57 protein-coding genes (1 of these 57 running past the window's edge) are annotated in these 57,671 nt (G+C 59.9%); 32 read left to right on the forward strand and 25 right to left on the reverse strand.

The annotated features are described in order from the left end of the window. The coding region (locus VGI36_03650) for a DNA alkylation repair protein (protein ID HEY2484213.1) at positions 1-775 on the forward strand (775 nt) is incomplete at its 5' end. A 210-nt stretch (positions 776-985) separates the two neighbouring features. On the opposite strand, the gene VGI36_03655 is transcribed toward VGI36_03650, so the two are convergent. Beyond that, positions 986-1,375, reverse strand: coding sequence for a glycine zipper domain-containing protein (locus tag VGI36_03655; protein HEY2484214.1), 390 nt, complete (start codon positions 1,373-1,375; stop codon positions 986-988). Positions 1,376-1,878: 503 nt separating this feature from the next. On the opposite strand from VGI36_03655, the gene VGI36_03660 reads away from it, so the two are divergent. The 3 genes from VGI36_03660 (at position 1,879) to VGI36_03670 (ending at position 4,816) form a co-directional block, all read left to right on the forward strand. Beyond that, positions 1,879-2,748, forward strand: a complete 870-nt coding sequence (locus VGI36_03660; GenBank protein ID HEY2484215.1) for a TIGR03619 family F420-dependent LLM class oxidoreductase — start codon at positions 1,879-1,881, stop codon at positions 2,746-2,748. Between the two features lie 16 nt (positions 2,749-2,764). Next, positions 2,765-3,766, forward strand: a complete 1,002-nt coding sequence (locus VGI36_03665) for a molybdopterin-dependent oxidoreductase (GenBank protein HEY2484216.1) — start codon at positions 2,765-2,767, stop codon at positions 3,764-3,766. Between the two features lie 105 nt (positions 3,767-3,871). Next, positions 3,872-4,816, forward strand: a complete 945-nt coding sequence (locus VGI36_03670; protein HEY2484217.1) for a ribose-phosphate pyrophosphokinase — start codon at positions 3,872-3,874, stop codon at positions 4,814-4,816. A 48-nt stretch (positions 4,817-4,864) separates the two neighbouring features. Here the strand turns inward: VGI36_03670 and VGI36_03675 are convergent, their stop codons facing one another. Together VGI36_03675 and VGI36_03680 are read right to left on the reverse strand one after the other, a co-directional pair. Beyond that, positions 4,865-5,407 (reverse strand): alpha/beta hydrolase, encoded by a 543-nt coding sequence (locus VGI36_03675; protein ID HEY2484218.1) that lies wholly within the window; start codon positions 5,405-5,407, stop codon positions 4,865-4,867. Between the two features lie 320 nt (positions 5,408-5,727). Then, positions 5,728-6,171, reverse strand: a complete 444-nt coding sequence (locus VGI36_03680; GenBank protein ID HEY2484219.1) for an HIT family protein — start codon at positions 6,169-6,171, stop codon at positions 5,728-5,730. A 91-nt stretch (positions 6,172-6,262) separates the two neighbouring features. Here VGI36_03680 and VGI36_03685 point away from each other — a divergent pair, with 91 nt between their 5' ends. Beyond that, complete coding sequence (locus tag VGI36_03685; GenBank protein HEY2484220.1) at positions 6,263-6,949, forward strand: hypothetical protein; 687 nt, start codon at positions 6,263-6,265, stop codon at positions 6,947-6,949. A 124-nt stretch (positions 6,950-7,073) separates the two neighbouring features. On the opposite strand, the gene VGI36_03690 is transcribed toward VGI36_03685, so the two are convergent. From VGI36_03690 to VGI36_03720, 7 genes are all read right to left on the reverse strand, one after another. After that, complete coding sequence (locus tag VGI36_03690; protein HEY2484221.1) at positions 7,074-8,255, reverse strand: acyl-CoA dehydrogenase family protein; 1,182 nt, start codon at positions 8,253-8,255, stop codon at positions 7,074-7,076. Positions 8,256-8,257: 2 nt separating this feature from the next. Next, positions 8,258-9,244, reverse strand: a complete 987-nt coding sequence (locus VGI36_03695) for an amidohydrolase family protein (GenBank protein ID HEY2484222.1) — start codon at positions 9,242-9,244, stop codon at positions 8,258-8,260. 51 nt (positions 9,245-9,295) lie between these two features. Then, positions 9,296-9,787: an aromatic-ring-hydroxylating dioxygenase subunit beta gene (locus VGI36_03700; protein HEY2484223.1), complete on the reverse strand. Its 492-nt coding sequence runs from the start codon at positions 9,785-9,787 to the stop codon at positions 9,296-9,298. Continuing rightward, a complete protein-coding gene (locus tag VGI36_03705; protein HEY2484224.1) occupies positions 9,784-11,076 on the reverse strand; it encodes an aromatic ring-hydroxylating dioxygenase subunit alpha in 1,293 nt (430 codons plus the stop codon). Before VGI36_03705 ends, VGI36_03700 begins: the two co-directional genes overlap by 4 nt. 20 nt (positions 11,077-11,096) lie before the next feature. Beyond that, positions 11,097-11,918, reverse strand: a complete 822-nt coding sequence (locus tag VGI36_03710) for an SDR family oxidoreductase (GenBank protein HEY2484225.1) — start codon at positions 11,916-11,918, stop codon at positions 11,097-11,099. A gap of 7 nt (positions 11,919-11,925) precedes the next feature. Next, complete coding sequence (locus VGI36_03715) at positions 11,926-12,957, reverse strand: hypothetical protein (protein HEY2484226.1); 1,032 nt, start codon at positions 12,955-12,957, stop codon at positions 11,926-11,928. Positions 12,958-13,132: 175 nt separating this feature from the next. Then, on the reverse strand, positions 13,133-13,942 hold the full coding sequence (locus VGI36_03720) for a GntR family transcriptional regulator (GenBank protein ID HEY2484227.1): 810 nt from the start codon (positions 13,940-13,942) through the stop codon (positions 13,133-13,135). 65 nt (positions 13,943-14,007) lie between these two features. On the opposite strand from VGI36_03720, the gene VGI36_03725 reads away from it, so the two are divergent. The 3 genes from VGI36_03725 to VGI36_03735 all read left to right on the forward strand — a co-directional run bounded on the left by VGI36_03725 (position 14,008) and on the right by VGI36_03735 (position 18,829). Next, a complete protein-coding gene (locus VGI36_03725; GenBank protein ID HEY2484228.1) occupies positions 14,008-14,997 on the forward strand; it encodes a zinc-binding dehydrogenase in 990 nt (329 codons plus the stop codon). A 983-nt stretch (positions 14,998-15,980) separates the two neighbouring features. Continuing rightward, positions 15,981-17,483, forward strand: a complete 1,503-nt coding sequence (locus tag VGI36_03730) for an ATP-binding protein (GenBank protein HEY2484229.1) — start codon at positions 15,981-15,983, stop codon at positions 17,481-17,483. A 488-nt stretch (positions 17,484-17,971) separates the two neighbouring features. Next, on the forward strand, positions 17,972-18,829 hold the full coding sequence (locus VGI36_03735; GenBank protein ID HEY2484230.1) for an LLM class F420-dependent oxidoreductase: 858 nt from the start codon (positions 17,972-17,974) through the stop codon (positions 18,827-18,829). Between the two features lie 223 nt (positions 18,830-19,052). On the opposite strand, the gene VGI36_03740 is transcribed toward VGI36_03735, so the two are convergent. From VGI36_03740 to VGI36_03765, 6 genes are all read right to left on the reverse strand, one after another. Beyond that, on the reverse strand, positions 19,053-20,420 hold the full coding sequence (locus VGI36_03740; GenBank protein ID HEY2484231.1) for an LLM class flavin-dependent oxidoreductase: 1,368 nt from the start codon (positions 20,418-20,420) through the stop codon (positions 19,053-19,055). Between the two features lie 130 nt (positions 20,421-20,550). Further along, positions 20,551-21,804, reverse strand: coding sequence for an amidohydrolase family protein (locus VGI36_03745; GenBank protein HEY2484232.1), 1,254 nt, complete (start codon positions 21,802-21,804; stop codon positions 20,551-20,553). A 197-nt stretch (positions 21,805-22,001) separates the two neighbouring features. Beyond that, positions 22,002-22,880: an aldo/keto reductase gene (locus VGI36_03750; protein ID HEY2484233.1), complete on the reverse strand. Its 879-nt coding sequence runs from the start codon at positions 22,878-22,880 to the stop codon at positions 22,002-22,004. Between the two features lie 137 nt (positions 22,881-23,017). After that, on the reverse strand, positions 23,018-23,344 hold the full coding sequence (locus VGI36_03755; GenBank protein HEY2484234.1) for a hypothetical protein: 327 nt from the start codon (positions 23,342-23,344) through the stop codon (positions 23,018-23,020). A gap of 32 nt (positions 23,345-23,376) precedes the next feature. Then, positions 23,377-24,549 carry an amidohydrolase family protein gene (locus tag VGI36_03760; protein HEY2484235.1) on the reverse strand — a complete coding sequence of 391 codons (1,173 nt, stop codon included), beginning with the start codon at positions 24,547-24,549 and terminating at the stop codon, positions 23,377-23,379. A 27-nt stretch (positions 24,550-24,576) separates the two neighbouring features. Beyond that, positions 24,577-25,575, reverse strand: a complete 999-nt coding sequence (locus VGI36_03765) for a Gfo/Idh/MocA family oxidoreductase (GenBank protein ID HEY2484236.1) — start codon at positions 25,573-25,575, stop codon at positions 24,577-24,579. Between the two features lie 133 nt (positions 25,576-25,708). On the opposite strand from VGI36_03765, the gene gor reads away from it, so the two are divergent. The 3 genes from gor to VGI36_03780 all read left to right on the forward strand — a co-directional run bounded on the left by gor (position 25,709) and on the right by VGI36_03780 (position 28,747). Continuing rightward, a complete protein-coding gene (gene gor / locus VGI36_03770; protein ID HEY2484237.1) occupies positions 25,709-27,058 on the forward strand; it encodes a glutathione-disulfide reductase in 1,350 nt (449 codons plus the stop codon). Between the two features lie 108 nt (positions 27,059-27,166). Then, positions 27,167-27,730: a class I SAM-dependent methyltransferase gene (locus tag VGI36_03775; protein HEY2484238.1), complete on the forward strand. Its 564-nt coding sequence runs from the start codon at positions 27,167-27,169 to the stop codon at positions 27,728-27,730. A gap of 105 nt (positions 27,731-27,835) precedes the next feature. Next, positions 27,836-28,747 (forward strand): DMT family transporter, encoded by a 912-nt coding sequence (locus VGI36_03780; protein HEY2484239.1) that lies wholly within the window; start codon positions 27,836-27,838, stop codon positions 28,745-28,747. Positions 28,748-28,791: 44 nt separating this feature from the next. Here VGI36_03780 and VGI36_03785 read toward each other — a convergent pair whose 3' ends face one another. Continuing rightward, complete coding sequence (locus tag VGI36_03785) at positions 28,792-30,186, reverse strand: amidase (GenBank protein ID HEY2484240.1); 1,395 nt, start codon at positions 30,184-30,186, stop codon at positions 28,792-28,794. A 47-nt stretch (positions 30,187-30,233) separates the two neighbouring features. Continuing rightward, on the reverse strand, positions 30,234-31,628 hold the full coding sequence (locus VGI36_03790) for an amidase (protein ID HEY2484241.1): 1,395 nt from the start codon (positions 31,626-31,628) through the stop codon (positions 30,234-30,236). 175 nt (positions 31,629-31,803) lie between these two features. On the opposite strand from VGI36_03790, the gene VGI36_03795 reads away from it, so the two are divergent. The 6 genes from VGI36_03795 (at position 31,804) to VGI36_03820 (ending at position 38,761) form a co-directional block, all read left to right on the forward strand. Then, a complete protein-coding gene (locus VGI36_03795; protein HEY2484242.1) occupies positions 31,804-32,274 on the forward strand; it encodes a hypothetical protein in 471 nt (156 codons plus the stop codon). A 108-nt stretch (positions 32,275-32,382) separates the two neighbouring features. After that, positions 32,383-33,270, forward strand: a complete 888-nt coding sequence (locus VGI36_03800; GenBank protein ID HEY2484243.1) for an MBL fold metallo-hydrolase — start codon at positions 32,383-32,385, stop codon at positions 33,268-33,270. A gap of 188 nt (positions 33,271-33,458) precedes the next feature. Beyond that, positions 33,459-35,393 (forward strand): hypothetical protein, encoded by a 1,935-nt coding sequence (locus tag VGI36_03805; protein HEY2484244.1) that lies wholly within the window; start codon positions 33,459-33,461, stop codon positions 35,391-35,393. A 119-nt stretch (positions 35,394-35,512) separates the two neighbouring features. Continuing rightward, the gene (locus VGI36_03810) at positions 35,513-36,796 is read left to right on the forward strand and encodes a DUF444 family protein (GenBank protein ID HEY2484245.1); all 1,284 of its coding nucleotides are present in this window, start codon (positions 35,513-35,515) and stop codon (positions 36,794-36,796) included. Next, positions 36,793-38,256: a SpoVR family protein gene (locus VGI36_03815; GenBank protein HEY2484246.1), complete on the forward strand. Its 1,464-nt coding sequence runs from the start codon at positions 36,793-36,795 to the stop codon at positions 38,254-38,256. Before VGI36_03810 ends, VGI36_03815 begins: the two co-directional genes overlap by 4 nt. Before the next feature lie 31 nt (positions 38,257-38,287). Continuing rightward, positions 38,288-38,761 carry a hypothetical protein gene (locus VGI36_03820; GenBank protein ID HEY2484247.1) on the forward strand — a complete coding sequence of 158 codons (474 nt, stop codon included), beginning with the start codon at positions 38,288-38,290 and terminating at the stop codon, positions 38,759-38,761. A 93-nt stretch (positions 38,762-38,854) separates the two neighbouring features. Here the strand turns inward: VGI36_03820 and VGI36_03825 are convergent, their stop codons facing one another. Then, positions 38,855-39,676 carry a hypothetical protein gene (locus VGI36_03825; GenBank protein HEY2484248.1) on the reverse strand — a complete coding sequence of 274 codons (822 nt, stop codon included), beginning with the start codon at positions 39,674-39,676 and terminating at the stop codon, positions 38,855-38,857. Positions 39,677-39,834: 158 nt separating this feature from the next. On the opposite strand from VGI36_03825, the gene VGI36_03830 reads away from it, so the two are divergent. The 4 genes from VGI36_03830 (at position 39,835) to VGI36_03845 (ending at position 43,693) form a co-directional block, all read left to right on the forward strand. Continuing rightward, entirely contained in the window at positions 39,835-40,017 is a 183-nt protein-coding gene (locus VGI36_03830) for a hypothetical protein (protein ID HEY2484249.1), read from the forward strand. Between the two features lie 224 nt (positions 40,018-40,241). Beyond that, complete coding sequence (locus VGI36_03835; protein HEY2484250.1) at positions 40,242-41,816, forward strand: circularly permuted type 2 ATP-grasp protein; 1,575 nt, start codon at positions 40,242-40,244, stop codon at positions 41,814-41,816. Further along, positions 41,816-42,772 carry an alpha-E domain-containing protein gene (locus tag VGI36_03840; protein HEY2484251.1) on the forward strand — a complete coding sequence of 319 codons (957 nt, stop codon included), beginning with the start codon at positions 41,816-41,818 and terminating at the stop codon, positions 42,770-42,772. Before VGI36_03835 ends, VGI36_03840 begins: the two co-directional genes overlap by 1 nt. 6 nt (positions 42,773-42,778) lie before the next feature. Next, positions 42,779-43,693, forward strand: coding sequence for a transglutaminase family protein (locus VGI36_03845; protein HEY2484252.1), 915 nt, complete (start codon positions 42,779-42,781; stop codon positions 43,691-43,693). Here the strand turns inward: VGI36_03845 and VGI36_03850 are convergent. After that, positions 43,653-44,801 carry a P1 family peptidase gene (locus VGI36_03850; protein HEY2484253.1) on the reverse strand — a complete coding sequence of 383 codons (1,149 nt, stop codon included), beginning with the start codon at positions 44,799-44,801 and terminating at the stop codon, positions 43,653-43,655. The genes VGI36_03845 and VGI36_03850 overlap by 41 nt on opposite strands. 88 nt (positions 44,802-44,889) lie before the next feature. Here VGI36_03850 and VGI36_03855 point away from each other — a divergent pair, with 88 nt between their 5' ends. The 6 genes from VGI36_03855 to VGI36_03880 all read left to right on the forward strand — a co-directional run bounded on the left by VGI36_03855 (position 44,890) and on the right by VGI36_03880 (position 49,510). Further along, positions 44,890-45,330 (forward strand): protease inhibitor I42 family protein, encoded by a 441-nt coding sequence (locus VGI36_03855; GenBank protein ID HEY2484254.1) that lies wholly within the window; start codon positions 44,890-44,892, stop codon positions 45,328-45,330. 553 nt (positions 45,331-45,883) lie between these two features. Continuing rightward, a complete protein-coding gene (locus VGI36_03860; GenBank protein HEY2484255.1) occupies positions 45,884-46,777 on the forward strand; it encodes a GNA1162 family protein in 894 nt (297 codons plus the stop codon). A gap of 335 nt (positions 46,778-47,112) precedes the next feature. Then, positions 47,113-47,904, forward strand: a complete 792-nt coding sequence (locus VGI36_03865) for a class I SAM-dependent methyltransferase (protein HEY2484256.1) — start codon at positions 47,113-47,115, stop codon at positions 47,902-47,904. 88 nt (positions 47,905-47,992) lie between these two features. Then, positions 47,993-48,520 carry a sigma-70 family RNA polymerase sigma factor gene (locus VGI36_03870; protein HEY2484257.1) on the forward strand — a complete coding sequence of 176 codons (528 nt, stop codon included), beginning with the start codon at positions 47,993-47,995 and terminating at the stop codon, positions 48,518-48,520. Next, on the forward strand, positions 48,520-48,999 hold the full coding sequence (locus VGI36_03875) for a hypothetical protein (GenBank protein HEY2484258.1): 480 nt from the start codon (positions 48,520-48,522) through the stop codon (positions 48,997-48,999). The genes VGI36_03870 and VGI36_03875 overlap by 1 nt, the downstream gene beginning before the upstream one ends. 46 nt (positions 49,000-49,045) lie before the next feature. Continuing rightward, the gene (locus VGI36_03880) at positions 49,046-49,510 is read left to right on the forward strand and encodes a hypothetical protein (protein ID HEY2484259.1); all 465 of its coding nucleotides are present in this window, start codon (positions 49,046-49,048) and stop codon (positions 49,508-49,510) included. A 96-nt stretch (positions 49,511-49,606) separates the two neighbouring features. On the opposite strand, the gene VGI36_03885 is transcribed toward VGI36_03880, so the two are convergent. Genes VGI36_03885 through VGI36_03905 form a run of 5 tightly spaced genes read right to left on the reverse strand, consistent with a single transcriptional unit; the run spans position 49,607 to position 54,839 of the window. Next, the gene (locus tag VGI36_03885; protein ID HEY2484260.1) at positions 49,607-50,719 is read right to left on the reverse strand and encodes an ABC transporter permease; all 1,113 of its coding nucleotides are present in this window, start codon (positions 50,717-50,719) and stop codon (positions 49,607-49,609) included. Positions 50,720-50,750: 31 nt separating this feature from the next. Further along, entirely contained in the window at positions 50,751-51,881 is a 1,131-nt protein-coding gene (locus VGI36_03890; GenBank protein ID HEY2484261.1) for an ABC transporter permease, read from the reverse strand. Then, a complete protein-coding gene (locus VGI36_03895) occupies positions 51,878-52,849 on the reverse strand; it encodes an ABC transporter ATP-binding protein (protein HEY2484262.1) in 972 nt (323 codons plus the stop codon). Before VGI36_03895 ends, VGI36_03890 begins: the two co-directional genes overlap by 4 nt. Beyond that, a complete protein-coding gene (locus VGI36_03900) occupies positions 52,850-53,791 on the reverse strand; it encodes an ABC transporter ATP-binding protein (protein ID HEY2484263.1) in 942 nt (313 codons plus the stop codon). Then, entirely contained in the window at positions 53,766-54,839 is a 1,074-nt protein-coding gene (locus VGI36_03905) for an HlyD family efflux transporter periplasmic adaptor subunit (protein HEY2484264.1), read from the reverse strand. Before VGI36_03905 ends, VGI36_03900 begins: the two co-directional genes overlap by 26 nt. Positions 54,840-54,897: 58 nt before the next feature. On the opposite strand from VGI36_03905, the gene VGI36_03910 reads away from it, so the two are divergent. From VGI36_03910 to VGI36_03930, 5 genes are all read left to right on the forward strand, one after another. Continuing rightward, positions 54,898-55,557: a TetR/AcrR family transcriptional regulator gene (locus VGI36_03910; protein ID HEY2484265.1), complete on the forward strand. Its 660-nt coding sequence runs from the start codon at positions 54,898-54,900 to the stop codon at positions 55,555-55,557. 32 nt (positions 55,558-55,589) lie between these two features. After that, positions 55,590-56,033, forward strand: a complete 444-nt coding sequence (locus VGI36_03915; protein HEY2484266.1) for a hypothetical protein — start codon at positions 55,590-55,592, stop codon at positions 56,031-56,033. A gap of 114 nt (positions 56,034-56,147) precedes the next feature. Then, the gene (locus VGI36_03920) at positions 56,148-56,993 is read left to right on the forward strand and encodes an alpha/beta hydrolase (protein HEY2484267.1); all 846 of its coding nucleotides are present in this window, start codon (positions 56,148-56,150) and stop codon (positions 56,991-56,993) included. A 93-nt stretch (positions 56,994-57,086) separates the two neighbouring features. Then, the gene (locus tag VGI36_03925) at positions 57,087-57,488 is read left to right on the forward strand and encodes a DMT family protein (GenBank protein HEY2484268.1); all 402 of its coding nucleotides are present in this window, start codon (positions 57,087-57,089) and stop codon (positions 57,486-57,488) included. Positions 57,489-57,558: 70 nt separating this feature from the next. Further along, positions 57,559-57,671: the 5' portion of a hypothetical protein gene (locus tag VGI36_03930; GenBank protein ID HEY2484269.1), read on the forward strand. The gene runs 94 nt beyond the window's last position; 113 of the gene's 207 nt are visible here — the first part of the coding sequence; its start codon is at positions 57,559-57,561; its stop codon lies beyond the right edge, outside the window.

The raw sequence follows: 57,671 nt of genomic DNA on the forward strand, positions 1-57,671 counted from the left end.
GATATCAAGACAATCCACCCGCAACCTTCGCGCCTGCACCGACAGATATTTCGACTTCGGAAGATTACAGATGCACGCACATCACCGCGTCTTGCTGGGTGACCTCGAAAAGCATCGGCGTAGCCGAGTGCACTCGCAGTCGAACGACAGCTATCTGAGCAGTGGGCATCACTACCTCGATGTTTCCGTTCCCATGCGGAGGACAATCGCGAAAGCGTGGCTCAAGAAAAACAAGGACATCACGGCCACCGAATTTTTAGCCGTGCTCGAGAGTCTCTATCGTGGAGAGTCCCACGAGGAGAAGACCCTGGCGAGTATCCTGCTCTCATATCATTCTACTGGCCGTAACACAGTTAAACTGAGCGAGCTCAACGCTTGGCTCGACGACCTCGTTGGATGGGCCGAGATCGATATGCTCTGCGGTGGGGTGTTCAGCGCCGAAGAGATCCTCGCGAATTGGCGCGGGTGGGAGCGATTCATCCTCGCACTCTCGCGCGACCGAAATATCAACAAACGCCGCGCGGCGCTGGTCTTGCTGACCGCTCCGGTTCGCTATTCCGACGACCAGCGACTTGCCGACCTGGGCTTCGAGGTCATCCGTTTGCTGCAGCCTGAACGCGAGATCATCATCACCAAGGCGGTCTCATGGCTTCTGCGCAGCATGGTGCGGCATCACAAGGGGGTTGTCGCCGCCTATCTGAAAAAGAATCTGTCCTCGCTCCCCGCCGTCGCCGTGCGTGAGACCAGAAGAAAGATCGCGACGGGACGGAAGTAGCTGAAGGATGCGAGGTAAGGGCTGACCTCGAAATCCGAAAGCGCTTTTCACAAACTCTGGTCGCTGTTTCTTCTTATTCGGTCCAGCAGGGAGGATGCTTTACCGCCCACTCACCCGCTTGAAGGGACACGTACTTGGTGAGCTCGCGTCCCATGCGCACTGTGAGCCTCTGCGGTATTGTGCAAAGGTCATTCGGTCTCTTGCAGGTGGTCATTCGGTCTCTTGCAGGTGCTCGTTGGCTGGCCGGCTATCCGACGATACTGGCTGGTCCTGCTTCAGCTGCTCGATCTCGGCTCGTTGACGATCGATTTGGCGCTGCTGCGCTGAGACCTCACTCTGCAGTCGCCCTTGCGCGTTCTGCTGGTTTTGCAATTCATGCCCTACCACACCGCCGGTTACTGCCCCTAGGCCCGCGCCAATCAATGCGCCCTTTCCCGCGTGATGAACTCCTGCGCCGACGATAGCGCCGGTGCCCGCCCCCAGCACCGCGCCGCCGATAATGCCTTCATCGGTCGTGGTCAGGCTCTGTGCCCTGCTGCTGCCGGCGAGCATACCGAGCAGAAGGAGTGTTGCCGCTCCGCATATTAAGAAAGGTTTCATAAAGTCCACTCCGTGCCGCAGGCTGCGTCGCGGGTGCCTCCCCACGCGGAGCGCAGCGGCTTCCTCCTCCTTGCTAGGGGCGTGCCTGATCCGATTCTCTTGGATTAAAAGCCTTTTTTTGACTTTTGAGTGATTGAATGTGCAAATTTTACAAAGAAGTTCTTTCCATCAGCGAACCTCACACCCTTGCGCGGTGAAAACTGCCAAGGCTGGATTTAACGATGCTTAGGAGCAAGAAGTAAGTAGTCGCCCCGCGCGCCATCTGAAGCCTCTCGGATATCTTCAGAGCAGGGTGAACCCGTTCCTCGTCAGCTGAAACGCTCTTCTGATTCGTCCGCGGCGATTTCCATCGGTCATGCGAAGCTCTCTGCCGAGAAGGCCGATTGAGCTGGACTATTGCTGATGAGAAGGAAGCAGACCCGAGACGAGTTCGCCACGCTCATCACGTTATCGGCTATTCTGCGCAATGGGTTAAGCTCCAGTAAGCGACGCGAGGCACCGCAATGCGTTTCACCCTAATGCTCTCCCGAGGCGAGTATCGGGATTTTGTTGCGATCGCCCAGGCGGCCGAGGCCTCCGGGTGGACGTCGATCACGATCCCGGACAGTCTTTTCTTTCCGCAAAGTACGGTATCGCGTTATCCATATGCCGATACCGACAACATCCGCCAGTACATTTCGGCAACTCCTTTCATCGAACCTTTCATTGCAATGTCCTGGATGGCTGCGGTTACCAAGACCTTGCGATTCTATCCTGCGGTCATGAAAGTCCCGGTAAGGCAGCCTCTGGTACTCGCCAAGGCGCTGAGTTCACTAGCGGTCATCTCGGGTAACCGCGTCAGCCTGGGCGCCGGCCTTAGTCCATGGCGCGAAGACTTCAGCTACAACGGTCTCGATTTCGAAAAACGCGGCAGGCTCATGGACGAAAGCATAGCGATCATTCGCGCCGCGATGAGCGGACGGTACTTCGAATTTCACAGTCAAAACTATGACATCGGGCCGATTAAACTGAATCCGGTCCCCGATCGTCCGGTACCGATACTGTACGGCGGCCACAGCAAGGCCGCGTTGGCCCGAGCCGCCCGTCTGTGCGACGGATGGATCTCGGCGAATGCCGATACCGACGCCCTGAAAGCCATGATTGCTGAGCTCAATGACCTGCGCGAACGATACGGAACCCTCAGTCGGCCCGATTACGAAATTCACGTCATGGACGTAACCGCAAGCACCGCCGATGACTACCGGCGCCTTGCGGACCTCGGTGCTACCGACATGGTGGCGGGTTTTGCCAGCGAGGGTCAGGAGATGATTGATAACGTCCGTCGCTTCGGTGAGAAAATCATCGCAAAGCTCGGATCCCCGCGCGCCTCGTAGTCGTTGTATAGGAACAATGAACGCCTATTCGCGGCGCGAGTTCGTACGTTTCGCTGGTTCCGCCATCATCTTCGCCGCTTTGCCCGCCGCCAAAGGCACGGCGGCGGCGTCATCCACGAAGTTCGGCGGTCCCACGCCCAACTCGCAATTCTATGTGACCTCCTTCGCACGCACTCCGCTCGTAGATCCATCCGCTTGGACCCTTCAGATCAAGGGGCTGGTTGCGAATCCGCTGAAGATTTCCTATCGGCAACTCCAGGAGCTTCCTCAGGTCAACCAGACCTTGACGCTGGAGTGTATTGGCAATCCACCCGGCGGAACCGTGATTGGCAACGCGGCATGGCGTGGGGTCAAGCTTAGGCCGCTTCTCGATCGTGTCGGAATCAAGCGCACAGCCGTGTGGGTCGCCATGCGCGGGGCGGACGGGTACCACACCGGACTTCCGGTCGACGATTTGCTGCGCGAGGAGAATTTCCTTCCGTGGATAATGAATGGAATGGCGCTGCCGCCGGAACATGGATTTCCGGTGAGAATTTTCATCCCGGGAAAATACGGAATGAAGCAACCGAAGTGGATCACCGAACTCGAATTTCTCGATCATGAGACCCCCGGATACTGGGAAGCCCGCGGCTGGACTAATAGCGGGTGGCGCAAAACCAATTCCGGTTTCTTCTCACCACGCGCGGAGGGGGGACTTATATTCGACGGGGCCGCAAAGGTGGTCGCACCGGTGGAAATCTGGGGGTGGGCGCTCGCGGGTCCTTCGGGAATCAGGCGGGTCCAGGTTTCGAGTGATGCCGGTAGAAATTGGCGCGATGCACAACTCGTTGCAAATCAGTCACCGTACGTGTGGACGGTTTGGAGACATCGCTTCACTCCCGCTGCACCCGGAAAATATGTAATCAGCGTGCGCGCCACCGACGGTAGAGGCGTCGCGCAGCCGGCAACTGACCCTCAGACCGGCAGCGGTATGAGTGGTCAGCCGCAGTTGCCCCTCGAAGTCACGTCGATCGTTTAATTATTCAGCACATAGACGAATCGGGCACCCAACCCTCCTGCACAGTGCGTGAGACCCACCCGCTCGACAACCAGGAAAATTCTTGCTCCGATGAGATAGCGGACCATGACCGACGACCTTGTCATCTTCGGTGGAAGTGGCAGTCCCAAGCTGACACTCAAGATCTGCGAATACCTGCAGACCCGCCCGGGAACAGGTGAGGTATTGCGTTTCTCGGACGGGAATTTGTTCGTGCGCGTGAGAGAGAACGTCCGGGGACGGCACGTTTACCTGGTACAGTCCACGGTCTTTCCGACCAACGACAACTTCATGGAGCTCCTTTTCTGGACCGACGCATTGAAGCGTGCCAGCGCCGAGTCCGTGACCGTCGTCATGCCCTATTTCAGCTACGCGAAAGGCGATAAGAAGGATGAGCCCAGAGTATCGATTCGGGCCCGGGTATGCGCTGACGCGATCGAGGTTGCCGGCGCCGACCGTGTGGTGACGCTGGACTTGCACGCTCCCCAGATCCAGGGCTTCTTTCACATTCCGGTAGATGACCTATATGCGCTGCCGGTACTCTGCGAAGAACTTGCCCACAAGCAACTGCCAAATCTTATCGTCGTGTCTCCCGACACCGGCTTCGTGAAGCAAGCGCGCAAGTATGCTTCGTTTCTGGGCACTTCAATCGCGGTCGCGGACAAACAGCGTAAGGCTCATGACGAACGCGCCGAGATCCTCGAGATCATCGGCGAGGTGCGGGGAAAAAACGCATTGATCGTTGACGACTTCACGATCTCTACCGGCACCCTGGTCAACGCCGCGCACAAGCTCATCGAGCGCGGCGCGCTTGCCGTCTACGCCGCGGTCTCGCATGGGGTATTCAGCGAAGGATCGATGGAACGGCTTGAGCAGAGTCCGATTCGAAATCTTCTGGTAACCGACTCAATCGAAACCCAGCCAGTTGTGCTTTCTTCGAAGGTTCAGGTGGTCTCCGTGGCACCGCTCTTCGGAGAGGCCATTCGACGGATCCATAAGCGCGAAAGCATCAGCGTGCTCTTCCCATCATAAAAGCGCGTCGAGGACCAGGAGTATTTTTGCGGTCCTGACCTCGTCTGTTCACGAAGCGATAAAGTCGCGAAGAATTCGCAGGGCTAGCTCGGGTTGATCATTCAACACCGAGTGACCCGCATTGGAGATGCGCTCGAAGCGCACCAGTCGCGGGCGAAGCAGCGATGCCATTTCCATGGCCGCTTCGACGGGGCACGCAGGGTCATCTTCGTCGCTCAGGATCAGTGTCGGACGGCGAATCGAACCCATGCGTAGCGTCAAATCGATCGTCCGCAACTCGCTCCGCAGAAGGTGCATGGTCATCTCGCCGTTGGCTAGCATACGCATTTGCTTGTTCGGATCTTCCGGCTTGCGTGTGTAAAGCGGGAGGCAGTGTTTCGTGAACGCCAGGCCGGTTTTCAGGTTCGGACCATCGAAAAAGCTCTTTGCTGCCCGATACGCGCGCGCCCCTCCCAGTCTGCGGAACGTCTCCAGAGACTCGGCCGCATTCTGCCGTGCTTCGGCACCATAGAGAATGAGCTTGCCTGGGTGATCGTGATACCGCGATGCATACGCCATCGCGACATAGCCACCATAGGAATGTCCAAGCACGATGGGCTACTCGATCTCGAGCGCGCCGCACAGGGCGCGCACATCGTCCGCCCATCGATCGACGGTCCATTGCTCCGAAGAGGTAGGGTCACTCCTTCCCGTGCTGCGCATGTCCGGAAACACCAGTTGGGGAATTCGGCGAGCGGTGCAAGCTCATATTCTAGGTACGAATGGTCACCTCCGGACCGCCATGCAGCGCGATCACCGTCGGTCGCTCGATCATCCGGACGCCGTCGGGGACAAGCTTGGCTCAACCACGTCGAAAAACAATCGTCCGCCGTCGATTTCTATTCGCATCGCGATGTCGTGGCGGACTCAGATCATTGCGTAATTGAGTTCCGGAGTCGCGCCGCAATTCGGTCCAGTTCCGCGCGGCCTGGCCGCTTCCGATTGTCTGGCCCGAAACGCAAGCCAAAGCCGTCGTGTTCAAATCGCGGAAAGACGTGGAGGTGCACGTGAAAGACCTCCTGACCTGCCGCGGCTCCATCCGCCAGAAAAAGATTAACCCCCTCGCATCGAACCCCGCTTTGGCGCAGCCCCGCCGCCACCAGCATGCCCACCCGAAAGATCTCACCACCGAGGTCCGGAGCAAGGTCGGCAAGGTAAGTGGCGTGAGTCTTCGACACCACTAGCACGTGCCCGGGGTTCACCGGTTGAATATCCATCAGTGCAAGCACCGACTCGGTTTCGTGAACGAGACTGTAAGTCTCGGTTCCGTTCACCATAGAGCAAAAAAGACAACTTGATTCTCGGCGGGGCGGCATAGTTAGAATTTTACTCACGACGAAGAACAGATCGAGGCCGTCGATGGTAGGAAACCGCTTGCAGGCGAGCGACGCGTGCTAGGATGAAGTCATGCCCCGCGTACGTGCCCGAGTCGCGATGGCCATTCTCTGCATGTCATGTGTCGGCTCGACCTACGCCGCGACCTCGCCGCCGCCCTCCGAGTTCGGTGGAGTTCCGTTTGGCACCACGCTAAGCGAACTGAAACAGCGCCATCCGGAAGTGAGCCGTAACCCGGACAGCGACCGGCAATTCCAGGTCTATCAAACCCTTGACCTAAAGGGCGTAGGTACCAAGAGTGCCGCAGCATTCAATATCTACAAGGGCCACGTGGTTGGCGGGCAGGTCATGCTCGATGCGTACAATGCGCGTTCCTGGTACGACAAGATGGTCCAGCAGTACGGCGAGCCGGACACCTGTGATTATTGCGGAGACCCGGAACTAGTCATCGCCAACTGGATGTGGGGCAACGGCGTTCGGCTGCATATCGGCGGCGAGATGCTGACTCTTCTGACCGAGGAAGGTGCTACGCAGCGCCACGATTGGATTGCACGAGGAGACAACAGTGTCGCGGCCGATAGCGGCGATGAGAAAAGTGATTTGGGCGAGACGGTTCGGCCGGTCGTACATCGGAGAGTGACTAAGAAGAAATTCGCCGCCGCACACCCCCGGCCCGCACCCGCGCCGACGACAGGATGGAGCTATTACTACGAGCGGGCCAAGGACCGCTTCGGGCGATGGGCGGGCTGGTCGCAATGAGGCCACTTGACGCTCGCTCCGCTAAACCGTTGAACGGCGGAGAGTTGGACGGAGGCCGGCATCCGCGGTGCGCGGTCCGGGCTTTTGAATCCGATGGGCGAGCGACTCGCTCTCTGGCTGTAGATCAGCCTTTTGGCAGACCCAGCACCCGCTCTCCGATCACATTTCGCTGAATCTCGGAAGTACCACCCGCGATCGTCTGGGCGCGCGCGTAGAAAAGCGAGTGTATCCAGCGCCCATGCTCGACCGCAAAGGGGGAGCCTTCAACCAGTTGCGCGTATGGTCCCAGGACCTCCTCGGCGAAACTCACCATCCGTAGCATCGTTTCGGTCCTCAACAGTTTGGCGATCGATCCTTCCGGCCCAGGCGGCTGCCCCTTGAATCTGCGAGTGAGACTCCGCAGCGAACTATAGCGCGCGGCCTGGCACTCTGTCTGGATCTGCGCAAATCGCTGCCTTACCGATGGATCGTCTGCCGGACGCCGACCGGACGCATCCAGGCGAGTGAGCAGTTCTCTCAGGCGCTCCGCTTCACGTTCGATCTGAAGCAGTGCACCAACCGTAATTCGCTCGAACATAAGGGTGGTCACCCCGACCCGCCATCCGTCGTTCTGCGGACCAAGCAGGTTGACCTTGGGAACCGCGACGTCTTCGAAAAATATCTCGTTGAAGTCACGGTTGCCGGTCATCTGAACAAGCGGGCGCACCGTGATGCCCGGAGTCTTCATATCGACCAGCATGTAAGAGAGCCCTTTGTGTTTCGGCGCCGACGGATCGGTGCGGCACAAAAGCAGACAGAAATGTGCGCGATGCGCGAGCGTGGTCCAGACTTTCTGTCCATTGACGACAAAATAATCGCCGCGATCTTCCGCCCGCGTGGTCAGTGATGCGACATCGGAACCGGCCCCTGGTTCGGAATATCCTTGGCACCAGATTTCATCGCCCGACAGGATCGGCGGCAGGTAGCGATGCTTCATCTCTTCGGTACCCCACTGCATGATCGTGGGACCGGCGATATTCAAACCGACCGGATTGATCGTTCCCGGCGCGTTAATCCGATCCATCTCCTCCTCGTGGATGTACTGCTCCACCAGCGTGGCGCCGCGACCGCCATATTCCTGCGGCCAATAAATGCCGACCCATCCGGCCTCGAAAAGCGCCTTGTGCCAGCGCATCGCGCGTTCCCATCGTTTTTCCGGGTCGGCATATTGTGGGCCATCGCCCAGCAGCGCCGGGGCATTGTGGTCGAGCCACGCCCGCAAGGTGTCGCGAAACCGATTCTCTTCCGTTGTGAAATCAAAATTCATCGTTAGCTCAATCGCAGGACTCCTCTGGCATTGCCGGACAGAATCTTCGCCTCACTCTCGGCATCCAGCTTAAGCGCTTTCACCTCCTCCACCGGGTGGGCGAGCCCGGCCGGCAGCGGGTAGTCGCTGCCGACTACGAATCGATCCGCGCCGTAATTACCGACCAAATGACCCAGCATCGGGCGGCTGTGCGCGATGATGTCGAAATGAAACTGCGGTAGGTAAGTCGACGGCGGCCGTGGAATTGCCTGTTTGCACTCCGGCACCAGGCGATAGCCCATGTCCAGCCGACCCAGCAGCGCGGGCAGCGCACCACCGGCGTGATACAGCACGACCTTCAGCTGCGGATGGCGTTCGAGCACCCCGCCGTAGATCAGGAGCGCAGCCGCCAGGCCGGTGTCGTAGAGATTGCCAACCAGATTGCCGAGAAAGTACCGGCCCAATGCCCCAGCCGGTGCAGCTTCAAAAGGATGAACGCAGACCGCCATCTCCAACGCTTCGGCCGCAGCCCAGAAAACCTCGAAATCGGGTTCGTCGAGCTGTCGCTCGCCGATCTTGGGAGGGATTTCCACGCCGCGCAGTCCCAACTTGGCGGCACGTTCGAGTTCCTTGGCCGCGGCGACCGGGTTCTGGAGAGGAACTGATGCAAGTGGCGCGAAATGCCGCGAGTCGCTCCGCGCGAGCGCCGCCAGTGCGTCATTGTTCACCTGCGCGATAGCGAGACCGAGGTCATTCGCAACGTCTGGGTACATCAGAAACGGGACACACGAGATTGCTTGCAGCGCGATACCTTCTCGCTCCATGTCGGCTATGCGCGCCGCGGCAACCGAGATCGGCCCCTCCAGGGGGCGCGTGGCCTTCTCCTGGATGAGAAAGAACCTGCGACCGTCGCGTTCGACAATCCTGGTCGCGTAGTGCCTCCCTTCCCGCGCAAGGAAGTCGATCACCTCGGGCGCCACGAGGTGGTTGTGCATATCGATTGCGTTCATGGTGTGAGCGGGTCCTTCCGCTACGCCTTTGACGCGGAGCGGGCAACGTCTTTACAAAATGAAACTGATCTTGCCGTGCGGACGGAGTGCTTCGTTGTCGAGGACTGCTCTTCGCTCTTTTATTTTTAGTTCGTTGCCGACACGAACGAGCTTGTAGTCGTACCGGCCGATGTAGGTATCTACCGATTCGTAGCGCATCCGGTGCACGGCGAAATTGGCGGTCGCGAGGATGCGGTCGCCGTCGGCACCGAGAACGCGCACGTTGCTGATCATCCGGCGAGTGCGCGATGGCGGATTTTCCGCCCACGCCGACTTACCCAGCAGTTGTTTTACGCGTGAGCGGATCCTAACGGCGTCGTCCGCGATGATGAACAAGGTGTTGCGGGCATCGCCTTCGGGTACATCGGTGGGAGGAATCTCGTATACTGCGTCGTCGCTAAGCAGTTCGAGCCATTCCTCAAGCCGCCACTCATCGAGCAGCGCCGCTTCCTTATACAGAAGATCCTCGACCTCCTGTCTGCTTGGAAGTTCCCCGGCGCTCACGCGGCACGTCTCGCGCGCTGAATCTGCGGCTCGGTCATCAGCTGGTTCCAGCGCCGCCAGAACGCGCGCATCTGCAGTTCGTCGGTTATGGATGGGTGCTCGCGCTTCATTCCGCGCGAAATGTCCGACCATTCGACTTCGCGGTTTAGAAAGCCGCGCTGACATGATTCGAGCATTTCGACATCGTCGGGAGTCGCAAAGCCGCCCGGCCCGAGGAAAGTAAGGAAATTGTCCAGGCGCAGTGCGGAGTCCTCTGCGCTCTCTTCGACCGGCGCGAGCGCCCAGGCATTCACCTCCATGTATCCGGGAGAAACCGGATAGAAGGTGCGAATCGTGACCGCCATGATGTCGTTGATGACCAGGTTCGGGAAGATTCCGAGGTTGCGACTGGTCTCACAGATTCGCCACGCGCGCTCCTTGCCGAACCGTCTGTCGAACTTCGCGCGCAATTCCTCAAAGTGAGCCTTACGGTGCTCACCGAAAGGCGGCACCCAATGCGCGATGGGGCGACCCCACGCGCTCTGGTACTCCAGCACCGCGTGTCCGTTGCCAAGATCGATCGGTTTCTGATGCGGCGGGGAGGCCATGTCACGCGATCGCACATCGATTCCGATGTCGCTCAGAAAAGTGAAGTAGCGCTGATGAGTAGGCAGCCCGTGGTAGCCGTCGTAGCTGTTCTCGACCAGCAGCTTCCAGTTCGCCCGGGCGCTGTATGACTGCTGCCCGGCGACCACTTTCATCCCGAGTTCGGACTGGTCGGCGACCAGATCGAGGTATTCGCGCGCCCGGGCCAGGTAGTCGTAGAGGCTTTGTGCCGCCGGATCGAAACACGCGAAGACGAAACCGCGGTAGCTGTCGACACCGGCGGGAGATCTAAGCCCGCGCTCCTCGCGCGAGAACGCGTCGCTGTAGGCGTCCTCGCCTGGTATACCTACCAATTCTCCGCGCGCGTTGTAGGTCCACGCGTGATAGGGGCACTGAAAGGTCTTGGCGTTGCCGGACTTCTGGCGGCAGACCAGCGCGCCGCGATGGGTGCAGGTGTTAAGCAGGACGCGAATAACATTGTCGTCGCCGCGCACCAAGACCATCGGCCGCCCCGCAACATTGCGCGAGCGATAGTCGCCGGCATGGGGCACTTCGGATTCGTGACCTACGTAGATCCAGCACTTCTCAAAGATGCGCCGCCGTTCCTGCTCCAGACACTCCGGATCGGTAAACACCCGCCGGTTGACTCGGAACAGGCCCGCTGCCTGGTCGTCCATGACGTAAGTTTCGGCTGGTCTATCCATGTGCGTCTCCTTGTGCCAGGTCACACTTCTTTGCGCGACGGGTCCCATGCCCAGTATTGCGCGATCGCGCCGCCATCGACGCGCAAGTCCATCCCGGTAATCATCCCGGCGTCTTCCGAAGCGAGGAAAACCGCAGCCCGCGCGTAATCGCTCGGGCCCGGCAATTTCTGCATCGCGACCCGCGAGCGAAACGGCTCGAACGCTTGGGTCACGCGTGTCACATCGGACGGCGTTTTGCGGCCCCATCGCGCCGCGCGCGCCAGCGACTCTGAGGGATCGGTAGCGGTCGGAGTCAGACTGTTCACGCGGATGCGGTGGGAAACCAGTTCCATGGCGGCGGAGCGGGTGAAGTTCAAGAGCCCGCTCTTGCCGGTGCAGTAGGCGATGTTGCGTGGCTCGCCCTGATGCCCCGCGGTGGAAATGATGTTGATGATGCCGCCCCCGCGCCCCTGCTCGATCATCAGCTTGGCGACGTGCTTGGTGAAGAGGAACGCGCCGCCGAGGATAACTGCAAGCTGCTTCTGCCACTCGTCGAACGGCATATCGAGCACGCCCTTGCGATTGAAGAACGCCGCGCTGTTCACGAGCACATCGACCCCGCCGAAGGCCTCTTTGGCTTGTACGACTGCGGCGCTGACCTGCGACTCGTCAGTCACGTCGCAAGTGCAGGCCAGTGAACGCCCACCGTTGCCCGCGATCGCCTGCGCGCAATCCCGTGCATTCTCCCCGCGGGAATCGACGCACACCAGCGCGGCCCCCTCTGCGGCCAATCCCTCCGCAATTCCCCCGCCGATATTCGGGCTGGTACCGGTTACCAGCGCGACTTTACCCACAAGCTTCATGTCCCGCTCACGCGACGAGGAAGCATTTCGAGGAGTTGAAGATCCAGGTGTCGATGAATTCGGTTTCCTTCGGTTTGCGGCCGAGCTCGGACAGCGCCCCGGTCAGACACATCCAATTGAGCAGCTCCTGCTGGCCGCTGTCCTCCACCGCAGCCGCCGAATAGCCCCGCCATTCGTCGTAGCGACCCGCACAAAGTGCGTCATACATTCGCCGATCGGCTGGGGTGTCCGGGTACAGGAAATAATTCTTCGGAGTAAGGAATGCATGCGACCATCCCGACGACGCCAGCAGTGCCACTCGCCAGGGACTGGCCTTGAGAATTCGGGCCGTCGCCGCGCCGAGATCGAACAGGCGCGCGGGAGTGGGAGCCGGAGGATCCAGATCCGCCTCCGAGGGAGGGTTCTCGAACGCCGGCAAGCCGCCGCGCTGGGCGATCACACGCCGGCCGTAACAATTGACCGCGAACGGAATGATAGTGAATGGAAAGCCGTTCCGATCGTAGTCGAGATAGAAAATCGCGTTGGTGAAAGCGTGACCGAGGGGATGATGCAGCGGCTTGTAGGAATAGGCCGCATCGAAGCCCGCATCAATCAGGCGGCCGGCAAGGTATTTCGCGGCGCTCTTCTCGCCCTTGACGCGAAATTTCTTGTCGGGGGGTTCGTTCCAGACATTCTTCGGGGGTGGTCCGAACTCGAAGACCTCGAACGCGTTGATACAGTAGGCGGGAACGATCTCTTCGCGAAAATTCTCGTACTGATCGTCGCCCCAGATGACGATGAAGTCTGGCTGGAACGCATCGAGCGCCGCGCGAATCTTGCGCAGCCAGACCAGGTGCTTCTCACGATGACGCCTGGCCGCAGAGGTTCCTTCGTCGCTGCCCCACTCCTCGCGCATCGCCGCCGGCCAGCCAGCGGGCCGGCGGTACTGTTCCGGCAGGCGCGGATTGGTAAGCATGCGTTTAAAAATCCAGTCCATCGACTCGTCGGAACCGGCGAGCGGCGGATAGTGAGTTATTCCAGCAAGTAGAATCTCTCCCACGGTGACTTTCTCCCCGGCGCTGGTGCGCCGTTGTCAGGCAGCCGTCCGGATGGAATCGCCCTTGGGTAGTTCGAGCTCGTTCACTTCGCCTCCGCGGTCGGCCGCAGGCCGGCACGCAACAAGACTCCGAGACCATGGTGGTGAAATCGGACGCCACACGCCCCCTGCAATATCGTCACCCATTGGCGGCCTCGGCGCGGTCCTTTTCTTTCCACAGCGACAGATAGTAGCGATTGAGACGCTCCAGCAGCTGGCCCATCTCGGTAACCGCGGCGTCACCGTCGCGGGCCGCGAAATGCTTCATAAATCTGCGTCGCGACGGCAGTACCCACGAGTTGCGCTGCTGTCCGATATCGCGGATGAAGTGCAGCATCACGTCGATAAGCGCTTCCATCACGATGACCATCACCGGGTTTTTGGTCACGCGCGCCAGCACGCGATGGAAATCGAGATGGATGGCGGCCTGCTCGTAAAAGGAGACCTTGTCGCGAGCCGCCTGTTCGGCCGCTTCGATATTCGCGTTGAGCGCGGCCAAGTCTTCAGCACCCGCGCGTTCGCACGCGGTGCGCACCACGATCGACTCGATCATCACGCGCGCCTCAGTCAGATGTTCAGGCTGAATCGCGCCCAGGTGAAACATGTCGCGCAGCCCAGTAACGATCGCCTCTCCAGTACTCTCGCGTACGAACGCGCCACCCGCAGCGCCCTTCTGAAGACGCAGCAGTCCGGCGTTCTCCAGCGAGCGCAGCGCTTCGCGCAAAGTATTGCGCGAGACCCCGAACTGCTCGGCCAGCGCCCGTTCGGGAGGCAGGCGGTCGCCGGCGCGAAGCCGCCGGGTCGATAGCTCGTTGCGAATCTGATCGGCGATTTCCTCGAAAGCCCGCGTGGTTTTGATGCGGCGAAACGCGACTAGCCGCGGGCGCCGCGATTCACCACGCTTGACAGTGTTGGCGGGGGGGTGCTCCATTGGTCCAACCATTGCCATGGTTGAACCGTTACCCTCTAATTGTCAAGCCCGCACCGGCCCTTGCCCAACGAGAGGTCCTCACGATGAAAGCGATATTAGTGGTGCCCGGACCGGAAGGCGCGGTTTACGAATACCGCGAGGTGCCCGCACCTGCTCCCAAAGCCGGTGAAGTTCTGGTCAGAGTCCACGCTACCGGTACCAATCGCGGAGAGCTTCTGGCACGCTCGCTGATTCGTTCCAGCAACCCGAAGTTGCTGCCAAGCATCGGGGGAATCGAGTTCGCAGGCGAAATCGTCGCGCTCGCCCCAAGTGTCGCCTCGTGGAAAGCGGGCGACCGTGTGATGGGCCGCGCGCCGGGTTCGTATGCCGAGTTAGTCGCAGTCAATCAGCACGCGCTGATGCGCATCCCCGACGCACTGACTTATCCCGAGGCGGCAACGATCCCCAACGTCTTCGTTACGGCGCACGATGCGATAGTCACGGCGGCCCAACTGCACTCGGGTGAGTCGGCGATGATTACCGCGGGGTCTTCGGGAGTCGGGACCGCGGCAGTCCAGATAGCATGCTACCTGGGTGCGCAGCCGCTTTTCGCAACGACTCGGTTGGTGGCGAAGGGTGATGCGTTGCGCGCGCTCGGCGCAACCCATGCCGTCGACGTTTCTAAGGCGGACTGGGTTGACGAGGTCAAAGCCGCGACTCACGGTCGCGGCGTGGATGTGATCATCGACAACGTCGGCGGACCGATGCTCAAGGACAATCTGCATGCGCTTGCGGTTCGCGGCCGGCTGGTGAGCGTCGGGCGTAACGGGGGCAATGTCGGCGAATGCAACCTCGATGAACTCGCGTTCAAGCGGGCAAGTTTCATCGGGGTTACCTTTCGCACCCGGTCGACAGATGAAGCCCTCGCATGCAGCGAACGATTCGCAAGCGATCTGCTCGATGCGATCAACCGCGGTGCGTTGAAACCAGTCGTTGACAGGATCTTTCCATTCGACCGGATCACCGATGCACACACTTACATGCTGAGCGATGCGCAAATCGGAAAGATCGTTTTGACTGTCGAATCCGGATGACGCCCCGGAACCCGGCAAGGTTCAACCACCCCGATCTGAGACCTGACCCGGGTGAAGCGTCGACCGCGAAAGCCCCAGCGACAGGCTGCGAGAACAATGCCAGGGGTGCATCGAGCTGCCCGGTCCGCAGGGCAAAGACATTCGCTGGATCCAGTCCTTGCGGCTTAGGCTAAGGCGCTTCGGGTAAGACCAGCACCGCGCGGGCTTCACTTGGCTTGCTGAATCGCCTTCAATCTGCGAGTTTCATGGTTCACCGTCTTTGCACGACTACGGCGTGATACTCACTGGAATATCCAGTCCATTAAGCACACGCCGGTCTATGTGGATACACGGGTTTGGTCGTCAGAATGGTCGTCAAGACTGGGTAAACCCAGGAGACTGAACAACAATCCTTTCCCATTCGAGACCGTGCGGCACCCCCAAAGTTCGTTTGGGTCTTGTCGTCCGGAACCAGAGAGGCTTGGTATATCTGATGCCTTTCCCAGAACGACGATTTCCAGAACAACCCCGGTGGTCTTCTGAACGGGTCCTCCTTTTCCCCGCCCACAAGCACTGTCTTCGGTGCGTTCGTCTACGGATCCAGCTCCCTAGACCACACGAGGGGCCGCGCGCGATGACCATCCGGGTATTTCCCATGGGTAGGCGTAGGCTTGGAATCGAAATAGATCTCCTTGGAAGGTTACTCTCGAATTCCTCAATGATTCCGCTGGCTTTGTGCCTGCCATGCACGCAGTCGGAGCGCGATAAGCCAATACTGGCTTGGCTTTCGTGAATCCAGAGCTCGCGGCAATGTAGACGCCGACGAGGACCTAGACGCTGAGCCAGGCCTTAAAAACTATCACCCGGCAGGTAAAATGACTGGCGGGTCAATCCGTAATCTCAATGCGAGACTGGCGACCACTTGGTCAGCCATTTTTTCGTGTTTCGATCCCTCCAGCGTGCTATTCGTCACAATGCATCGTTGTTGACCCTAATGATCCAACATGGACTACGACCCTTACTTCAAAGTCCGCGAGGCGGCAGCTGCATTGGAGTTAGCACATGCGTTCACTCGTGATTTGTCGGGAAAGATTCTGACGTGGACTGCGGGCGCTCAGAAGGTCTACCAATGGACGTCAAGCGAAGCAGTGGGCAGAACCAGCCACGATCTGCTCAAAACCAAGTTCCCGAAGCCCTTATCTGAAATCAATACAGAGTTCTTACGAGCCGGTTCTTGGGAAGGCGAATTGGTGCATCGTCGCAAAGATGGCGCAGAGATTGTGGTCGCGAGTCACTGGGCGGCGATAGATAGGGACGGTGGCTCCTCGCCGGCGCTGCTTGAAATCAACAACGACATTACGGAAACCCGGCGTCTCAATAGAGAACTGGAATTCGCCTTGAACACCGCGCTCGCCGCGTCCCGTGCAAAGGACGAGTTTCTGGCGATGCTGAGCCACGAGCTGCGAAACCCGCTAACCCCGGTGACACTCGCCCTCAGCACCCTCGCCAAGCGGGGCGAAGCGAACAGCCGGGAACTCCAGATCATCCAGCGGCAGGTGGGGCATCTGACCCGGCTGATAGATGATCTGCTCGACGTGGAGAGGCTCGCTCGCGGCAAAATCGAATTGCGCCCCGACTACGTTGAGTTGAGCACTCTGATCGCAACCGCCGCTGAGGCTGTCCAGCCCCTGATAGAAAGCAAACGGCATCACCTGGATGTGCAGATACCGGAATCAGGGCTGCTCATTTTTGGAGACGCAGGACGCCTTCGACAGGTATTCGCGAACCTGCTCAACAACGCGGCGCGCTATACACCGCCAGGCGGCCACATCAGCGTTCGCGCGGAGCGAGCGGGTTCCGAGGTGGTAGTCGAATTGCGTGACGATGGCGAGGGTATCGACCCGAACTCGTTGCCAAACATTTTCGACATGTTCTTCCAGAGGTCCCGCCCTGCAGATCGCGCCGAAGGCGGTCTCGGCTTGGGACTCACGCTGGTCAAGCGCCTGGTAGAGCTGCACAGTGGTCAGGTTACAGCAGCAAGTGCAGGGGCAGGACAAGGAAGTCAATTCACCGTAAAGTTGCCTCTGTCGAGGAGCGCAGGCCCCAGCGGATTGCGCGAATCTTCGAGAATCGCATCAGCGCATCGTCTAAAAATTCTGGTTGTAGAAGATTATCCTGATATTGCGGAAACGATCTCTGAACTTCTTCGCCTGCACGGTCACCAGGTCGAGGCGGTCTCGGATGGTTTGGCCGCGCTTGAATTGCTGACTGTGTTTTCAGCAGATGTCGCGTTTATCGACATTGGCCTGCCAGTCATGGACGGTTACGAGCTGGCCAAGCGGATCTCCGAGAGGATGCCGGAGCACATTCCAACCATGATCGCACTTAGCGGTTACGGGCAGCCGTCTGATCTGGAAAAGAGCCGCAGCGCGGGTTTTCACCACCACTTGGTCAAACCGATAGACATGGGAGGCGTCCTCAAGGCGCTGGCATCGCTGCCGCCTTGAATGGGCTCCATTCGGTCTACGGTTGCGACCTGCGCCGTATCGACGCAGTCTTGCCTGCTTCGCTGTACCCCCACAGGTTTTGCGCCCAGGTTGGCCATCACCTCCAACCCGAGGCCGCAGCGTTGGGCGAAGCTAATCGGTCATTTCGGTGAACACAGTGAAGACGCTTGGGTCGTGCGCTGGGCGACACGCGCAGTTGGTTCTCGGGAACTTTCCCCGCGGACGCGCAAACTCCGTGCCGAGGCACCGCAATTACCAGGCAGAGACCACGCTTTGTGTCGCCAAGGATCGGCGTCTCGGCATTGCGGCGTTGGGAGGGTAGAACACGGCCAGACCAACGGGGTCCCTAGGGCTTATATTTGGCTATTGGTCGTCAGGGGGTGGTCGTTAGCCAAGAAATAATGCAACACTCGTAAGGCGTATTTGCCTCTTTAACGCATATCTGCGAAATCTGCGGGTTGTCTGTGTCCAAACCGGAGAGGTGGGTTATGAAAATTGGGTTACTGATGCCATTTACCGGATACACGGCGAATCCCGCTGCCTTCGCTCGCACCGCAGAAGGGTTGGGTTTTGAATCGGTCTGGATTCCCGAGCATCCGATTTTGCCGGTCAATCCGAAGACGCCTTTCCCTGGTACCAATGGCCCGATTCCGAATGTCTATTCTCAGATGTGCGATCCATTTGTCGCGCTGAGCATGGCCGCCGCCGTCACGACCCACCTCAAGGTTGCCACGGGAATCTGCCTGGTGCCGGAGCGAAGCGCGATCGTGACGGCCAAGGAGGTCGCCACCCTCGACGCGTTCTCGAACGGCAGATTTCTGTTTGGCATCGGCGCAGGATGGTTGCGCGAGGAATCGGAGCTGCTCGGCGTGGATTTTCCCAAGCGATGGACTCAAACTGCGGAATACATCGCCGCGATGCGCGAGCTGTGGTCCAAAGATGAAGCATCGTTCGACGGTAAATACGTTAAGTTCAGCCCGGTGCGCTGCAATCCCAAGCCGGTGCAGCAACCCGGCCCTCCGGTTCTGATTGGGAGCCTGGACAAGAATGCGCTGAAGCGAGTCGCAAAATGGGCCGACGGATGGTGCCCGATCGGCGTGCCCCACGGCTACGTGAAAAAGCAGCTCGACGAGCTACGTCGTGCATGCGACGCGATCGGACGGGATTTCGCGAAGCTTGACATCACCGCGATGGGCTTCATCCAGGGCGAGCGCACCGCGGTGCAGGAGGGATTGGAAAACTATCGCAAGGCCGGTACGCACCGATTTGTGATAGGCGTTCCGAACCAGCTCAAGCCGGAGAACTATGAGGCCGAGCTGAAGCGGTTGGCCAACCTCTACGTCTAACGCTCCCGCTTTCCTAGTCCCTGCTCGTGAGGGGCGGCCGAGGATGCGCTGCGTTGTGCGGCAGGAACGCATCCGCCTGACGCGCCTGACATAGCGTGCGGCGACAGATGTTCTCTTCCAGAGATTTCCCCAATCACGAGGCACCACCACCTCGCTGAGCCATTACCCGCTCCGGGCATCGCAGTGAGCGACTCTCCCGCTCGCGGACGGAAACGAGCGCATGCTATTCGAAGCTCAACCCCACACTCGGATTCTGCACCTGGCCGCCGCAGGCGCGCGCCAGCAACGGTTTCGCCTCTTCGGCGAAGTACTGCATTTGGTCTTCGATCTCCTTGGTGGCAAAACCGCCCTTCTCGAACCACGCGTTGAAGGCGAAATCCTCGTAACCGCAGGTTTCTTTGATCCGCATGATCTGCGCCGTTACTTCCGCGGCCGTGCCAAACAGCGCGATTTCCTTGCTCAGTAGCAGATCGGGATCGACCTTGCGCGCAGGGTCGAGTCTTTCCTCGTCTGCATCGGCCAGCACCGCTGCGAAACCGAACGGCCCGTAGTAGTCCCACTGCACCTCGAGCGCCTCCTTATAACGCTTAAGTTCACGCTCGCGGTTGTGCCCGGGCAGCAGCAGATGAATATAGCGGCCGGTCAGAACTCCGCGCCGTTTTTCCGCATCCCATCCATACTTTGGCCGTCCGCGCCCGAGCCGGTCAGGCCATCCGGCTTTTTCCGACTCACGATAGAAGATCTCAACATTCTTCTTAAGTCGCGAATTCGGCTCGACGATGAAATATCCGTTGAATCCGCGCTCGGCTGCCCATTTGATCGAGCGCTCGGTCGTGAGCGGTTCCCACATCTGTGGGTATGGCCGCTGAAGCGGCTGCGGGAACACTTGCAGCTCCTTCAGGACGGTCGCGCTCTGCATGACCGGATTTGCACCGCCGTATGGATCGGGCGCGCCGATGCTCAGGACCTCGTCGAGTTTGCGGCCGGCTTTTCCTGATTCGAAATATGCGATGGTCTGCTGATGGTTCCAGCGTGTGAAAACCGGCGGAATCGTGAAGAACTGTCCGCGATAGGAAAACGACGGCTGCGTCCAGGCCTTGAGAATGATCTCATACGCTTCCTGATAGTAGGCGCGATTGCGTTCCTGGTCCTGGATCGTCGCGAAGGGCCAGCCGAACACCTCAGCCTCGCGCGGCTGGTATCCTCGCCCGATTCCGAATTCGAGCCTGCCGCCGCTTATGACATCGAGCATCGCGGCCTGCTCCGCGATTCGCACGGGATGCCACCAGGTCACTATGTTCGCGGCCTGGCCGAGACGAATCTGGCGCGTGCGCGCGGCGATCGCCGTTTCCGCCAACAGTGGATTGGGGCTGAACTCGGCACCTTCAGGCTGAAAATGATGCTCGGTCATGAAGAAATAGTTGAAGCCGAGCTGGTCAGCGAGAATTCCCTGCCGTATCTGCCCGACCAACCCGCGCTGGCTGGATTCGTGAACCTCGGCGAGGTTGCCGTCGTTGATAGCGACGCCCGAAGGCGTTCGCATGACCGGAAGATCCGATGCGCCGTTGTGGAATACACCTATTTCAATCATGACTCCTCCGTCGAGAGACCAATCCTGCCCGCAAGGGTGCGACCGCCGACTGTTTTTAGGGCCACCCCATGGTCCAGTCCGGTTCATTTGTCGGGACGAGGAAACGGCTAGGTCGCATTTCAACGGGCTCCTAGCGTCCGTCCCTCGCGCCCGCCGCTTTGCGCCGCCTCAACAACAAGTCAACGTCGAATTTGAACATCTTGGCCGCGTTCAGCCCGAGGATCTTGGCGCGTGCCTCGTCGCTCAGGTGTCCCATCTCGCGCTCGATCGCTTCGGCTGAATGCGGCCAGGTACCTTCTGCATGCGGATAGTCATTGGCCCACATGAAATTGTCCATTAGGTTCCAGCGTTCGGCCAGTTGGAGTCCTGCGTGATCCTCCTGGAAGGTCGCCGCACCGTTGCTACGAAAGTATTCGCTGGGCAGTTTCTTCAACTTCGGATAAGCCCACAGATGATGTTTGCGACAGGCTTCGTCCATCGCATCCAGCGCCCACGGGACCCATCCGATTCCGCTCTCCACCGCGGCAAATTTGAGCTTTGGAAATCGCTCCAACACTCCCGAGCCGCACAAGCTCGCGACCGGCTCAATAGTCGGTGACAGCGAGTGCGAAACGTAGTTGATAACCGCGCCACCCTCCTTGCGCGCCGCGCGCGGGTCTCGCCCGGTCGAGACATGAAAAGTGACTGGCAGGTCGCAATCCTGGATGACGGCCCACATCGGATCGTAATTGGTGAGATTGTAGTTTGGGTCGCGCGAATCATGGCCGCCGAATATCGGTTTGCAGGGCAGCGTCACGAATCGAAACCCGATTTTTGCGACCCGCTTGATTTCCTCGATCGCCAGGTCGACATCGGCGGTCATGATCGCCGCGGCCGGCGACATGAAGTCGTTGTATTTGCCGTACATTTCCCGCGAGAAATCGTTCCACACCTTGCACTGCGCCATGCCGAAGTCGGCATCCTTGGTGGCGAACATCATGAGACCCTTGTTCGGGAAGATGATCTCCGCGTCGATACCATCGCGAATATGATCTTTGATTCGCTCCTCGGGATCCGCGCCGGCCTGCCCGCGCAGGCGGTCCTCGCTGTTCTCGCGGGGAACGTCGGCGATCATTCGCGCGCGCACGCGCGATTTGCCCAGCCCTTCGGCGACGAACCATTTCTCGCCCTTGGCATCGACCTCGACGTGCGGCAGCCGGTCGCGATATTTGGGCTCGAGCCGCGTGCGCCACAGACTGCCAGGTTCGTTCGCATGGCAGTCGGCCGAGATCATCAAGTATTTGTTCGGATCGTCGGGTCGCGCCGTGTGAGCCCATCCCGCGTGCCCGGGAGTCTCAATCCGATAGCGATTTTTCTCATCGACCTGGTTGTGAATCTGCTCCATGACCGGACCTCTCGCACCGCAAGCTCTCAATCTGTTCAATGACTGCGTTTTACGCCCCTTCCATCAAGGATTTCAAACATCCCGGCTGACACGGGGAACATGTATGGACCCTGCTCCTTCGCCGCCGATGAGGTTGGGACGAATACCGACACCTTCATCCGCGAGAGAGATTTGCGGGCGAAGGTGCAGCCGCGGCCTCAGATCGTGTCAGAAACTCCCGCAACGAACAGCGGCTGCATCGCATAGCTCGCCACGTCGGCTTCCATTTCGGACCGTGACGGAGCCTTGGGTGCTTCGCCGGCCGCTTCGAGGATCGGGCGCAAGATCGTTACATCGCTCGAGGTGTTGAGGAACAAGCCCGGGCGACTCAGCACGAAATGGACCGCGCGCCGCAGTGCATCGCTATCGCGAAGCGGCTCGTACCAACTGAATTTTGGACCGTCGCCATTTTGCCATCGTCGGCGCGCGGCGGACTTGATGGTCTGGGTGGCAACCCCTCGCTCTGCACAAATCTTGAGCAACGCTTCGACGTCGGCTGCATACTGCGGATTCTCCAGCATCGTGAAGTTGTACGGAAAGAGAACCGAGTCGAAACCGAAGCGCTCCAGGCTGCGGCGATGCATCGCCGCCACCTGAGAACCGTGGCCGGTCACCCCGATAAACCGAACCAATCCCTGCTCCCGCCCTTCGACCAACGCCTCGAGTGCACCGCGCGAACCAAGCGCAGTCTTCCACTCGCTCTCATCGACGAGGTTGTGAAGCTGAATGAGGTCGATTTTTTCGACCCGCAGCCGCTCGAGCGACCGCTCCAGACTCGCCCGCGCGCCGTCATAGGTGCGATCGCCAGTCTTGGTCGCGAGAAAGAAGCGCTTGCGATGCTCGCGCATCCAGGGTCCGATTCTCAGTTCGGAATCACCATAGGCTGCGGCGGTATCGATGTGATTGATTCCGGATTCCAGGAGGATGTCGAGGACGCGATCGGCGCGATCCTGCTTCATGCTCCCTAAAGCTGCAGCGCCGAAAATTACTCGGGTACTTTGATGTCCGGTCTTTCCAAACGGACTGGTCGCGATCATGAGATCACCTCCGAGCTGGAGTGGTTTCGACTATGGCGCGGCTGGATTCCCTCGGTGTCCAGGGGCGCCAGGAATTCCATCCTTTCGCGATCGCTCACTCAAGCGCAATACGCTACCCATGAACTCTCGACGAGTGGCTACTGCTGTGAAGTCGGCAATCCTAGTGCGGTACGAATTTTTGGTTTGAGAATCCGCACCAAGTCAGGATCCCAGCACACATAATTGTCAGGAACGTCAAGCACGACAACCTTTGATGCGTGTTCCGGGCCGAACTGCTCGTGAATATGGCGATGATGGGCATCTTCCATCACGCAGATAATGTCGGCCTCCTCGAGCAGCTCCTGGGTTACCTTGTTCTTTGCCCATCGTTCAGTTCCGGCCGAAGCGACCCACATGGGAGCGCACATCTCCGCCAGCACCATTGCCGCGGTCGGGCTTCGATCCAGATTCCCGGAGCAGACCATTAGAACTTTCTTCATAACCTTTAGGACATGGGCTATCTGAGGCCCGGCGGTAGGCCCGCGCCCATAAGATCAACGAAATTGTCGCGATAGAACCGGCGGGTCTCCAGGTCAGATAAATTCGCCATCGACGCCCCGAATCGTTTGAGCGGATTACGGCCACCCTCAACGTGCGGGTAGTCAGAAGAAAACATGCAGATTTCAGCTCCCGAGTTGGCGATGATCCAGCCGGTGTCCTCGGCCGGATAGGGCGTGACTCGCACCTGGCGGCGCACGAATTCGCTGGGCTTGAGCGACAGCTTCTGGAGGCGCTCCTCATTTTTGAGAAACGCGCTGTGCGCGGTATCGAGCGACCTCATCCACCCCGGCAGCCACGAGGCGCCCTGCTCGATCACGCCAAACTTGAGCCGCGGAAATCGATCCAGTACGCGATCGAAAATCAGCGCGCCGAGCGTCTGCATCGGCGGATTCGGAATCGCCATGTAGTCGATCGAACGGAAATTTCCGTCACCGCCATGAAAATCCGGCACCGCTGGCAAGCCGTTCTTGAAATAATCGGGGGAAAGGAGCTGCCCGCCTCCTCCTACGTGAAACAGAATCGGTAATCCTGCTTCCTGCGCCGTAGCCCACAGAGGGTCGAACCCGATATGGCTCGGCGAATGTCCTTTGGGACATCGCGAAGGAATCAGCAAACCCTTCGCGCCCGCCTCGATCGCATCGCGCGCGACCGCTTGCGCGCCGTCAAAATCCGCCAGCGGAACATAGCAGGTCGCCAGCAGGCGGTCGTCGACCGAACAGAAATCAACCATCGCCCGGTTGAACGCCCGCGCCACCGCATGGGTCAGTCCCGGGTCATCCCGGTACTCCAGGTCCATCAGACCGAGAAACCAGGTCGTGAAGACCAGCTGACTGGAAAACCCGAGCTGGTCAAGTGCGGCCGGACGATCCTCGCGACGCCATGAACCAATCGCATCGTAGTTCTTGCGCAACAGGATCTTTTCCGCGCTCTCGGCCCGCCAGCCGGGATCGTCGTGCCGGCGGCGCAGCGAATTCATTGAGTCGCGGAGCAGATTGTTCGGTCCGCCGAACCATCTCCGCACATCCACCCGGTCTCGATAGGCCGCCGCGAGGTACCCATCCAGAAAGTCGGGCGCCTCCATGATGTGGGAGTCAGCGTCGTGAATGGTCTGTCCTTCTACATAGGGCATCGTCTTGCGATCCTGCAGTTAATCATATCATTTTGCGCTGGCACGCGGCGGAAGGCCGGCCGCCCGGTAGACATCGTCAATGACGCGCATATTGATGATTCCCTCGGCGCCGTCCGTCGGAAACGCACTCTGGTCACCGCGTACCCGGGCGATGAATGCCCGGAGCTGACCGGTGTAGCTGGCGTCACCGGCAACACTCTGCTGCTGCTGTCCCGAGCTGGTTTTCAAAGTCAGCTGATTTCCCATATGGGGCGCGACCGGGTTGACCACGTACAGTTCGCCAAGTTCGCCGCGCGCGGTGAAGGTCGCGCCGATCTGTGTGTCCTGCGCCATCGAGCACGTCATCCGCCCCGTCACTCCATCACCCAGCTCGAGCTCAACCTCCATAGTCACGTCGACGTTGGGCGGACCAATCCGGACGGACGCCTTCGCGACTCGCGGTGTCAAACCGGAGAATTCGCGCAGCATGTGCAACGGATAGCAGCCCAGGTCCATCGTGGCGCCGCCCGCGAGATTCCAGTCGTAGCGGATGTTGCTCGCGGGCAGCGGCACCGAGAAGTTTCCTTCCAGATGACGCAGGCGCCCCAGCGTCCCACCCCGGAGGATCTCCCGCACCCGCGCGGCCAGCGGATGGTAGCGATAGTGGAAAGCCTCGCCGAGGAATCTATCGGTTTCGCGCGCCACTGCGGCCATCCTCTGCGCCTCGGCGGCATTCGATGCTATTGGCTTTTCACAGAGCACGTGCTTTCCGGCGCGCAACGCGGCGATCGTCCATTCGCAATGGTGCGAATTGGGTAGTGGATTGTAGATCACGTCGACTTCCGGATCGTCGATGACCTGTTGGTAGGTGTCGTGAACCCGTCGGATGCGATGGGTGGCAGCAAATTCCTCGGCGCGCTTGCGATCTCGCGCCGCCACCGCGACGATTTCCGCGTCCTGTGCCTCCAGCGACGGCTTGATCAGAGCATTGGGAGTAATTTGCGCGGCACCCAAGGTGCCAAAACGGACCGGATGCTTGTCTGGCATCGTCTGTTCCCCGACTTCTGCGTTGCCAATCTTCGTGCCCGAAATTAGTCAGACTCGTCTACGGAAACAATCACTTGTAGACTCGCAGCATTGGCAAGGGCGTCAGGTCCACATCCCAAGGAGGACTCCGTAAGTGGCGACCTATGATTTCGATCTTTTTACTTTCGGCGCCGGCAGTGGTGGCGTGCGGGCGAGCCGGATGGCCGCGACCTTCGGCGCGAAAACCGTGGTCGCCGAAGAGCGATACCTGGGTGGTACATGCGTCAACGTCGGATGCATCCCCAAGAAACTGCTGGTTTACGCTTCCGAATTTGGCGAGGGATTTTCAGATGCCGCGGGCTTCGGCTGGAACCTAGGCCAGCGCCACCTCGACTGGAAGGCCTTGATTGCCAATAAGGATCGCGAGATTCATCGGCTCAATGGAGTCTATCGGCGGCTGCTAACCGAGGCCGGGGCGACGATAATCGAAGGACGCGCAACCCTGGTCGATGCGCATACGGTTTCGATAAACGGCAGGCATTACACTTCGAAGTACATTTTGCTGGCCACGGGAAGTTGGCCGGCGGTACCCGACGTCCCGGGCTCAAAGCACGCCATAACTTCCAACGAGGCATTTTTTCTGGAGAAGCGGCCGGAGCGCGTGATCCTGGTCGGCGGTGGCTACATTGCCGTCGAGTTTGCCGGCATTTTTCATGGAATGGGCAGTCACGTCACCCTGGTGCATCGAGGTGCGAAGCTGCTGCGCGGATTCGACGAAGACCTGCGCAACACGCTCGGGAACGAGATGAGCAAACGCGGGATTGATTTGCGCCTGAACTGCACTATCGCGCGAATCGAAAAGACCTCCGACGGCGTGCGCGCGCATCTGGATAGCGGCGAGATGGTCAGCGCTGAGATCATCATGTATGCGACCGGTCGCGCTCCGCACACGCGCGGTCTCGGTCTGGAAAAAGCGGGAGTAGTAATGGATGGTGAAGGAGCGATAGTAGTCGATGCTTACTCGCAGTCTTCGGTTGCGAATATTTACGCCATCGGTGACTGCACCAATCGAATCATGCTGACGCCGGTTGCGATCGCAGAGGGGCGCGCCGTGGCCGAAACCTTGTTCAACAATCGCCCGATGAGCGTCGACTATACCGGGGTCCCTTCGGCGGTCTTCAGCCAGCCCAATCTGGGCACTGTCGGCCTTACCGAAAATGAAGCGCGTGACCAGTTTGGCGATATAGCAGTCTACAAGTCCACGTTTCGTCCGCTTAAACACACGTTGAGCGGCCGCGATGAAATGACCTTCATAAAATTGGTGGTGGACAAGAAAACCGATCGCGTAGTCGGCTGCCACATGATCGGAGCTGACGCGGGCGAGATCATCCAGGGACTGGCGATCGCTCTCAAGAGTAATGCGACGAAGGCCCAGTTCGACGCGACCATCGGCATTCACCCGACCGCCGCCGAAGAGTTCGTTACGATGCGCACCTCAGGTTGAAGCTGCAGCTCCTAGCGTATGTCGTTTTTCCGACACGTTATGGCGGACAGACGGTGTGGCAACCCCGCCTCCAGGTCCCATACTTGACGAGATCGCGAGGGACGGGAGATGAATCTGGTACATCGATGGTTATGTCGCTCGCCCGGATGGCGGCGCACGGTTGAGACACAGCTCTTGCCTTGGTCGCTGTCGGGGATCGATCTGGGTGGCAACCTTCTGGAGATAGGTCCGGGCCCGGGGGTCACCACGGATTTGTTGCGGACCCGCGTCTCGAAGCTGACCTGTGTTGAAATTGACGAAGCTCTGGCGGGCTCTCTGTCGGCCCGGATGGCGAGAACCAATGTTACGGTGCGCCGCGAAGATGCAACCGCGATGTCTCTACCCGATGCCTCGTTCGATGGAGCGGTCTGCTTCACCATGCTGCATCACGTACCTTCCGCGACGCTCCAGGATCGGCTCTTGAGGGAGGTCGCGCGCGTCCTGCGGCCCGGAGCGACCTTCGCGGGCAGCGACAGCCGCTACAGCCTCTACTTCGGTGCGCTTCACTGGTTCGACACCATGGTGGTGGTCGATCCGGAAACCTTTCCACGCCGGCTTGAAGCGGCCGGATTCAAGGATGCATGCGTCGACCTGGCCGATCGGGCGTTTCGTTTTCGTGCCCGCCGACCTTGAATCGCGCTCGCCCGAGGCGTCACCATTCGTCGGGTGGCGTCTGACCCGTCCCCGCTGGCCCCTTCTCCCGTCGACCGCGTATCGCGCGGCGAGGCGTTTGGCCTCTTGGTTTTTGGCAACGCGCTGTGGGCGGGGACCTATGCGGCGGGCAAGACCGCGCTCGCGCAGCTCTCGTTCATCGAACTGAACGCGCTCCGGTTCACGCTTGCGACGCTGCTGTTGCTGCCCGTGTTGTGGACCGGGCGCAGCATTGCGGCTCGGGAGCTCTCCGATCGCCATTCGCTGCGTGGACTCGCGCGCTTGGTGGTTCTCGGTTTCGTCCTGAACAAGGCGTTCGAGTATGCAGGACTATCGCTTTCCACTGCGGTCGATGTGGCGTTGCTGATCGCGACCGAGTCGATTTTTACCGCCGTGCTCTCGTGGATCGTTCTCGATGAACCGGTGACCCCCTCGGGAATTGCAGCGCTCCTGATCGGGTTGGCGGGAGGTTACCTGGTGGTGGCCCGCGGGTTGGTTCCGGATCTCTCGGGTCCGCAGGGCCTCCACCGAATTGTGGGCGATCTGCTGGTGATATTCGCGCTGCTGTTCGAAGCCGGCTACACCGTCGGCGGTAAGGCATCCCTGGAGCGTATACCACCGCTGCTCCTGACCGCATTTTCCGTCGCGGGAAGTTTGCTGGTGTGGATACCAGCAGGAGCGATCGCGGTGGCGTGGTACGGAGCTCCCCAGCTGACGCTCTCTGCGTGGCTCGCGATCGGCTACATGGCCGTGTTCGCCACCGTCGGTGGCTACTGGATGTGGTTTCGGGGGCTCCGCGTGATCGATGCTTCGGCGGCCGCCCCGTTTCTTTTCATCCAGCCGCTGCTGGGCGCTGCACTAGGCGTGGCATTGCTGGGAGAGTCGCTTACCTGGGCAACCTTGGTCGGGGCCACTCTGATACTTTCAAGCCTTATGATCGTGACCCTCGGCGCCTCCAGCCGTGAAGCCGAACTGCTGGTATCAGAGCCGCCTCAGTGACTTTCTGTGCTGCGTCGCTTGAGCCGCAATGTTCTCCGTCAGGCTCAACCGACGGGTGGCCGGTGATGCTTCCACGGTCGCGCTTCTTCGAACTGGGCGGCCAGGGCGATGACTCCGGCTTCGTCGTTCGGGCGCCCGACGATCTGAAGTGCCAGCGGCAGCCCGGATTTGTTGAAACCATTGGGCAGCGAAATCGCGGGCTGGCCGGTCGAGTTGAACGGGAACGTGAAGGAAATCCATGAGTAGATGTCGTCGGCCACCTTCTTCGGATCGGCGGCCACGGTTCCGAGCTTCGGAGCGGGCCTGGTGAGCGTGGGCGTAAGCAGCCCGTCATAGGGCGCGAGTGCTCTGATGATATCGCGCGAGGTGTTGTGCAGCGCGGTCAGCGCGTTGAGATACTCGGCGGCCGAGATACGGCGACCCCACTCCCAGCTAGGCCTGACCATCGTATCGAGTAAGTCGGGGTTTTGGATTTCGATGGCACCGACGCACGCGCAAACGACAATCGGCGGGAATTCCCTGAGCAGCGCGCCGGGGTCGATATCTATTGCCTCGACCTCGTGGCCCAGTTCGCGGAACGCGACGCACGCCGAATCAAACGCCGCCAGCATTTCGGGGTCGATCGGACCTAGCGCGGTTTGTCTGATGGCGGCAAGGCGCAGTTTGTGCGGGCGGGCCATGACCGAATCCATGAACGGACGCTGGGGCGCTGGTGCGGTATAGGGATCGCCCAGTCCGCCCCCCGCCATTGCATCCAGCATCAGTGCCGCGTCGCGGACCGTGCGGGTGATCGGTCCGGCGGTGGCCAGCCCACCCCACCCTTCGGCCTTCTCTGGCGCCGCGGTAATTCTGGCGCGCGACGTCTTGAGTCCGACCAACCCGCAACAGGCCGCGGGAATTCGTATCGAACCTCCACCGTCGCTTCCCTGAGCGATCGGATTCAAACCTGAGGCGACAGCGACCGCCGCACCGCCGCTCGATCCTCCGGCCGTGTGCGCCAGGTTCCATGGGTTGCGGGCGGGAGGATGCAACCCGCCCTCCGTGGTCGGACGCATCCCGAATTCCGGGGTGGTGGTCTTGCCAAGCAGTATTCCCCCCGCGTTCTTGAGCCGCACGGTCAGCTCTGCGTCGGCGGGGGCATACCAATTCTCGAACGATTTGGACCCCAAGGTCGTGCGAATGTCCTTGGTCCAGGTCAGATCCTTCAGCGAATATGCGATGCCGAACAACGGCAGGTTTGCCCTTTCGGCGGGCTTCATTTTCTCGAGCCGATCGGCATCGGCCAGGGCGCGATCAGCGGTTATCGTGTAGAAGGCGCCGAGCCGCGAATTGAGGCGCTCGATACGTGAGAGATAAACCTCCGCGACTTCGCGCGGGCGGATTTCGCGCTTGCGGACCAGCTCGCGCAGTTTCCATCCTTCTATATAGGGATCAAACACCTTCCTATTATCCTCGCCATCGCTGTGGTCGGGTTGGCAAGAGCTCCTTAATCAATTGGCGGATGCTTGTCTTTCCATGGGCGTGCCTCCTCGAACTGGCGCGCCAAACCGATAATGGTCACCTCATCGGCCTGCCGTCCCACGATCTGCAGCCCGATCGGCAGACCCGCTTGGTTGAAGCCATTGGGCAGCGAGAAGGCGGGCTGCCCGGTCGCGTTGAATGCAAACGTGTACGCGACCCACTCCGGGAGTTCGTCGAGGTATCGTTCGGGTGACGATGGCATGGTGCCCAATTTCGCGGCCGGACGACCCAGCGTCGGGGAAAGGATCGCATCGTAGGCGGAGAGCTCCTGCACGATTTCGCGAGCGGTGTTGTGCATTTGCGCGGCGGTCGTGATGTACTCGTGGGCGCTCATCTTACGGCCGACCTCCCACGCAAAACGAACCACCGGATCCATCAATTCGGGTTTTTCGACCGGAACCGAGCCGATTCCTGCAGTGATGAGCGACATCACGCAGTCCTTCAGTCGCGCCCCAGGGTCGCTGTAGACCGCCTCCACCGTATGTCCTAGTTCCTCGAACACCTTGGCCGCCGATGCGAGCATGGCTTCGGATTCCGAATCGCCGCGCGTGATCGCGCTCCTGGGGAGAACCGCTATTCGCAAGTGACGGGGCGGAATATCCACCGCGGTCCGGAACGCGGCGACCGGGTCTGGCGTCCAGTAGGGATCGCCAACCACGTGCCCGGCAAGCACATCGAGGAAGAGAGCGACATCGCGAACCGAACGAGCCATCGGTCCCGAAGTGGCAAACCCCGCCCAAGCTTCACCGAAGGCAGGCGCCATCGTTACCCGTCCACGCGAAGGCTTTAGGCCGACTACGCCGCAACAGGCTGAGGGAATCCTAATGGAACCTCCGCCGTCGCTGCCTTGTGCAAGGCATCCGAGCCCGGCCGCAAGCGCGCTGCCCGCACCGCCACTCGATCCACCCGCCGTATGTTCCAGGTTCCAGGGGTTGCGAGCCGGAGGACACAACCCGCCCTCGGTGGTGGGCCGCGCGCCAAATTCCGGTGTGGTGGTCTTGCCGAGCAGAATACCGCCCGCGTTGCGCATCCGTACGACGATCTCTTCGTCAGCCGGGGCAAAATAGTTCTCGTAGTTGCGGGAACCCATCGTCGTTCGGATGTCTTTGGTCCAGTTCAAGTCCTTTATCGAGTACGGAACCCCGAACATGAGACTACGCCGTCGTTCCCCGTCGCCGAGCCTTTCCAATCGTTCGGCATCCGCGAGAGCGCGCTCTGGGGTAATCGTCATGAGTGCGCCTAGCCTTGGATTAAGGCTCTCGGTGCGAGCGATGAAAAACTCGGCGACCTCGCGTGGTCGCACCTCTTTCTTGAGCACCAGCTCGCGCAGTTCCCAGGCCTCGATGTACGGATTGAGCATCTTTGCGCATCCTCCGGTCCACCCCATGCCACCAGCGGGGATAGTAGGGCCGAGTTGGCCTCAATGTATCGAAGCGCTCGCCAACTGTGCTTGTTAGCCCAAAAGCATCCGAACCGCCAAGGTGAACTTGCCTCCACCCACGAGAACGATACTCTTGGCGGGTCGCGGGAAGTCGATGCCGTTACAGACTGTGATCTTGTGGATTCACGCGCTGGCGGGAGCGGGATGGGTCGCTGCGTGTGTGTGCTTCGTGATCGCGGGGCTGGTGCTGAGCGCGGCTGGAGATGAGCAGCGCGATTTTGCGCTGGGTGCCGCGCCCAGGATCGTCGGGTTTAGCCTTGCGGCGGCGCTTGTGCTCCTCTTCACAGGGGCAGTCAACCTCGTTCTCGCGGGAATTGTGCGGAGCTTCCGGTTCTCGCCGGAGTTTGAACGCATTCTTGGCCTCAAGGTTGTGCTCTTTGCCGTGATGTTTCTCGCGCTTCGCTGGACTCTCCGCGCCGGAGCATCGCTGCCTGACGACGCCCAACCGGCCGCACCATCCAATGCGCTGGCGCACAGACTGGCGGGGATGGTGCGGGCGCAGGTCGCAATTGCGGTGATGGGTGCAGTCGCCCTGCTGCTTGGTTTGTGGTTAATGGGAACCTAGTGCTTCACACTGACAGAGTGCCGCGAGTGATCCACTCTGGCCCATCCGGCTTCCTCGCCGGTGCCGCGCACGGGTGGAGGTGGAAGTATTCCCCTCAGGATTCACTCGATGGCTGAGACTCCGCCATCGCTCCAGATCGGTTCATTCAAGGTGGCCTTTCTGACCGATGGGCTCTGGCGCAACGACGGCGGATGCATGTTCGGCGTAGTGCCGCGTGAACTCTGGAAGCGTGAGCATCCGCCCGACGACTTGAATCGCGTCCGGCTGAACCTGACTTGTCCGCTAATCCTGCGCGGCGGCGAAGCGATCGTGGTCGACACCGGGATCGGCAATCGCCTTGACTCGGTAGAACGCAAGATTTTCAGCCATGACGATGGATGGCTTCCCGACCACCTGCGGGCACTCGGGCTGGAACTCGGCGACATCACCGGGGTGATCGTATCGCACCTTCACTTCGACCACTGCGGCGGTCTGGTGCGTAGGAAGGAATCGGGAAGGCTCGAAGCTGCATTTCCGCGGGCGAAGATCTTTCTGCAGAAGGGCGAGCTGGAGATCGCCGAGAATCCTCGCAACGAACGCCTGCATGCCGCCTATCGCCACGCCAAGGAAATCATCGCGCCCAACCGGCGCCGCATCGAAGCCATCGACGGATCCCTGGAAATCATTCCGGGGGTTTATGCGACCCCAACGGGTGGCCATACCAGAGATCATCAGGTAGCCCGGGTTGTCGACGGTGCTTCGTGCTTTGTCCACCTGGCCGACATCGTGCCGACGCGCGCTCATCTCCGAGGCCCTTGGAATCAGGCTTACGACCTCGATGCCCTCACCACCATGGAACAGAAGTCACGGTACCTTTCGCTGGCGGTTAGCGATCGCACCTGGGTTTCCTTCGCCCATGATGACGCGGTCTTTGCGGCACGGGTGAACAATGACCGGGGTAAACTCGTTTTGGGCGAGAAGGTGCTGGTTCCGGAGCACCTCCGCGAGGTCTCCTGAGGCACCATGGGTCTCTCCGGCACTGTGGACGGCCGAATTGGGAGTCACGGAAAGTTTACTTGTTGCGTTATTTCGCGTCCGTTATACTCTGTTGTGGGATGCGCTTAAAAAATAGCACAACCCCTCCTTCCCCTTGCTCGCCCTCTGGCAGTCTCTTCCACAAACGCAAATAACCCGGAGTTTGGCCGATGGCAGATCTCAGCACCTTTGAAAAAGTAATCAAGGACGACCGTGCCGCTCGCGAGTCGAAGCAGTGGACTGGAACGCTTCTGCAATACCTGGAAGTGGTCAAGTCCGAGCCGATGATGACCAAGCTCTCGCATGCGCGGATCTACGACATGATCATCTCGTCCGGCTCCAAGAGCATCCAGGACACTGACGATCCTCGCACCAAGCGGCTTTACAAGGACGAGCCGATAAAAGTCTACGAGTTTTTTGCCGATGAGTTCTTCGGCATCGAGCGCACCATCGCGCAGATCGTCCGCTACTTTCATTCCGCGTCGCTGAAGGGCGAGGAGAGTCGGCAGGTGCTGTACTTGATGGGGCCGGTCGGGTCCGGAAAAAGCTCGCTGGTAGAGAGAATCCAGCGCGGACTCGAGCAACTGGTGCCGATCTTTAACATTGAAGGGTGCCCGATGAACGAGGAGCCCCTGCACCTAATTCCGCGGCACCTGCGCCGCGAATTCGAGAAGATGCTCGGCGTGCATATTGAAGGTGACCTGTGCCCGGTATGCCGCTACCGCCTGAAAGTGGAGTTCAATCAGCGCTACGAAGAGTTCCCGGTCGAGACGCGCAATTTTTCAAAGCGCAACCGCGTCGGAGTCGGCGTGGTCCCGCCGGTCGACCCGAACAATCAGGACACCTCGGTCCTGATTGGCAGCGAAGATATTTCGAAACTCGATCAGTATTCCGAGGGCGACCCGCGAGTGCTCGAACTTAACGGCGCCCTCAACGTCGGTAATCGCGGCATCGTCGAGTTTATCGAAGTGTTCAAGAATGAGACCGAATACCTACACGCGATGATCACGGCGACCCAGGAGAAAGTGATTCCGGCCCCGGGGCGCCACGGGATGGTGTACGTCGACACCACCATCCTGGCGCACTCCAACGAAGCGGAATGGCAGAAGTTCAGGGCCGACCATACCAACGAGGCGATTCTAGATCGCATCGTGGTGATCAAGGTGCCTTACAACCTGCGGCTTTCTGAAGAGGTGAAGATCTATCAGAAGATCATTCGCAACTCCGACTTCCGCGCGCACGTCGCCCCGCACACGCTCGAATTGGCTTCAATGTACGCGATCCTGTCGCGGCTCGAACCGACCTCCAAGTGCGATCTGATGACCAAGCTGAGCCTCTACAATGGCGAAGAGGTGGTTGAGAAGGGCCGGACCAAAAAGATCGATGTGCAGGAGCTGAAGGAAGACTCCAAGCGGGAGGGCATGTCAGGTATTTCCACGCGCTTCATCATGAAGGCGCTCGACAATGCGCTGTCCGATAATGTCGCGGGCAATTGCATCAACCCGATCAACGTGCGCGAGGCGCTGGTCCAGATGACCAAGGAAGCCGATTTGCCCGACGACACGCGCAAGCAGTATCTGGAATTCCTGCAGGACACGCTGCACAAGGAGTACCTGGAACTCCTGGAGAAGGAGATTACCCGCGCATTCGTCTACTCCTACCAGGAGCAGGCAGAGGCGTTGTTCCAGAACTATCTCGATCACGCCGAAGCCTACGTGAACAAAACCAAAGTCCGCGACCGCAACACCAAAGAAGAACTGCCGCCCGACGAAGGCTTCCTCAAGTCCATCGAAGAGCAGATCGCGATCATCGGTTCAGCGGCGGACGGCTTCCGCCAGGAAGTAATCGCCTATTTGTGGGCGACCTCGCGCCGCGGGGAGAAAGTCAGCTATCGGAGCTACGAACCGCTCAAGGAAGCAATCGAAAAGAAGCTCATGACCTCGGTACGGGACATCTCGCGCATTATCACCAAGGCACGGACCCGCGACGAAGAGCAGAGCGGCAAGTACAATTCGATGGTAAAGAACCTGATGGAAAACGGCTACTGTGAATCGTGCGTGGACGTGGTGCTGAAGTATGCCGCGAACAATCTCTGGAAGGACTGAAGCGGGGACCCTGGAATTGAGCAGATTTCACGGACCTTGGCACCCTTTCCGAGCGGGCGACCCTCCGGATTTCGTTTGGCGGCGGCGTCCGTCATATAGTCTTGGTAGAGGACCGTAGCTTGGCCACCAGCGAAACGATCTTCCGGGAATATCGACCCTCTGACGCGGAACGCTCGGACCGTTCGGCGGGCGACCGATTGCGCCATCGTCAGAAGGTCCGCGAATCGATCCGTGAAAACATCGCCGACATCATCGCCGAAGAATCGATCATCGGTAAAGACAGGGACCGCGTAATCAAAGTTCCCCTGCGGGGCATTAAAGAGTATCGCTTCGTCTACGGTGACAACTCCGGGGGTGCATCGCAGGGCGACGGCGATTCGCGGCCTGGACAGGTGGTCGGGAAGACCGGCAAGGAAGGCCCCGGCAAGGGCGATGACATGGCCGGTGATCGGCCCGGCGTCGACTACTACGAGACCGACGTCACCCTCGAGGAACTCATCGAGATTATGTTCGAGGACCTCGAGCTGCCCAACCTCGAACGGCGCGCGCTGCGCGAAATCCAGTCGGACTATTCGACCAAACGCAAGGGCTACCGCCATGTCGGGATCCGGGTGCGGCTGGACAAGCGCCGCACCGCCAAGCAGCGCGTGATGCGGAAGCTGGCACGCGACCGGCGCGTGAATGGAAACGGCGCGGCTGATGGCGATCTTGCCGAGCCTGCCGAACCACCCGCCGAGGACGACGCGCCGGGATTGTCGGCGCTGCAACCAGATGCTGGAGCGGGATTGCGCAAGCGGCGCTTCCCGTTCCATCACGACGACCTGCGGTACAAGCATATTGAAGTCGACACCCGCGAAGAGTCCAACGCGGCGGTCATGTGCATCATGGATACTTCGGGGTCGATGGACACGATGAAGAAATACCTGGCGCGCAGTTTTTTCTTCCTGCTCTACCAGTTCATCGCGACGCGCTACCGCAACGTGGAGATTGTATTCATCGCCCATCACACTGAAGCGAGCGAGGTTACGGAAGAGGAATTTTTTCACAAGGGCGAGTCCGGCGGAACCTTCATCTCCTCCGGGTATGTAAAGGCGCTCGAGATCATTCATCAGCGCTACCATCCGTCGCTGTGGAACGTCTATGCGTTTCATTGCTCGGACGGTGACAATTTCGACTCCGACAACCCTACCGCGCTGAAGGCAGGCGAGGAGCTTGCGGAGATCTGCAACTTGTTCGGCTACGGCGAGATCAAACCGCTGGGTTCGCGCTACTATGAAAGCTCGATGCTGAATGTATTTAGGCGGATTCAGGCGCCGAATTTCCACACCGTGCTGATCGAGCGCAAGGAAGACATCTGGCCCTCCTTCAAGGCGTTTCTAGCCAAGGATCGCATCAAAGAATGAGCGACTTATCGCTTGATGCTCCCATTAAGGTGTCCGCCTACGACCTCGAAGACCTGATCGAGTGGGATCGGCGAATTCGTGAGAAGGTCGACGAATTCGGACTGGATTGCTTTCCCCAGGAATTCGAAATCTGCGACCACAACCAGATGCTCGGGTACATGGCCTACAACGGCATGCCCTCGCACTACCCGCATTGGTCCTACGGCAAGGCCTACGAGAAGCTCAAGACGCTCTACGACCACGGGGTCACGGGCGTACCGTACGAGATGGTCATCAACTCGAGTCCCGCGATCGCTTACCTGATGCGCGATAACACCCTGCTGCTCCAGATTCTCACCATCGCGCACGTCTACGGACACAACGACTTCAACAAGAACAATTTCACTTTCAAATCGACGCGCGCGGAACTCACCGTCGAAACCTTCAAAGCGCACGCGTTGCGCGTTCGCCGTTACGTGGAAGACCCGTCGATAGGTATGGAAAAGGTGGAGCGGGTCCTGGATGCCGCGCACTCGCTCCAGTTTCAGTGCCGGCGCAACCTCGCGATTCGCAAGTTGAGCCCCGAAGAACAGATCGAGCGCGCCGTCGAAAATGCCCAACCGCGCAGCGATCCGTTCCAGAAGATCCACGCGCGCCAGCAGCGAGTCGAACCCGACCTGCGTAAAGTACCCACCGAGCCCGACGAGGACGTCCTGCTCTTCATTCGCGATCACAATCCGTATCTGGCGGATTGGGAAAAAGACCTGCTCACCATGGTCGACGAAGAGGCTAAGTTCTTCATCGCGATGATGGAGACCAAAATCATGAACGAAGGCTGGGCGACCTACTGGCACAAAAAGATCCTGGAGTCGCTCAACCTCGAACAGGGGCTGCATCTCGAATTCATCGTCCGCCACAACCAGGTCGCACGTCCGATTCCCGGCCAGCTGAATCCCTACCATCTCGGCCTGAGAATCTGGGAAGACGTCTATCGCCGGTGGAGCGAACCCACCGCCGAGGAAATCAAGCGCGATGGCGCGCCGACTAAGCCGGCGCGTGAAAAGCTTTTCGAAATCCGCGAAGTCGAGCGCGATGCGTCGTTTCTGCGCCGCTATCTCACCGAGGATCTGCTGCGCGACATGGATATCTTCCAATACGAGGCGCGTGGCGAGGACTACGTGGTCTCCAAGGTCGCGGACGACGAAGGATGGCGCGAGGTCAAGGAGACCTTGATCAAAAACGTCGGCACCAGTTCGATCCCGGTAATCAAGGTCGAAGACGCGGATTTCGGACAAAATCGCACGCTATACCTGAAGCACTATCACGATGGACGCGACTTGCATCTTGAGTACGCGGAGAAAACCATCGCGTATCTGCAGCGCTTGTGGGCACGCGAAGTCGTCATCGAGACGACGCTGGAAGGCAAGAAATCGCTGCTGTGCTGCAACGATCGGGGCTTTTCCGTCCGCGCCCTGAAGTAAATTTTCACCACACCGGAGAATCCGATTCCTGATGGAAACCCCTCCCATCCCGCCGGAATATGTCGAGTTCCTTGCCCTTCTCTATCACGAAGGACGCAACGTCTCGCGCCTGTTTCGTCACAATGCCGCCTCCAAGAAGACCTTCACCGATCTGGCTGGCCTGCCCCCCGACGAGGCCAAGGCGTGGGATCGTTTGATCGCACTCCAGCAAAAGGCCGCCACCGCCGCATCGGTCGGGGCGGCGCAAGAGGTGTTCAAGGAAACCTTCGGGTGCTCCGTCACCGATCTCGCAAACCTATTCAGCAGCGACGGATGGCACCGGGTTCCAAACTTCGGTGGAGCGCGATGGGCAGCAATCGCGAAATCGGTGGGAGCCCTGGGTGACGCCATCGACCAGAAGGACGAGGCCGCAACCGCCAAGCTCATCGACGAAGTCCGCGTGATGCATCACAACGCGGGAACTGTCAAAGACAAACTGGCAAAGCTCAAAGCGAAGCGCCGCTAGCCTACCTCATAAGGACATATTTGTGCGGGCGGTCCGGCGCAGGCGGATCGCAGCGCATCCGCGTGGCTTACGATCCTCGTGCCCCGGGAGGTTCTACTCCGGCGGAAGTGGAGGTGCGTTGCCCTCGTTGATCGTTGCGCGGGGAACCTCGCCGTTGCGGATAATTTCCTCGCTGATCATGCGGTCCTCGCGCCGGGTCATCGGACCCAATATCCCTTCATACAGGGCCTCGGCGGCCGGTCCGGATACCCCGGGCACATAGAGGTCCATCTGCTTTTTGCATTTCACCTGGTCGTTGCCGACCAGGGAGATGGTGAGCTTTTCGATGTGGCGAAGCGGAGGTTGGGTGCTCAGGTCCAGTCCCGCAAGGGTCAGTACAACCTTGCTCGGACCTTCCGCTTCGGCCGTGGTCTTGAGAACTTGCGCGTTGGCGTTGCCATAGACGGTGGTCGCCAAAACCACCTGCCCTTCCCGTTCACCAAAGGTGAAGCTGACCATCTGATGTTCGGGTGGGTCGGCCTCCCCATACTTGTTGAGCAGCGTCAGCTGACCGCCCCAAAAGCCCAGGAAGTCACGACTCGCCTGGGGCAGAACGAGTACTTCCTGATTCGGAGGAATAACCGGAATGACCTTGGTGCTGCCTGATTTGGGAGGTTGCGGCACTGATGCCTGCTGATTTCCTAGAGAAGGCAGGGTCAGCTCGTTGCCGGTCGTAGGCGCCGGAGGGATCGGAGCCGCTCGAGGAGTGGCATTCGCCTCGGGGATGACCAGCGACGACGGCGGGCTCCACCGGCCTGAAGCGGTAGAAGGTTGCGGTGCCGCCTCGATGATTCCCTGCGGGAATGCCGGAATCGCCGAGAGCAGAAAACCGAGTGCAAGCGAAAGCTGCACGGTGATTCGGGCCGGGAAACGCATCGGTCGTAAGCTTAGCACCTCTTCGGCCCGCGAGGAATTTGCACCCACGGCAGGACAATCGGCCGTCGCTTCCCTTGTCGTTGCTTTAGGGATTGGGGTCGGCTAGCTTTCGCTTGGAACGTAGCGGTTTTCGGGTCGTGTCTGAAGGAGGGTGGCTGATGGAGTGGCCGAAGTGCCAAAAGTGCAACAATGGGACCCTGATCCCACTCTCTGATTACGGGCAGGAGGGTGCCTCGGTTATGTTTAAGGCTTGGGTCTGCACCAACCCCGAATGCGGTTTCAGCTTGCGAGTCGACAAGGGCGAGGTTACCTACGGACGGCGAATCGAGACCAAGCACTAGCCAGCGCTGACCTCAGAAATTCTGAGGGACCTACGAGCGGCGACTTTTCCTTACATTCAATCAGAACTCCCGTCAGCGACCGTGACTGACGGTACATCGGAATATTCGAATTTGTTCTTGAGGTGATCCGTCGAGAGCGTTCGTTCCATGGACCGGTAGGAACGGAGTTCCGAAAAATTAACCGGCCCTCCTGCCTGGGGCGGACTGACGGTCAGATCGCGGCCGTGGTTGAAGGCAACGCGGTCCATATAGATGGCATCGCGTTTGCTCATTCCACGCGGCGCGATGCGCAGATAATGCGCAGCCGCATCGGTATGACGCAGGGTGCCCTTCAGATGAGCAGGCCTATGCTGGTTAAGCCAGCATATAGTCCCCTGCCAGGTACGTATGACGAAACGTTCGAAGCCGAGCTGATTCCCCGTGCGGCCTGCGAGCCAATCGTCGCCAGCCTGCTATCCGCGTCTCCCGAGCGCATCAACGAACTCCGCGCCCGCGCCGACCGGATGTTCCTCACGATGGGGGTCACCTTTAACGTCTATGGCGATAATGCGGGCGCGGAACGGATTTTCCCGTTTGATCTGGTGCCGCGGGTCATAGACGCAAACACGTGGAAAGACCTGGAAGCCGGACTAGCTCAGCGCGTCCGCGCTCTGAACGCGTTCGTTGCCGACATCTATGGCGAAGGGAAAATTCTTCGGGATGAGGTGGTGCCGCGCGACCTGGTTTGCGGCTCGTCTCAATATCGTCGCGCCGCGATCGGCATCAAGCCCCCGAACGGGGTTTTCGTCACGGTGGCTGGAATCGATCTGGTGCGGGATCACGAGGGCCGCTTCATGGTGCTCGAGGACAACGTGCGCACCCCTTCCGGTGTCTCCTACGTATTGGAAAACCGCCAGGTCATGACCCGGCTGATGCCGGACCTGGTTCGCAAGTGCGGTGTCAGGAGCGTGGAAAACTATCCCTCCGATCTGCTCGCATCGCTGCACGAAATCGCGCCCCCCACCGTCGCCCGCCCCACGGCAGCTCTCCTCACCCCCGGTCCTTATAACTCGGCGTTTTTCGAACACGTGTTCTTGTCGCAGCAAATGGGGATCGAGCTGGTCGAAGGGCAGGACCTGGTGTGCGTCGACCACAAGCTGTTCATGAAAACCGTCTCAGGCCTCCAGCAGGTACATGTCTTATATCGGCGGATCGATGACGACTTTCTTGATCCCCTGGTCTTTCGTTCGGACTCGCTGTTGGGCGTCGCCGGCATCACCGATGCTATGCGCGCGGGCACGGTAACGGTCGCCAACGGGATCGGAACGGGTGTTGCGGATGACAAGGCGGTGTTCGCCTATACGCCCGCAATGATTCGCTACTATCTCGCGGAGGAACCGCTGCTTCCGATAGTCGAGACCCACTTGCTGCGCGATGCCGACGTGCGCAAGAGAGTCATTCACGATTTGGATCAGTTCGTCATCAAGCCGACCGGCGCATCGGGTGGCTACGGGGTTCTGATCGGACCGAAGGCTACTTATCGCGAGCTGGCGCAAATGCGCGACGCGATCGAAAAGGATCCGGCCGCCTTCATCGCCCAGCCGATGGTGCAACTTTCAGCCCATCCGACGTTCGTCGGGCAGGGCTCCAACGTGGCCTTGGTGCCGCGTCACGTGGACCTCCGCCCGTTCGTGCTACTGGGATCGAAAGCACGGGTGCTACCAGGCGGTCTGACCCGGGTAGCGCTGCGCGAGGGTTCCCTGATCGTGAATTCGTCGCAAGGCGGCGGCAGCAAAGATACCTGGGTTGTCGACGCCTGATGTTACGACGAATCGCCAACCACCTGTTCTGGGCCGCGCGTAACCTCGAACGCGCGGAGTGGCGCGCCCGGCTGGTCAACGTCAACTACCATTTGCTGGTTGAGAGTCCACCCCAGAACCCGCAAGCGTGGGCTCCGCTGCTGGCCATCACCGGGGAACGCGAGGTCTTCGAGGAGCGCTACACCAGCGCCGATGAAACCTCGGTTCTGACCTTCTACACCTTCGATGACGAGAACCCGTCCTCGATCCGTAGTTGTATCCGCGCGGCGCGCGAAAGCGCGCGTGCGCTGCGGCATCGGATCTCCTCGGAATTGTGGCTCGAGCTGAACACTCTGTATCTCGACTCGCTGAGTTGGTCGCCCGCGACCCTTGAAGCCTCGGGTATATACGCGTTTTTTACGGAGCTCGGCGGGCGCTTCTATCGTATCGCCGGCATCACTTCCGACACGCTCACCCGCGACCCCGGCTATGACTTCTTCATGATCGGGAAAATGCTGGAACGGACCGAAAGCGTGGCGCGCCTGCTTGATGTGAAATACCACTTCCTGCTGCCACACGTGGAAGACCTCGGCGGATCGGTGGACCTGCTCCAGTGGGCGGCGCTGCTCAGAAGCGCTTCCGCGTTGGAAGCCTATCGCCGCGTCTACGGCAACGCCATCGAGGTCGAGCGTGTGGTGGAAATGCTTCTTTTCGATGAGTCATTTCCGCGCTCGGCGCGATTTGCGATGAACCGGCTGGGAGCCTCGCTGCAGAGGATCGCCGCTCTATCTGCGAATGGAACTCACCAACTTTCGGAGGCGCGAGCCCTGGCCAGTGCCAAGTTGGCCAATCTCCTTAGTTCGAGTTGCGTTACAGACGTAATTGGCGGTGGGCTGCACGAATATCTTCTACAAATTGAAGACGAATGCACGAATATCGGCGAGGTGCTTTCCGCCGATTACCTGCGGTTCGAGTAACGAATCATGCGTTTCAAGACTATCCATACCACCCGATTCAGCTATGACCTGCCGGCCTACGAGTCGCACAACCAGCTTCGCCTCAAGCCGCTCACCAGCGAGCGTCAGCGTTTGCTCCAGTTCCGCCTGAGCAGCGACCCTCCGGCGTCGGTGCTCGAGTACGAAGACGGATTCGGTAACACCGTCCATTCGGTTTCGGTTTATCCTTCCCACCAGGAGCTCTCCATCGTCGTCGAGTCGCTCGTCGATCGCCTGCCCGAACCGCAAAGCCAATTTCCGCGCGTGCGCTTTTTCGAATATCTCACCGACGATGATTCTCGTAGCCGAGAGCAATATGATTTTCTGCACGCCAGCCGCTATGTACCGTTCAGCGAAAGATTGCGGAAATTCTTCTGGGCGACGCGACCCGACCAGCGCGAGGATGTTGCCCAGTACGTAAGACGCACGGTTGGTTACATCCGCGATCAATTCCACTATGAAAAAGGTGCCACCAGCGTGCACTCGAACCTGGACGAAATCCTGAGCGCAGGGTGCGGCGTGTGCCAGGACTTTGCGCATCTGACCATCGGCGTGCTCCGGCTGGCGGGCGTGCCCGCGCGCTACGTCTCCGGCTACTTGGCACCGGAACCGGTGCAGAACCGCAAGGAGCCGGTCAACGAAATGGCGAGCCATGCCTGGGTCGAGGCGTTGTTGCCGAACGCGGGCTGGGTCGGTTTTGATCCGACCCATCGCGGCCGCGTTACCGAGCGCCATATCCGGGTCGCGATGGGGCGTGACTACGCCGACGTGCCCCCGCTGCGCGGCGTGTACCGAAGCGCCGGCAAACGTCAGAGCATGACCGTCGAACTGCGCATCGACGAAACCGAAAACGAGACCGAGCTCAGCGCCCAGGTTCAGCAACAAAGCCAGCAGCAGCAGTGAGCTGCGGCTGACCCAGCCGCTGATACTGGCGCATCACCTCGCGCAGCTCGTCATGACCGATCCCGGGAATCCGGTGCCCGTCAATGCCCACCATGGTTTCGCCCGCTACCAGCGCGTTCACGATGGCCTCTTCGGTCGCGTGCACGGCCGCAGCAAATAATGGATCCATTCGCCAGTTGTCGAGCATCCAGGCATGGGTCACAGCGCCGGTCCCGCGCGCGTACGCAAGTTTCGCCGTGCTGAAGGCGAGAAAGAGATCGCCTGAACCGTTGCCCGACACGCTGCCGGTGCGCGCCAACCCCATCGACAGACGCCGTGCGACTCGTTTCAGCTGATGCGGCAACAGCGGCGCGTCGGTGGCCGCGATGATGATTATCGATCCCAGGTCGCGATCGCCACCAACGACCGCGGGACGCAGATGCTTTCCGACCGCGACGCCGGCGACCATCAACTCCTGCGCCCGCCCGCAGTTGAGCTGAACCAGCACGCCGAGCGTGTAGCCGCCCTCTTTGCGCGCCAGCTTTCGCGACGCGGTTCCAATTCCGCCTTTCCATCCATAGCCGATCATGCCGGTGCCGCCCCCGACATTTCCCTCCGCGACTAATCCGCCCCGCGCTGCCTCGAGTGCTTGCCATGCATGGTGCGGCTTGACATGAAACCCGTCGGTGTCGTTCAGGTAGCCATCCCAGGTTTCCGCTACTACCGGTAACGACCAGGGCTGCAGCCGGCGCTTGCCTTTGATCTGCCATTGGATGACCGCGTCGCGCACGACACCCACGCTATGAGTGTTAGTGACCATGATCGGTGACGAGAGCAGGCCGGATTCCTCGATCCACGCAGTTCCCGTCATCTCACCGTTTCCATTGAGCGAAAAGTAACCGGCAAACAGCGGTGACGCGTCGCGGGAACCGCGTGGCAGGATCGCGGTTACACCGGTACGCACCGGGCCGCGGCCCACCACCAGCCTTCCCTGCCCCCGAACGATAGTGACATGCCCCACCACGACACCCCCGACGTCGGTAATCGCGTTGTTACGCCCCGGATGACCCTCCAAAGAGATCCCGAGGTCACGGGCTCGAGGTTTTCGCCGATTTGGTTGAGATTTCATGGGCACAGGATTAGCTCGCGAGGATATTCACAGCCACACTTTTGCAGCTGCGCAAGCCAGAGTTTCTGTGCTATGCGCTTTGAACCATATGCGGCTCAGAGTTGGATGCTCCGCGCTCTTTTTGTCCGCGCTCGTCGCGTCGGCCGGGTTCTTCGCATTCGCACAGGCGCCTCCACAAACCGTGGACATTAGCGACCCGCAGGCCGGGGGCACGGTGATGGTGTTCGCGGGCGATACGGTCCAGGTGCGACTCCATTCAACGCCCGGAACCGGGTATGCCTGGAAAGTCACCCAGGTCAACAATGCAATCCTCGCCCTTCAGGCGGCGCCCGTTTTTGTCCCGCCACCACCGGGCATTCCCGGCGCCGAAGGGCACACGGTCTTCAACTTCCGGGCGGCAGCGCCGGGAAGTTCAACCTTGCAACTCGCCTACGCTGGACCAACAGAAAAGGGAGCCACGCCGGCACGAACCTTCAGCATTGGCATCAGCGTGCGGCCAGCCAGCGAGCGGCCGTTACCACAGCCCTGAAGGGTTGTTGCCGGGCCCCGCGCGTTGATCGCGCAAATCGGTTCCGGCGGGACGAATCAAATCGAAGGTCGCCGCGCGACGTCGGCGGCCGCGTAAGCGTGCTCTTCGCCGGGATTTTGGATCACCTTGTGGTGGGTGGAGCGGCCGTCGACCGAGAGGGCAGGCATGCGAGGATTTGCTAGGCGCACAGCTGCAAACTTAAGCAAGATTGGGCGGAGGACGACCGTCTTAAGGACAAGCCCGGGGCCAGAGGTCGTTCGCGCCGTTTGATGGAACTCTTGCTGGGACCCTACCGAGGTCGTCTGCGGGACGCTCTTTGTATCGGATAGAATGTAGAGCTCCCTGTAAGTTCTTCAGATCACAAAGCTACGAATCCTCGAAAAATGAGTAATTTGCGAGGTCTTCCTGCGGCTCGGCTCTTGCTTCACTGCGCATCGGAACGCGGTGATTTGCCAAGCGGGGGAGAGGCGGTCATTCCACGATGGTACCTCCCGGACCCTCGCCCTGTGTCGCGTCAAAACGGCCTGCATACCAGAGAGCGACTCTACGCGCGGTGGCGCTGGGACTTTGCCTTGCAGCCACCGCATGCGCCAGCCAACCCGCTCTCACCGATCGGACCTTCTTTCGCAACGAATACGAAGTCGATACTCACGGACGCAAGACCTGGTTCGATCGTCTAGTGGAAACCGATCCCGGCGGGTTTAAGACCCATGTGGCACCGGACTATGAGTCGATCGCTCCGGCCCGCATCGCAGTATTGCCGTTCGTGGATACGGGCAGCGCGCAGTTCGTAGTGGACAAGATTCCGCTAACCGCCCGCGGTCCGGAACAACAGGCTGACTGGGCGTGGACTCACTCGAACCGGCTCCGCCGCTACGTGGACGGTTATCTCTCCTCGAGGGAGTTCCTAGTCGAAAACCTGATCCAAGTCGATCAGGTAATGAAAGAACATCGAATCTACGACGCCACGAGCCTCGCGCGAATCTCGCCGCAGGCCCTAGGCCAATTGCTCGGCGTCGATGCAGTGGTATATGGCGAGGTCACCCACTACGAGGCGTACTACCTGGCGCTAGTTTCCGCATACCAAGTAGGCGTGAGTATCCGCATAGTCTCCACCCATGACGGGCGCGAGTTGTTCACCGCGGAAGGCAGCCGTTACGACGTCGATGTGGCGCCCGCGTTCGATCCGGTGGATATTGCGATTAACTCCGCCTTTACGCTGCTTCAGCTTCGCGACATCGTCCTGGCTCGCGCCGAGGACGAGAGTGCACGTGAAATAATCCTACGCATCCCGCGATCGCAGCGCCTGCAAGACGAGCTCATCGAGGAAGCGACCGAGGCACCATCGCAAGCTAAGCAGGAAGATGTCGCGACTCTTTTGCGGGACAGCGGTCCCCAGCCACGTTCCAACGTCGAGCGCGCATCGGCGATACACCCGACTGATTAAACGCTATTCTGCCCGCAGCTGCAGGTCGTCGATGAGACACTAGTCTCCATGTGCTGCGGTCATTGCCCGCTCGGCTCGACGGCCGTCTTTTTCTCCTCAAGGACGCCGCGTAACTGGGCCTTCGCGCGGCGACATCAAGGCTAAGTTGTGCGCTATTTGTGCCCCTGAATATCTGCGAGCGGCGAAAATCTCGACTGCCTGCGCGAGATTGCACTCGCGACTTAAGCGCCCGCCTCGGCCTCGCTGGAATAGTGCCGAGGTAGATTGCGGCCAGCTTCCGTTCGCGCGATTCTAGGCTGGCTCGAACAGTGGTAACGGGAAATGTGGGTTGCCCTATGACGCTAGCAAGTGACCTTAGCGTCGCCGAATATTTCGCACGCCTTGCGAGTAGTTACGGGGCAGGAGAGTACTATCGAAAACGGCGTGCCGCCGCGGTGGCGGAGATAGGGCGACGGTTGGGGAAGATCGAAAGCCTGCTCGACCTCGGCTGTGGCAACGGCACGTACCTGGCAGGGTTTCGAGAGGCCATCGATCCGAAATTTCTGGTGGGCGCCGATCTTTCGTTCCGAATGGCCCAAGAGGCTTTGCGGCGCGGGGTGACCAACGTGATCATTGCCGGCGACGCCACCCTCTTGCCGTTCCGCCCCGCTTCATTCCGCGCGATTTTCTGCAGTCACGTGCTGCAGTTCGTCGCCGACCTGCCGCGATGCGTTGCAGAGATCGCACACTGCCTCGCTCCCGGTGGCACCTTCGTTATAGCAGGCGGCGAATTTGGAGTACGCGAACGACTGAAAATCCTGCTGGGCGATCTACGCTGGTCCGCGTTGCGGGCTGAACTGCCGCGGCCACGTGATGTCCGGATTCGCCGCAACTTGGCCGACTATCGGGACGCTGCTCAGGGGGCGGGACTGAGCGTGGACTCGCAAACAGTTGAATTCACCGTAACCTGGGCCGACCTTGCTGAATTCTATCGTGTGCGCTGGCTCTCATTGTACGAGCCGTCCTCGCAGGTAGCTCTTGCCGGGGTTCTCGACGAACTGGTGTCCGAACGCGGCAACGAGTCCTTCCAGATGAACGAATCGTTACTTTTCTGTCAGCAAGCCGGCGGCACGATGACGCCACGTTAACTGACGAAACCAGGTCGCTATATTGACCCGCGTGCGGCGGGCCGATGTTAACCAAAATCCGCGTGCAACGTCTTAGATAGTGAGGATTATGAAACCCACCACCCTGCACACCGGAAGTACACTGGCGGTGGACCACGAACGGATTTACCGCGCGCATAAGGCCAGGATCCTTAACCTGTGCAAGTTATTGCTGCGTGATTCAGATGAGGCCGAAGACGTCGCGCAGGAAGTTTTCCTGCGAGCCTTCGAGCGCATCGGCTCCGAGGAGACACCAAAGGTGTGGGAGGCGTGGCTGGTGCGGGTCGCAGTCAACGCCTGTCGCGACCGGCAGCGTTCGGCGTGGTGGAAGAGCCGCCGCAGGCCGGGCGACCTCGATGAGCTTGCTCCCTGGCTCTCTCTTTCCAGCGAGGAACAGGCCCGCAGCCGGGAATGGCAGTCGCGAGTCTGGCAGGCGCTGCGCGCGTTGAATAACCGCCAACGCAACGTGTTCGTTCTCCGGTACATCGAAGGATGGTCGACCAACGACGTAGCAGAAAGCCTTGGTCTCACCGCCGCGGCCGTAAAGACACACTTGTTTCGCGCGGTCCGACATCTCCGCAAGGTGGTAGAGCGCTAATGAAGAATTGTCTCAGTGAAAGAACCCTGTTGCTGGTGCACGATGGCGAAGGTTCGGTTGCCGAGCGCGCGCATCTGGAAAGCTGTCTCAATTGCGCGCGCCGCTACCGGCTGCTGGTGGACGATATCAAGGAAGTCGTCACAATTCTGAAACAGCCCCCACCTTCGCACGCATCGCGCAGGCCGCGGATGTACTCCTGGGTGCGATGGTCGCTGGCCACCGCGTTGGTCGCGGTAGCGTTCCTGTTGGGGCGAATGACCACTGCCGGAGTCCTGGGCGGCGGCTTAAGCTTCCATGCCCGCGCAGTGTCAGGTACTCGGCCGGCATCAGCCGATCGCGCAATCGCGGGCGGCAATGGTATCGCGCCCACCTACGCGCTCTATATCGACAGCCTGATCGGCAGCCAGGACGAGGCGGACCCGGGCCAGACGGAAGTCGTGGACTCCGGGGAGACAGATTCAGATTCAGATGGACTTTGATAACTCGCAAAGAAACGAGAGTTGATAAGGATAAGGAGTAGAACCTATGAAACGTCAGTTTGCTTTGAGCGTAGCGGGCGGAGTGCTCGCCGTAGCGCTGCTTTCGGGCGCTGCTTATGCTCACGGTTTCGGCGGTGGTCATCACGACCTGATCCCGCCGATTGTCGGCCACCTGGTTTCGCACGATCAAATGCGCGCGATTTTCGAAGCAGATAAGGGCAATTTAAAGACCCTGCATTCGGCGGCAAGATCTGCACACGAACAGCTCGAAAACGATTTGATCGCAGGCAAGGACACCACCGCGGACCTGCAGGCGGTCCAGACTGCGCAGAACAACCTGATGGCCGAAAAGGTCAAGCTCGCGCAGGAGATTCTTGCCACCTTGACTCCCCAGCAGCGCACCCAGGTGTCGAGTTTCATGACCCAGTGGCGCGCGTTGAAGCAGCAGCAGTGGCAACTGTTCCAGCAGTACGGTGGTACACCCCAGGCGCCGCAGGGCGGTGGTGAATAATCGCCGGAGAATTTAACCAGCAAGGTTACCGGGCGACTTCACAGGCGCCGGCCTCAGGCCGGCGCCTTTTTTCTCCAACAACCTGCTTGACCACCGCTAGTCTAGTGACTTGTGAAAATACCGGCCGCTGATCGACAGCATGATGGTGGCGAGGACAACCAGCGCAAAGATTTGCGGGGCCAGCACCCTCGCTTCGCTGCCCTTCAGGAAGGTGTCCCGTATGATCACCAGGTAGAAGCGTAAAGGGTCGAGGTAGGTCAGGTACTGCAGCGCCACAGGCATGGCGCTGATGGGAAATGAGAATCCTGCCAGAGTGATGCTGGGAGTGATGACAAAGAAAGAGGCGATCATCGCCTGTTGCTGGGTCGAGGAAATCGTCGAAATGAGCAACGCAGCGCCCAGCACGCTCAGCAGAAAGAACGTGGTACCGACCGCAAACACGAGGTAGCTCCCACGAAACGGAACCTGAAACCATAGTCTCCCTATCAGCGTGATCACGATCGCCTGGGTCAGCGCGATAAAGAAAAACGGCATGGTCTTTCCGAGAATGAACTCGAGGCGCGAGATCGGACTAACCATCACCTGTTCCAGCGTTCCGACTTCCCGCTCGCGCACAATCGCGAACGCGGCCAGCGTGAGGCACGAAGTAAACAGGATGCTGCCGACGGTGCCAGGGACGAAGAACCACTGGCTCTCTAGGTTCGGGTTGTACCACGGGCGTCTGGTAAGTTCGACATTCGGCATGTGCACCGCGATCGACGGCGCCTTGCGCATCAGGTTGTCATAGGCATAGTCCTGCGCGAACCCGTTGGCGATCTCGTTGATGTAGCCCAGCGCGATCAACGCGGTGTTGGAGTCGGTTCCATCCAGGATGACTTGCACGGGCGCGGTCTGGCCCTTGCGCAACAGTTCGGCAAACCCTGGCAGGATCTGGATTGCAAGCGTCACTTTCCCGTGATCGATCTGATCGGAAATCTGATGGCGGTTCTCCAGGGTTGCAGCGAGGTCGAAATGTCCGTTGGACTCAAAGCGGCTCAGCAACTCGCGGCTCTCGTACGAGTGGTCGTGGTCGAGTACCGCCATGCGCACGTGATGGAGTTCAAAGGAGGCTGCGTAACCATAGATCAGAACCTGTAAAATCGAAGGCACGAGCAGGCCGAAGCGGGCGCGAGGATCGCGGAACAACTGGATTAGCTCCTTGATCAGCATGTGCTTCAGGCGGTTCAGCAAGTTTTCACACCTAGAGGGACTTCTTGAAAGACCGCAGCGCGAGGGTGGCCAGAATCGCGGCAAACATGCTCAATGCCAGGAGCTGCGGGAGCAATGGTCCGAGACCTGTCCCCTTCAGGAAGATGACCTTCAGCAGCGACAAGTAGTAGCGAGCCGGGAACACAAGTGTGATGGCTCGGATGACGATTGGCATCTGGTCGATAGGAAACACAAATCCGGAAAGCAGGAAGGCGGGGAGAAAGCTGGTCACCAGCGAAATCTGGCTAGCCGCGAGTTGCGATTTGGTTGCGGCGGAAATCCAGAATCCCAGCAACAATACCGCCGCCAGAAAGAGCGAGGTGGCGAGCAGCATCAGCCAAACCGAGCCGCGGAACGGCACCTTAAACCACCACACGGCGATTACCGCGCAGAATGCGGTGTCGAGCAGGCCCAACACAAAGTACGGGACCAATTTGCCGATCATGACCTCCAACGGCGTGACGGGCGTCGATATCAGCTGCTCCATCGTGCCCCGCTCCCACTCGCGCGCCATGGTCAGCGAGGTCAGGAAGGTTCCCACCACTACCATCACCAGCACCACCACCCCGGGCACGATGAAGTTGCTGCTGTCGAGGTCCTCGTTGAACCAGGTGCGCGAATCGATCGAAATTGGAGCCTGGATTTCCGTCAGGCCATGGGACTGAAAATACTGAATTTGGACGTCTGCCGAATATCCCGCCACGACCGATTCGGCGTAGCCGAAGATCAGGTTGGCGGTATTGTCGTCGATAGCATCGACGATCCCCTGCACCTCGACGGTGCCGCCCTTGCGAAGCTGCTCGGAGAAGTCGTTGGGTATGACCACACCGAGACTGCAATGCCCCGAATCGATCGCGGCAGTCAGACTGCGATAGTCGCTATTCACCATGACAATTCGAAAGTACTGCGAGGCCTGGAAATGCTTGAGCAGGTCCTGGCTCTGCTGGCTGCCCTCGCGATCAAAGACGCACACCGGCACGTTCTTCTGATCGAGACTGATTCCATTCCCCATCAGCACCATCAGCATCACCGGCATGAGAAACACGATCGCGAGGCTGCGCGGATCGCGGCGAATCTGCACCACTTCCTTGCGCCCGATCGCGAGTACGCGATTCAGGTTCATGGCTGCTCCCGGCGAACCTCACTCGCGGGCGCCCCGGAACCATTGCGCTCGTCGCCGGTCAGCGCCACAAAAGCGTCTTCCAGGCTAGGGCGGATTCGTGCGATACGGCGAACCTGGACGCCGCCCGCCTCCATCGCGGCCCGCATAGTCGGCATCGCTTCGTCGCCATCGCCCACGACAATGTGAAGTGCATTGCCGAACACCGCCGCATCGCGAACACCCCTGACGGCCTTGACGAGCTCGAGCGCGCGCCCCAGCGGTGCGGCCTCGATCGCCAGCAAGTCGCCGTTGACCGAATTGAGCTTGAGCTGGTTTGGCGTGCCAAGGGCGATGAGGCGGCCATTGAAGATCAGTGCGAGGCGATTGCAGTATTCCGCTTCATCCATGTAGTGCGTGGTGACAAAAACGGTAACGCCCGCTGCGCTCAGCTCCTGAATCAATTCCCAGAATCGCCGACGTGATACCGGGTCTACTCCCGAAGTTGGTTCATCCAGGAAGATGATCGGAGGGCGATGCAGTACTGCGCAGCCGAGCGCGAGCCGCTGTTTCCATCCGCCGGAAAGCGTGCCGGTGATACTTTCTTTTCGGTCGGTCAGGCCGGCCATGTTCAGTGCCCAATCGATTCGTTCCGTGAGCTGGTTGCCAGTAACATTGTAGAGAGCGCCGTAAAACCGCAGGTTCTCGATGACCTTCAAATCGTTGTAGAGAGAGAACTTCTGCGACATGTACCCGATGCGACGGCGAATCTGTTCTGGCGAGCGGACCACGTCGAAGCCGGCGACCTCGGCGCGGCCCGAGGTTGGATGCAGCAAGCCGCACAAGATCCTGATGGTCGTCGATTTGCCAGAACCATTGGGACCCAGGAATCCGAACACTTCGCCCGGAAGGGTTTCGAAAGTGACGTGGTCGACAGCGGTAAAGGTCCCGAAGCGCTTGACCAGGTCCCTGACGACGACCGAGTTTTCCATTCAGGCCGCCTCGAGCTCTGTGGTGGTGGCGGATACGAACAGGTCCTCGATGCTGGGCGGAACCTGGGTTGCCTCCTGGTATTCGATGCCCGCGGCCTCAAGCCTTCTGGTGATTTCCGCCAGCCGACGCGGTCCATCGTCGACGAAAACGTGGATCGCATCACCCACCAGCACGGTTCCGGTCACTCCGGGCGCATGGCGCAGCTCGTCGCGCAGGTGGCGGGCTTCGGTTGAGACTATCGATAGAACCGCACCCGGCATCATCGCTTTCAATCGCTCGGGCTCGTCACACAACAACAGCCGGCCCTCGTTCAGAAGCGCCAGTCTATTGCAGCGCTCGGCCTCATCGAGATAGGCGGTTGAGTTGAGAATCGTAACGCCCTGACCCAGCAGCGAATAGAGCATGGCCCAGAACTCGCGGCGCGAAACCGGATCAACCCCGTTGGTCGGCTCATCGAGTAACAACACGCGCGGTGTATGAATCAGCGCGCAGACCAGGCCGAGTTTTTGCTTCATTCCGCCTGACAGGTTGCCCGCGAGTCGCGAACGAAACCTGCTCATCCCGCATGCCGCAAGAAGTGGCAACGCCCGCTCGTCGCGGGCCTTGCGCTTCACGCCGAACAGGTCGGCGTAGAAGCGGATGTTTTCATCGACCGTAAGGTCTTCGTAGAGCCCAAAGCGTTGCGGCATGTAGCTGATGCAGCTTTTGACCGATTCGGGATTGGCGACCACGTCGTAGCCGGCGACCATGGCTCCGCCGCTGTCCGGCGGCAGAATGCCGGCCAAGATGCGCATCGTCGTGGTCTTGCCGGCTCCATCTGGGCCTACCAGTCCGAAAATTTCACCGCGGCGGACCGAGAAGCTTAAGTGATCGACGGCGACGATGTCGCCGAAGGCCTTGACCAGATCTCGGCCCTCAATGTCCGAGGACTGGCTGTCCATTGACGGAGTCTTCCGCAGGCGGCTTGCCGAGCTTGATGAGCGCGTCGGCGGGCATGCCTGGCTTGAGTTCATGATTGGGATTATCGACGTCGATCTTGATTCGATACACGAGCGTTACGCGTTCCTGGTGGGTCTCGACGCTCTTGGGCGTGAACTCCGCGCTCGACGAGATGAAGGAGATTCGGCCCGGATATTTCTTGCCGGGATAGGTGTCGGTGGTGACCGTAGCGCCCTGCCCCCAGCGGATCTTGCCGAGATCAGTTTCGCTGACGTAGCCGCGCAACCACACGTGATCGAGATCGGCGAGCGTCACCACCGGAGTCCCCGGTTGCATCACTTCTCCGAGCTCGGTCTGCCGCACCACGATGACGCCCGAGAACGGCGCGCTCAGCACCGTATAGCCAAGCGTGATCTTTGTGAGCCGCAACGTTTCTTGCGCATTCTTGACGGCGGCAGCCGCGGCCGAGATATTTTCCTCGCCGACCCCGACCATTGCCTGATCGTGCTTGAGCGACGCCGCGGATTGCTTGGTCGCGGTCTCGGCGAGGTCGCGGCTCTGCGCCGAGGTCGCGTTCTCTTTCCATAGTTCCTGGTAGCGCTGAAGGTCGACGTTCTTTTCCGCGAAGTCGGCCTGATCGTTGGCGACGGTGTGCTGTGCCGCGAGCAGGTTCTGCCGCGCTGACGCGAGTTGCTGTTGCTGGACCTGCACGGCGGCTTCGTCGACCGCGACCTGCTGCTTGTAGTTGGAGTCATCGACCCGCGCGATGAGCTGTCCTTTTTCGACCCACTGTCCTTCGTCGAAGGGCAACTCAACTATCCGCGAAGTGACGTCCTTGAAACTCACGAGACTTTGATGCGCCTCGATATTGCCGGAGACCATCAATTCACCTGCCGCCACGCCTTGGCGGAAAATCTGCCAGTAGAGGGCCGCCACACCCGCGCCCGCCAACACGACCAGTGCGAGCAGCAGCGCGCGCTTCCGGGAAGAACGCGGGGTGACGTCGTCGGTGCCGGTTCTCTGCTGGACGGGGCTGGTTTGGACATTCATCCGCGGGGACGCCTTCAAGTTATTGACTTACCAGTCAGTCAATAATACGGTCAGAAATGTGTCAAGCGATCCACTCGCTGCCCGCGCGCAGCGCATTCATCCCTCCGTTCGCCGGCGTCGCAAGGAACAGCGCCCCGGCGAGATTATCGAAGCCGCCATCCGGGAGTTCTCGCGCCGCGGCTTCGCCGCAACTCGACTGGAGGACGTGGCCGAAAGGGCCGGCGTGACTAAGGGTACCATCTACTTCTACTTCAAAGACAAAGAGGATCTGTTCAAGGCCGCTGCGCGGAGTTCGCTGGAGCCCGCGCTCAACGAGATCGAAGCGCTCGGCGCGCATTTCGAAGGCTCGGCGGAAGAGTCGCTCCGCGTCCATCTGAGCGCGGTGTATCCGAAACTAGTGACCAATCCCCGTGCCGGGCAAATTCTGCGACTGATAATCGCCGAGGGTCCGCAGTTTCCGGAACTCGTCGAATTCTACTATTCGGAGATCATCTCGCGCGGGATCGCAATCCTAAGGCGGGTGCTCGAACGCGGCATCGCGCGCCACGAATTCCGGCTCACCGGGGCGGTCGATTTTCCCCAGACCGTCTTCGCTCCTGCTCTCGCCGCGCTCATCTGGAACCTGCTGCTCGGTAAACACCACTCTTTGGACTTCGACGCGTATGCGCGCACCCACCTCGACCTGGTGCTCAACGGCTTGAAGGTCAAAAGCAAATAGTGAGCGCTCGCCCCACTCAAGCGTTGACCGGAATGCGTTTCGCCCCATACCTCGAGAGCGAGGAGGCTCATATGGACTGCCCCGATGACCGGCCGAAGATCTCGGCAATATCGTTGCCGCTTACGTTGAATTCGACGTTCCCGAGCAGGCTGCCGAGCCGATCGCACAGTTCTATCGCGATGTCATGGGGGTTGCGGCAAACGGTCCACCAAGAGTCGAGTGCGACTGTCGTGCACGTTCCGGTGGGAATCGGTCAGGAATTTATCTTCCGCGAGAACGACCGGCCGATTGCCGACTACGACGGCCATCACCTGCAGGTCTACGTGGCGTATTTCTCAGGACCGCATCGCGAGCTCGACGAACTGTCGTTGATCAAGGAGGAAAGCGACCAGCAGCAATACCGCGTCGAGAGAACATCGTCGATCCTGCCAGCGGTGAGACCGTGTTCACTATTGAGCACGAAATTCGCCGCATGAGGCATCCGCTGTTCATGCGGCTGATCGTCAATCGCGACCCCGGGCAACGCAGCCTGAACTGTGCTCCGGGTCACGACGCATTTCTCTGCGCAACGCCGTCGGACTGAACACCGCGTGCGCCGCTCTTTCCTGCTCCTTATGCTGGCAGTGGCCAGCGCGGTTCAGAGTTGGGCAGTCTATCCATGGATGGTACTGCCACCCACCCCTGCTCTGCCCGGGGCCGAACATAGCGGTTTCGCGCCGGTTAACGGAGTTCGTCTGTGGTATGCGGAGTTTGGCCAGGGTCCGCCGGTCATCCTGCTCCACGGGGGTCTCGCCAATTCAAATTACTGGGGACTGCAGGTGCGAGCGTTGGCACCGACCTATCACGTCATCGTTCTGGACAGCCGTGGTCACGGACGCAGCTCGCGGAACGGTGCGCCGATTGGTTACGACGCGATGGCATCGGACGTGCTCGCTTTGATGGACTACCTTCACCTCGACAAGGCGGCCATCGTCGGATGGAGTGATGGAGCGATCATCGGCCTCGATATTACGATTCACCATCCCGAACGGGTCGCGCGGCTCTACGCTTTTGCGGCGAATTCAAATCCTTCCGGAGTGAAGGAGGTCAGCCGGAGCCCAGTCTTCACCGAGTTTACTGCACGCGCCGCCACCGAATACGCGCAACTCTCTTCTACTCCCGGTCAATTCAAACAGTTCGTCGGCGATATCGAGCACATGTGGGCGACTCAACCCGACTTCACCGCCGCACAGTTGAAGGGAATTGCGCTACCGGTATGGATCGTCGACGCCGACCACGACGAGGCTATCAAGCGGGAGAACACCGACCTGATGGCGTCGTTAATCCCGGGCGCCGGCGAATTGATCTTGCCGGAAGTGAGCCACTTTGCATTTCTGCAGGATCCCGTGATGTTCAATCAAACTCTGCTCCGGTTTCTTTCGCCAACTTCCCGCTAGGCTGGCTCGCGCATCGCGAAGGGGTTCGAGTGAGGAGTCAGTCGCCACCTCCAGTGCCCGTACTTGCAAATCATGTGCGTGTACTCCTTTGAAATGGTTAGAATTTTTCGGCGTTTCCAGCCTGCTACTGGACCGGGACGGGGAAAGGATTATTTTTCTGGCAAGCTGACGATCCTTCTGCTCTTCTGCTCGAACACCTTCATGACGATAGCGTGGTACGGCCATCTGCGGTTTCGAGACCGACCGCTGATGCTGGTGATCGTGGTGAGCTGGCTGATTGCCTTTGCGGAGTATTGCTTTCGGGTTCCCGCGAATCGAATCGGGTACGGGCAATTTTCTGGTTACCAGCTTAAGATCATCCAGGAAGCAATCCCCCTGATCGTCTTTGCCGTCTTCGCCTACTTTTATTTGAGGGAGGCGCCGCGTTGGAACTACCTTCTGTCGTTCGTATGTCTTATGGGTGCGGTTATGTTCGCCTTCTGGGGGAGGGTGTAAGCTGCGCGCGGGAAGCGCTGCGGTTACGCTGAGAGAACCGCTGAAGATTTTTCGGGATCTTCGGACGTTTATGAAGCTAGGCGATAAACTGATCGTGGCGGGCGTCGTCTTGATACCGCTGGCGCTGTCAGGCTTCTGCGCGTTCGCGGCGCTCAATGCGCTCGAGCGCGCCAGTGTGAATTG

Source organism: Candidatus Binataceae bacterium (assembly GCA_036495685.1).
Classification (GTDB): domain Bacteria; phylum Desulfobacterota; class Binatia; order Binatales; family Binataceae; genus JAFAHS01.

Coding starts and splice junctions, on each gene's coding strand:
- VGI36_03655 (HEY2484214.1), bottom strand. CDS start 1,375: ATGAAACCTTTCTTAATATGCGGAGCGGCAACACTCCTTCTGCTCGGT.
- VGI36_03660 (HEY2484215.1), top strand. CDS start 1,879: ATGCGTTTCACCCTAATGCTCTCCCGAGGCGAGTATCGGGATTTTGTT.
- VGI36_03665 (HEY2484216.1), top strand. CDS start 2,765: ATGAACGCCTATTCGCGGCGCGAGTTCGTACGTTTCGCTGGTTCCGCC.
- VGI36_03670 (HEY2484217.1), top strand. CDS start 3,872: ATGACCGACGACCTTGTCATCTTCGGTGGAAGTGGCAGTCCCAAGCTG.
- VGI36_03680 (HEY2484219.1), bottom strand. CDS start 6,171: ATGCCGCCCCGCCGAGAATCAAGTTGTCTTTTTTGCTCTATGGTGAAC.
- VGI36_03685 (HEY2484220.1), top strand. CDS start 6,263: ATGCCCCGCGTACGTGCCCGAGTCGCGATGGCCATTCTCTGCATGTCA.
- VGI36_03690 (HEY2484221.1), bottom strand. CDS start 8,255: ATGAATTTTGATTTCACAACGGAAGAGAATCGGTTTCGCGACACCTTG.
- VGI36_03695 (HEY2484222.1), bottom strand. CDS start 9,244: ATGAACGCAATCGATATGCACAACCACCTCGTGGCGCCCGAGGTGATC.
- VGI36_03705 (HEY2484224.1), bottom strand. CDS start 11,076: ATGGATAGACCAGCCGAAACTTACGTCATGGACGACCAGGCAGCGGGC.
- VGI36_03710 (HEY2484225.1), bottom strand. CDS start 11,918: ATGAAGCTTGTGGGTAAAGTCGCGCTGGTAACCGGTACCAGCCCGAAT.
- VGI36_03720 (HEY2484227.1), bottom strand. CDS start 13,942: ATGGCAATGGTTGGACCAATGGAGCACCCCCCCGCCAACACTGTCAAG.
- VGI36_03725 (HEY2484228.1), top strand. CDS start 14,008: ATGAAAGCGATATTAGTGGTGCCCGGACCGGAAGGCGCGGTTTACGAA.
- VGI36_03730 (HEY2484229.1), top strand. CDS start 15,981: ATGGACTACGACCCTTACTTCAAAGTCCGCGAGGCGGCAGCTGCATTG.
- VGI36_03735 (HEY2484230.1), top strand. CDS start 17,972: ATGAAAATTGGGTTACTGATGCCATTTACCGGATACACGGCGAATCCC.
- VGI36_03740 (HEY2484231.1), bottom strand. CDS start 20,420: ATGATTGAAATAGGTGTATTCCACAACGGCGCATCGGATCTTCCGGTC.
- VGI36_03745 (HEY2484232.1), bottom strand. CDS start 21,804: ATGGAGCAGATTCACAACCAGGTCGATGAGAAAAATCGCTATCGGATT.
- VGI36_03750 (HEY2484233.1), bottom strand. CDS start 22,880: ATGATCGCGACCAGTCCGTTTGGAAAGACCGGACATCAAAGTACCCGA.
- VGI36_03755 (HEY2484234.1), bottom strand. CDS start 23,344: ATGGTCTGCTCCGGGAATCTGGATCGAAGCCCGACCGCGGCAATGGTG.
- VGI36_03760 (HEY2484235.1), bottom strand. CDS start 24,549: ATGCCCTATGTAGAAGGACAGACCATTCACGACGCTGACTCCCACATC.
- VGI36_03765 (HEY2484236.1), bottom strand. CDS start 25,575: ATGCCAGACAAGCATCCGGTCCGTTTTGGCACCTTGGGTGCCGCGCAA.
- VGI36_03775 (HEY2484238.1), top strand. CDS start 27,167: ATGAATCTGGTACATCGATGGTTATGTCGCTCGCCCGGATGGCGGCGC.
- VGI36_03790 (HEY2484241.1), bottom strand. CDS start 31,628: ATGCTCAATCCGTACATCGAGGCCTGGGAACTGCGCGAGCTGGTGCTC.
- VGI36_03795 (HEY2484242.1), top strand. CDS start 31,804: ATGCCGTTACAGACTGTGATCTTGTGGATTCACGCGCTGGCGGGAGCG.
- VGI36_03800 (HEY2484243.1), top strand. CDS start 32,383: ATGGCTGAGACTCCGCCATCGCTCCAGATCGGTTCATTCAAGGTGGCC.
- VGI36_03805 (HEY2484244.1), top strand. CDS start 33,459: ATGGCAGATCTCAGCACCTTTGAAAAAGTAATCAAGGACGACCGTGCC.
- VGI36_03815 (HEY2484246.1), top strand. CDS start 36,793: ATGAGCGACTTATCGCTTGATGCTCCCATTAAGGTGTCCGCCTACGAC.
- VGI36_03820 (HEY2484247.1), top strand. CDS start 38,288: ATGGAAACCCCTCCCATCCCGCCGGAATATGTCGAGTTCCTTGCCCTT.
- VGI36_03825 (HEY2484248.1), bottom strand. CDS start 39,676: ATGCGTTTCCCGGCCCGAATCACCGTGCAGCTTTCGCTTGCACTCGGT.
- VGI36_03830 (HEY2484249.1), top strand. CDS start 39,835: ATGGAGTGGCCGAAGTGCCAAAAGTGCAACAATGGGACCCTGATCCCA.
- VGI36_03840 (HEY2484251.1), top strand. CDS start 41,816: ATGTTACGACGAATCGCCAACCACCTGTTCTGGGCCGCGCGTAACCTC.
- VGI36_03845 (HEY2484252.1), top strand. CDS start 42,779: ATGCGTTTCAAGACTATCCATACCACCCGATTCAGCTATGACCTGCCG.
- VGI36_03850 (HEY2484253.1), bottom strand. CDS start 44,801: ATGAAATCTCAACCAAATCGGCGAAAACCTCGAGCCCGTGACCTCGGG.
- VGI36_03855 (HEY2484254.1), top strand. CDS start 44,890: ATGCGGCTCAGAGTTGGATGCTCCGCGCTCTTTTTGTCCGCGCTCGTC.
- VGI36_03865 (HEY2484256.1), top strand. CDS start 47,113: ATGACGCTAGCAAGTGACCTTAGCGTCGCCGAATATTTCGCACGCCTT.
- VGI36_03870 (HEY2484257.1), top strand. CDS start 47,993: ATGAAACCCACCACCCTGCACACCGGAAGTACACTGGCGGTGGACCAC.
- VGI36_03875 (HEY2484258.1), top strand. CDS start 48,520: ATGAAGAATTGTCTCAGTGAAAGAACCCTGTTGCTGGTGCACGATGGC.
- VGI36_03880 (HEY2484259.1), top strand. CDS start 49,046: ATGAAACGTCAGTTTGCTTTGAGCGTAGCGGGCGGAGTGCTCGCCGTA.
- VGI36_03885 (HEY2484260.1), bottom strand. CDS start 50,719: ATGCTGATCAAGGAGCTAATCCAGTTGTTCCGCGATCCTCGCGCCCGC.
- VGI36_03890 (HEY2484261.1), bottom strand. CDS start 51,881: ATGAACCTGAATCGCGTACTCGCGATCGGGCGCAAGGAAGTGGTGCAG.
- VGI36_03895 (HEY2484262.1), bottom strand. CDS start 52,849: ATGGAAAACTCGGTCGTCGTCAGGGACCTGGTCAAGCGCTTCGGGACC.
- VGI36_03900 (HEY2484263.1), bottom strand. CDS start 53,791: ATGGACAGCCAGTCCTCGGACATTGAGGGCCGAGATCTGGTCAAGGCC.
- VGI36_03905 (HEY2484264.1), bottom strand. CDS start 54,839: ATGAATGTCCAAACCAGCCCCGTCCAGCAGAGAACCGGCACCGACGAC.
- VGI36_03915 (HEY2484266.1), top strand. CDS start 55,590: ATGCGTTTCGCCCCATACCTCGAGAGCGAGGAGGCTCATATGGACTGC.
- VGI36_03925 (HEY2484268.1), top strand. CDS start 57,087: ATGGTTAGAATTTTTCGGCGTTTCCAGCCTGCTACTGGACCGGGACGG.